The 56,027-nt window shown below is 70.8% G+C and carries 51 protein-coding genes and 3 tRNA genes (1 of these 54 running past the window's edge); 22 read left to right on the top strand and 32 right to left on the bottom strand.

Annotated features, from left to right (window positions below):
- The 7 genes in view from B4E97_RS01255 to B4E97_RS01225 are tightly spaced (at most 9 nt apart) and all read right to left on the bottom strand, a layout consistent with a single transcriptional unit that may run on beyond the window.
- On the bottom strand, window positions 1-1,111 hold the 5' portion of the coding sequence (locus B4E97_RS01255) for a phosphotransferase family protein (RefSeq protein WP_286958370.1). Its footprint begins 14 nt before the window's first position; only the first 1,111 of its 1,125 coding nucleotides appear in the window; the start codon lies at window positions 1,109-1,111; its stop codon lies off the left edge, out of view.
- On the bottom strand, window positions 1,108-2,187 hold the full coding sequence (locus B4E97_RS01250; protein WP_286958369.1) for a TIGR03857 family LLM class F420-dependent oxidoreductase: 1,080 nt from the start codon (window positions 2,185-2,187) through the stop codon (window positions 1,108-1,110). Before B4E97_RS01250 ends, B4E97_RS01255 begins: the two co-directional genes overlap by 4 nt.
- Window positions 2,184-2,609 (bottom strand): MaoC/PaaZ C-terminal domain-containing protein, encoded by a 426-nt coding sequence (locus B4E97_RS01245; RefSeq protein WP_286958367.1) that lies wholly within the window; start codon window positions 2,607-2,609, stop codon window positions 2,184-2,186. The genes B4E97_RS01250 and B4E97_RS01245 overlap by 4 nt, the downstream gene beginning before the upstream one ends.
- Complete coding sequence (locus B4E97_RS01240) at window positions 2,606-3,034, bottom strand: FAS1-like dehydratase domain-containing protein (protein ID WP_286958366.1); 429 nt, start codon at window positions 3,032-3,034, stop codon at window positions 2,606-2,608. Before B4E97_RS01240 ends, B4E97_RS01245 begins: the two co-directional genes overlap by 4 nt.
- Complete coding sequence (locus tag B4E97_RS01235; RefSeq protein WP_286958365.1) at window positions 3,031-4,620, bottom strand: class I adenylate-forming enzyme family protein; 1,590 nt, start codon at window positions 4,618-4,620, stop codon at window positions 3,031-3,033. The genes B4E97_RS01240 and B4E97_RS01235 overlap by 4 nt, the downstream gene beginning before the upstream one ends.
- 9 nt (window positions 4,621-4,629) lie before the next feature.
- Window positions 4,630-5,775: an acetyl-CoA acetyltransferase gene (locus B4E97_RS01230; RefSeq protein ID WP_286958364.1), complete on the bottom strand. Its 1,146-nt coding sequence runs from the start codon at window positions 5,773-5,775 to the stop codon at window positions 4,630-4,632.
- Window positions 5,772-7,394 carry an AMP-binding protein gene (locus B4E97_RS01225; protein WP_286958363.1) on the bottom strand — a complete coding sequence of 541 codons (1,623 nt, stop codon included), beginning with the start codon at window positions 7,392-7,394 and terminating at the stop codon, window positions 5,772-5,774. The genes B4E97_RS01230 and B4E97_RS01225 overlap by 4 nt, the downstream gene beginning before the upstream one ends.
- A gap of 181 nt (window positions 7,395-7,575) precedes the next feature.
- On the opposite strand from B4E97_RS01225, the gene B4E97_RS01220 reads away from it, so the two are divergent.
- From B4E97_RS01220 to B4E97_RS01210, 3 genes are read left to right on the top strand one after another with little or no spacing between them, the layout of a single operon-like run.
- Entirely contained in the window at window positions 7,576-9,156 is a 1,581-nt protein-coding gene (locus B4E97_RS01220) for a class I adenylate-forming enzyme family protein (RefSeq protein ID WP_286958362.1), read from the top strand.
- Window positions 9,153-10,322 carry an acyl-CoA dehydrogenase family protein gene (locus tag B4E97_RS01215; RefSeq protein WP_286958361.1) on the top strand — a complete coding sequence of 390 codons (1,170 nt, stop codon included), beginning with the start codon at window positions 9,153-9,155 and terminating at the stop codon, window positions 10,320-10,322. Before B4E97_RS01220 ends, B4E97_RS01215 begins: the two co-directional genes overlap by 4 nt.
- A 10-nt stretch (window positions 10,323-10,332) precedes the next feature.
- Window positions 10,333-11,364: an acyl-CoA dehydrogenase family protein gene (locus B4E97_RS01210; RefSeq protein ID WP_286958360.1), complete on the top strand. Its 1,032-nt coding sequence runs from the start codon at window positions 10,333-10,335 to the stop codon at window positions 11,362-11,364.
- 1 nt (window position 11,365) lies between these two features.
- On the opposite strand, the gene B4E97_RS01205 is transcribed toward B4E97_RS01210, so the two are convergent.
- A complete protein-coding gene (locus B4E97_RS01205) occupies window positions 11,366-12,043 on the bottom strand; it encodes a GntR family transcriptional regulator (RefSeq protein WP_286958359.1) in 678 nt (225 codons plus the stop codon).
- A 224-nt stretch (window positions 12,044-12,267) separates the two neighbouring features.
- Here B4E97_RS01205 and B4E97_RS01200 point away from each other — a divergent pair, with 224 nt between their 5' ends.
- The 3 genes from B4E97_RS01200 to B4E97_RS01190 are packed head-to-tail and all read left to right on the top strand — an operon-like array spanning window position 12,268 to window position 14,389.
- The gene (locus tag B4E97_RS01200) at window positions 12,268-13,038 is read left to right on the top strand and encodes an enoyl-CoA hydratase/isomerase family protein (RefSeq protein ID WP_286958358.1); all 771 of its coding nucleotides are present in this window, start codon (window positions 12,268-12,270) and stop codon (window positions 13,036-13,038) included.
- Window positions 13,038-13,469: a Zn-ribbon domain-containing OB-fold protein gene (locus B4E97_RS01195; RefSeq protein ID WP_286958357.1), complete on the top strand. Its 432-nt coding sequence runs from the start codon at window positions 13,038-13,040 to the stop codon at window positions 13,467-13,469. The genes B4E97_RS01200 and B4E97_RS01195 overlap by 1 nt, the downstream gene beginning before the upstream one ends.
- Entirely contained in the window at window positions 13,466-14,389 is a 924-nt protein-coding gene (locus B4E97_RS01190; protein ID WP_286958356.1) for an SDR family NAD(P)-dependent oxidoreductase, read from the top strand. The genes B4E97_RS01195 and B4E97_RS01190 overlap by 4 nt, the downstream gene beginning before the upstream one ends.
- Window positions 14,390-14,524: 135 nt before the next feature.
- Here the strand turns inward: B4E97_RS01190 and B4E97_RS01185 are convergent, their stop codons facing one another.
- From B4E97_RS01185 to B4E97_RS01170, 4 genes are read right to left on the bottom strand one after another with little or no spacing between them, the layout of a single operon-like run.
- Window positions 14,525-15,142 carry an isochorismatase family protein gene (locus tag B4E97_RS01185; protein WP_286958355.1) on the bottom strand — a complete coding sequence of 206 codons (618 nt, stop codon included), beginning with the start codon at window positions 15,140-15,142 and terminating at the stop codon, window positions 14,525-14,527.
- A complete protein-coding gene (locus B4E97_RS01180; RefSeq protein WP_286958354.1) occupies window positions 15,139-16,710 on the bottom strand; it encodes an AMP-binding protein in 1,572 nt (523 codons plus the stop codon). Before B4E97_RS01180 ends, B4E97_RS01185 begins: the two co-directional genes overlap by 4 nt.
- Before the next feature lie 28 nt (window positions 16,711-16,738).
- On the bottom strand, window positions 16,739-17,509 hold the full coding sequence (locus B4E97_RS01175; RefSeq protein WP_286958353.1) for an enoyl-CoA hydratase-related protein: 771 nt from the start codon (window positions 17,507-17,509) through the stop codon (window positions 16,739-16,741).
- Window positions 17,506-18,414 carry a TIGR03619 family F420-dependent LLM class oxidoreductase gene (locus B4E97_RS01170; RefSeq protein ID WP_286958351.1) on the bottom strand — a complete coding sequence of 303 codons (909 nt, stop codon included), beginning with the start codon at window positions 18,412-18,414 and terminating at the stop codon, window positions 17,506-17,508. The genes B4E97_RS01175 and B4E97_RS01170 overlap by 4 nt, the downstream gene beginning before the upstream one ends.
- Before the next feature lie 78 nt (window positions 18,415-18,492).
- Here B4E97_RS01170 and B4E97_RS01165 point away from each other — a divergent pair, with 78 nt between their 5' ends.
- Window positions 18,493-19,356 (top strand): alpha/beta fold hydrolase, encoded by an 864-nt coding sequence (locus B4E97_RS01165; RefSeq protein WP_286958349.1) that lies wholly within the window; start codon window positions 18,493-18,495, stop codon window positions 19,354-19,356.
- Window positions 19,357-19,485: 129 nt separating this feature from the next.
- Here the strand turns inward: B4E97_RS01165 and B4E97_RS01160 are convergent.
- The 4 genes from B4E97_RS01160 to B4E97_RS01145 form a co-directional block, all read right to left on the bottom strand.
- Window positions 19,486-19,560: transfer RNA gene (locus tag B4E97_RS01160), tRNA-Val, on the bottom strand.
- A 1-nt stretch (window position 19,561) separates the two neighbouring features.
- A tRNA-Cys gene (locus B4E97_RS01155) sits at window positions 19,562-19,632 on the bottom strand.
- A gap of 58 nt (window positions 19,633-19,690) precedes the next feature.
- Window positions 19,691-19,763, bottom strand: a tRNA-Gly gene (locus tag B4E97_RS01150).
- 48 nt (window positions 19,764-19,811) lie between these two features.
- Window positions 19,812-20,876, bottom strand: a complete 1,065-nt coding sequence (locus B4E97_RS01145) for a YihY/virulence factor BrkB family protein (protein WP_286958348.1) — start codon at window positions 20,874-20,876, stop codon at window positions 19,812-19,814.
- A 181-nt stretch (window positions 20,877-21,057) separates the two neighbouring features.
- Between B4E97_RS01145 and glgX the strand changes: the two genes are divergently transcribed.
- Entirely contained in the window at window positions 21,058-23,403 is a 2,346-nt protein-coding gene (gene glgX / locus B4E97_RS01140; protein WP_286958347.1) for a glycogen debranching protein GlgX, read from the top strand.
- A gap of 100 nt (window positions 23,404-23,503) precedes the next feature.
- On the opposite strand, the gene B4E97_RS01135 is transcribed toward glgX, so the two are convergent.
- Window positions 23,504-24,763, bottom strand: coding sequence for a PPK2 family polyphosphate kinase (locus tag B4E97_RS01135; protein ID WP_313534548.1), 1,260 nt, complete (start codon window positions 24,761-24,763; stop codon window positions 23,504-23,506).
- Between the two features lie 5 nt (window positions 24,764-24,768).
- Window positions 24,769-26,004: an alpha/beta hydrolase family protein gene (locus B4E97_RS01130; RefSeq protein WP_286958345.1), complete on the bottom strand. Its 1,236-nt coding sequence runs from the start codon at window positions 26,002-26,004 to the stop codon at window positions 24,769-24,771.
- Between the two features lie 94 nt (window positions 26,005-26,098).
- Between B4E97_RS01130 and B4E97_RS01125 the strand changes: the two genes are divergently transcribed.
- Together B4E97_RS01125 and B4E97_RS01120 are read left to right on the top strand one after the other, a co-directional pair.
- Window positions 26,099-27,160: an ATP-dependent DNA ligase gene (locus B4E97_RS01125; RefSeq protein ID WP_286958344.1), complete on the top strand. Its 1,062-nt coding sequence runs from the start codon at window positions 26,099-26,101 to the stop codon at window positions 27,158-27,160.
- Window positions 27,161-27,284: 124 nt separating this feature from the next.
- Complete coding sequence (locus B4E97_RS01120; RefSeq protein ID WP_286958343.1) at window positions 27,285-27,563, top strand: hypothetical protein; 279 nt, start codon at window positions 27,285-27,287, stop codon at window positions 27,561-27,563.
- Window positions 27,564-27,576: 13 nt separating this feature from the next.
- Here B4E97_RS01120 and ligD read toward each other — a convergent pair whose 3' ends face one another.
- Window positions 27,577-28,611: a non-homologous end-joining DNA ligase gene (gene ligD, locus B4E97_RS01115; RefSeq protein ID WP_286958342.1), complete on the bottom strand. Its 1,035-nt coding sequence runs from the start codon at window positions 28,609-28,611 to the stop codon at window positions 27,577-27,579.
- A gap of 62 nt (window positions 28,612-28,673) precedes the next feature.
- Here ligD and msrB point away from each other — a divergent pair, with 62 nt between their 5' ends.
- Window positions 28,674-29,084 carry a peptide-methionine (R)-S-oxide reductase MsrB gene (gene msrB, locus B4E97_RS01110; protein ID WP_286958341.1) on the top strand — a complete coding sequence of 137 codons (411 nt, stop codon included), beginning with the start codon at window positions 28,674-28,676 and terminating at the stop codon, window positions 29,082-29,084.
- Between the two features lie 131 nt (window positions 29,085-29,215).
- Here the strand turns inward: msrB and B4E97_RS01105 are convergent, their stop codons facing one another.
- The 3 genes from B4E97_RS01105 to hemQ all read right to left on the bottom strand — a co-directional run bounded on the left by B4E97_RS01105 (window position 29,216) and on the right by hemQ (window position 31,199).
- Window positions 29,216-29,587 (bottom strand): VOC family protein, encoded by a 372-nt coding sequence (locus B4E97_RS01105; RefSeq protein ID WP_286958340.1) that lies wholly within the window; start codon window positions 29,585-29,587, stop codon window positions 29,216-29,218.
- A gap of 46 nt (window positions 29,588-29,633) precedes the next feature.
- Window positions 29,634-30,317 carry a GOLPH3/VPS74 family protein gene (locus tag B4E97_RS01100; RefSeq protein ID WP_286958339.1) on the bottom strand — a complete coding sequence of 228 codons (684 nt, stop codon included), beginning with the start codon at window positions 30,315-30,317 and terminating at the stop codon, window positions 29,634-29,636.
- A 153-nt stretch (window positions 30,318-30,470) separates the two neighbouring features.
- Window positions 30,471-31,199, bottom strand: coding sequence for a hydrogen peroxide-dependent heme synthase (gene hemQ / locus B4E97_RS01095; protein WP_029210517.1), 729 nt, complete (start codon window positions 31,197-31,199; stop codon window positions 30,471-30,473).
- A gap of 106 nt (window positions 31,200-31,305) precedes the next feature.
- On the opposite strand from hemQ, the gene B4E97_RS01090 reads away from it, so the two are divergent.
- Window positions 31,306-32,217: a DUF4349 domain-containing protein gene (locus B4E97_RS01090; RefSeq protein ID WP_286958338.1), complete on the top strand. Its 912-nt coding sequence runs from the start codon at window positions 31,306-31,308 to the stop codon at window positions 32,215-32,217.
- Between the two features lie 74 nt (window positions 32,218-32,291).
- Here the strand turns inward: B4E97_RS01090 and tpiA are convergent, their stop codons facing one another.
- From tpiA to uvrC, 7 genes are all read right to left on the bottom strand, one after another.
- The gene (gene tpiA, locus B4E97_RS01085; RefSeq protein WP_286958337.1) at window positions 32,292-33,080 is read right to left on the bottom strand and encodes a triose-phosphate isomerase; all 789 of its coding nucleotides are present in this window, start codon (window positions 33,078-33,080) and stop codon (window positions 32,292-32,294) included.
- Between the two features lie 102 nt (window positions 33,081-33,182).
- Window positions 33,183-34,379, bottom strand: coding sequence for a phosphoglycerate kinase (locus B4E97_RS01080; RefSeq protein ID WP_286958335.1), 1,197 nt, complete (start codon window positions 34,377-34,379; stop codon window positions 33,183-33,185).
- A 13-nt stretch (window positions 34,380-34,392) separates the two neighbouring features.
- Window positions 34,393-35,394, bottom strand: a complete 1,002-nt coding sequence (gene gap, locus B4E97_RS01075) for a type I glyceraldehyde-3-phosphate dehydrogenase (protein WP_286958334.1) — start codon at window positions 35,392-35,394, stop codon at window positions 34,393-34,395.
- Window positions 35,395-35,503: 109 nt separating this feature from the next.
- The gene (gene whiA, locus B4E97_RS01070) at window positions 35,504-36,484 is read right to left on the bottom strand and encodes a DNA-binding protein WhiA (RefSeq protein WP_286958333.1); all 981 of its coding nucleotides are present in this window, start codon (window positions 36,482-36,484) and stop codon (window positions 35,504-35,506) included.
- A gap of 79 nt (window positions 36,485-36,563) precedes the next feature.
- Window positions 36,564-37,502 carry a gluconeogenesis factor YvcK family protein gene (locus tag B4E97_RS01065; RefSeq protein WP_029210504.1) on the bottom strand — a complete coding sequence of 313 codons (939 nt, stop codon included), beginning with the start codon at window positions 37,500-37,502 and terminating at the stop codon, window positions 36,564-36,566.
- Window positions 37,499-38,374, bottom strand: a complete 876-nt coding sequence (gene rapZ / locus B4E97_RS01060; protein ID WP_034251598.1) for an RNase adapter RapZ — start codon at window positions 38,372-38,374, stop codon at window positions 37,499-37,501. Before rapZ ends, B4E97_RS01065 begins: the two co-directional genes overlap by 4 nt.
- A 418-nt stretch (window positions 38,375-38,792) precedes the next feature.
- Window positions 38,793-40,865: an excinuclease ABC subunit UvrC gene (uvrC, locus tag B4E97_RS01055; RefSeq protein ID WP_286958332.1), complete on the bottom strand. Its 2,073-nt coding sequence runs from the start codon at window positions 40,863-40,865 to the stop codon at window positions 38,793-38,795.
- Between the two features lie 410 nt (window positions 40,866-41,275).
- Between uvrC and B4E97_RS01050 the strand changes: the two genes are divergently transcribed.
- The 5 genes from B4E97_RS01050 to B4E97_RS01030 all read left to right on the top strand — a co-directional run bounded on the left by B4E97_RS01050 (window position 41,276) and on the right by B4E97_RS01030 (window position 46,880).
- A complete protein-coding gene (locus B4E97_RS01050) occupies window positions 41,276-42,505 on the top strand; it encodes a branched-chain amino acid ABC transporter substrate-binding protein (protein ID WP_037214377.1) in 1,230 nt (409 codons plus the stop codon).
- Between the two features lie 91 nt (window positions 42,506-42,596).
- Window positions 42,597-43,544, top strand: coding sequence for a branched-chain amino acid ABC transporter permease (locus B4E97_RS01045; RefSeq protein ID WP_029210501.1), 948 nt, complete (start codon window positions 42,597-42,599; stop codon window positions 43,542-43,544).
- A complete protein-coding gene (locus B4E97_RS01040; protein ID WP_286958331.1) occupies window positions 43,541-45,277 on the top strand; it encodes a branched-chain amino acid ABC transporter permease in 1,737 nt (578 codons plus the stop codon). Before B4E97_RS01045 ends, B4E97_RS01040 begins: the two co-directional genes overlap by 4 nt.
- A complete protein-coding gene (locus B4E97_RS01035; RefSeq protein ID WP_019286040.1) occupies window positions 45,274-46,167 on the top strand; it encodes an ABC transporter ATP-binding protein in 894 nt (297 codons plus the stop codon). Before B4E97_RS01040 ends, B4E97_RS01035 begins: the two co-directional genes overlap by 4 nt.
- Before the next feature lie 2 nt (window positions 46,168-46,169).
- Window positions 46,170-46,880, top strand: a complete 711-nt coding sequence (locus tag B4E97_RS01030; protein WP_275442271.1) for an ABC transporter ATP-binding protein — start codon at window positions 46,170-46,172, stop codon at window positions 46,878-46,880.
- Between the two features lie 95 nt (window positions 46,881-46,975).
- On the opposite strand, the gene B4E97_RS01025 is transcribed toward B4E97_RS01030, so the two are convergent.
- Window positions 46,976-47,449 carry a VOC family protein gene (locus tag B4E97_RS01025; RefSeq protein ID WP_239263563.1) on the bottom strand — a complete coding sequence of 158 codons (474 nt, stop codon included), beginning with the start codon at window positions 47,447-47,449 and terminating at the stop codon, window positions 46,976-46,978.
- A 156-nt stretch (window positions 47,450-47,605) separates the two neighbouring features.
- Here B4E97_RS01025 and B4E97_RS01020 point away from each other — a divergent pair, with 156 nt between their 5' ends.
- Genes B4E97_RS01020 through B4E97_RS01010 form a run of 3 tightly spaced genes read left to right on the top strand, consistent with a single transcriptional unit; the run spans window position 47,606 to window position 49,053 of the window.
- Window positions 47,606-48,172 carry a dihydrofolate reductase family protein gene (locus B4E97_RS01020; protein WP_239263561.1) on the top strand — a complete coding sequence of 189 codons (567 nt, stop codon included), beginning with the start codon at window positions 47,606-47,608 and terminating at the stop codon, window positions 48,170-48,172.
- A 3-nt stretch (window positions 48,173-48,175) separates the two neighbouring features.
- Window positions 48,176-48,571, top strand: a complete 396-nt coding sequence (locus tag B4E97_RS01015) for an ArsR/SmtB family transcription factor (protein ID WP_376783670.1) — start codon at window positions 48,176-48,178, stop codon at window positions 48,569-48,571.
- Complete coding sequence (locus B4E97_RS01010; protein ID WP_019286046.1) at window positions 48,568-49,053, top strand: SRPBCC family protein; 486 nt, start codon at window positions 48,568-48,570, stop codon at window positions 49,051-49,053. Before B4E97_RS01015 ends, B4E97_RS01010 begins: the two co-directional genes overlap by 4 nt.
- 6 nt (window positions 49,054-49,059) lie before the next feature.
- Here the strand turns inward: B4E97_RS01010 and B4E97_RS01005 are convergent, their stop codons facing one another.
- Window positions 49,060-51,381: an SCO7613 C-terminal domain-containing membrane protein gene (locus B4E97_RS01005; protein ID WP_286958330.1), complete on the bottom strand. Its 2,322-nt coding sequence runs from the start codon at window positions 51,379-51,381 to the stop codon at window positions 49,060-49,062.
- 87 nt (window positions 51,382-51,468) lie between these two features.
- Entirely contained in the window at window positions 51,469-54,621 is a 3,153-nt protein-coding gene (gene uvrA / locus B4E97_RS01000) for an excinuclease ABC subunit UvrA (RefSeq protein WP_286958329.1), read from the bottom strand.
- Between the two features lie 86 nt (window positions 54,622-54,707).
- On the opposite strand from uvrA, the gene B4E97_RS00995 reads away from it, so the two are divergent.
- Entirely contained in the window at window positions 54,708-55,445 is a 738-nt protein-coding gene (locus tag B4E97_RS00995; RefSeq protein WP_286958328.1) for a maleylpyruvate isomerase family mycothiol-dependent enzyme, read from the top strand.
- A partial coding sequence (locus B4E97_RS00990; RefSeq protein ID WP_286958327.1) for an MBL fold metallo-hydrolase occupies window positions 55,442-56,027 on the top strand: 586 nt, incomplete at its 3' end. The genes B4E97_RS00995 and B4E97_RS00990, both read left to right, overlap by 4 nt.

The raw sequence follows: 56,027 nt of genomic DNA, 5'->3' as shown, positions 1-56,027 counted from the left end.
GGTGGCGCTGGTAGTCCGCGGACAGCTCGGGGACCTCGAGGCCGAGACGCCGCGCGAGGAGGATGGTCGCGGCGTTCTCGTGCGCCATACGGGTGCCGGGTTCCAGCTCGCCCTTGGCGACGCGCCGGTCCGCCTGCCTGATCAGGGTCGTCGCCAGGAAGAAGGCTTGCTGAACCTCGAAGAAGTCGAGACTCGCCAGGGCGTGACCGCTGCGCTCCTCGTAGGTGTCGATGGATTCGTCCCGGCCTGGGAGACCCTCGAGCCGCGTGACGCCGATGGCGTCGGTCGCGAGCTCGTCGAAGACGAGCCAGTGGGCCACGTCGATCTCACGTGGTCCGATGCTGGCGACCTCCCAGTCCAGGACCGCCTCGACGGTGCCGTCCGGTCCGAAGATCATGTTGCCCACGCGCGCGTCGCCCCACACCAAGGCGTCCGGGCCGCCACCGGCGCGCGAGACATTGTCCTGCAGCCACCGCAGCGCGACGTCGGGTATCGCAAAGCTCCGCTCTCGGGCGGCCCAGCGGTACCACGCGGTGAGCCGACGCAGGTGAGCGCCAGCACCTGTCGCGTCCCCGGCTGGGGCGAGGAACCCCAGGTCGTCCTCCCATCGCACCTGGTGGACGCCCACCAGCGCGTCCATGGCGTTGTCCCACAAGGTCCGGCGCTCCGTCGGCGACAGGCCGGTCAGCCAGCCGGTGGAGTGGATGGACGGTTTGGCGCCGGGCACTCGACCCGGCACCAGGTCCATGACGAAGAAGGGCCGGTCGAGCACGCGACCCGACTGCTCCGTCCACCGCACGCTCGGGACCGGGACGCTCGACCCGGCCAGGCCTCGCAGGATCGCCGCCTCTCGGAGGACGTCCGGCCGCAGGAAGATTCCGTCGGGAGCCGGCTCACGCCGGACCACCTGGCGAGCTTCGTGCTGCCGGCCGCGCAGCTGCCAGGTCAGCCGGTAGGTCCACAAGTCGGACGACTGTCCCACGACCGGCCGCGCGACGTCGTGCAGGGAGACCTCGTCGACACCGTGACCGTGGTCCTCGACGAGTCGGTCCAGCAACCAGGGGGTGAGTCGCGCGACGAGCGTGTCGTGCCCCGGTCGATCAGGCGTCATGACGGTCGCGCCGGGATCGCCCCGACCAGCGCATCCAGCTCGGTGACCCGGGCGCCGTGCAGGATGATCTCGTCCGCCCCCGCCAGCAGGTAGTCGCCGATCCGCGCCACGCAGGCGTCCGCAGAGCCGACGGCGGTCGCATCGGGCAGCCAGTGGTGCGGGAGCGCCTCGGCCAGCTCCGCGAGCTGGTCCCGAGAGAGGTTCTTGTCGGCCGGCAGCCCGGCGAGATCTCTCAGCGCCGGCTGGTCGCGAAAGGCAGCGAGGGCGTCCCGCGCCCATCCGTTGGCACCAACGATGGCGTCCCCCAGACCCGCCACCGAGAGGTAACCCGCCGCACGGGCGTCCACCGCCGCCCTGGCCGCCTCCGGGGCCAGGTCTGGCGCGACGACGAGCGTTGCCGCGCACCGGATCGCGTCCGGGTCCCGACCTGCCGCGGCCGCGGCGTCGCGCACCCGCAGGATCGACCGCCGCACGCCCTCCGGCGTGAGCAGCGGGTGCAGGATCACGCCGTCGTAGGCCCGCCCGGCGAGGTCGAGGGTCTTGGGCCCGATGGCCGCGAGGAGGAGCGGTGGCGGCGGCAGCTCGAGATGCTGGGCCAGGCGCAACCGGGGGAAGCTGCCCAGCGGACCCTCGTGGCTGACCGTGTCACCAGCCCACAGGCGACGAAGGATCGAGGCGATGTCCTCCAGAGCCCGCAGGGTCGGAGCCTGGGCCCCGTACGCGGCCCACCGCCAGGCGGCCGACCGGCCGAACCCCATGACGAAGCGGCCGCCCGTCAACGCCTGGAGGGTCTGTCCCATCGAGGCGAGCACCATCGGGTGACGCAGCACCGGGTGGGTCACGGCCGCGCCGATCCGGATCCGGTCGGTGACCTGGCCGATGGCTCCGGCCAAGGACGGGAGGTCCTTGGTGTCGTAGCGTTCGCCGAGCCAGGCCGTCCCCAGGCCCAGCCGCTCGGCGGCGCGAGCCTCGTCGAGGCCGCGCCGAGGATCGGTAGCAGCACCGGGCAGGACGTAGCAGCCCACCCGCTCGCGGGTGACCCCCTGCCTGCTGGACGCCGAGGACGAGTCGCTCACGGCGCTCCGTCCGTCGTCTCCGGCACGATGCAGCGCACCGTGCCGGACAGCGCCGTCGCGCCGGTCTGACGCGTGCAGGTCACCTCGACGGTCGCCAGCGGACCCTCGTCGCTCTCGCTCATGGCGACGACCCGTCCGGCGAAGGTGAGGACGTCGTCCGGCCAGACCTGTTCCTTGAAGCGAACCTTGAGGCCACGGATGTTGTGCGGACCCAGCCACTCGCTGGCGAAGGTCCCGAGCAGACCGGCCGTCAGCATCCCCTGGGCGAACACCGAGGGAAACCCGGCTCCGCGCGCGAAGCCGTCGTCGTAGTGCATCGGATTGAAGTCACCTGAGGCCCCGGAGTAGCGGACCAGCATCTGGCGCGTGATGGGTCCGAAGGCTCGTTCGGCCCCCGATCCCATCGTGATCGGTCCGGTCATGGCTGGTCCTCCCCGATCGGCTCCGTCTCCACCAAGGTCATCCGCTGCTCGGCCACCAGCCTCCCGCTGTCGTCCACGAACTCCGTCACCACGACCGCGAATCGCATGGTGCCGCCTCGTCTGCCCGGGCGCTCGTAGGTCTTGTCGAGGCGGTGCCGGCCGGTGAGTCGCTGACCTGCTCCTGGTGGCGGCCCGTGGAAGAGGTACTCCTGCTCACCGTGGAGGAGTCGCCTGCGGTCGAACCCCGCGAGGGCCACGGGCGAGACTCCGCTCCAGAACACCGAGGACACCAGGAAGGTCGGTGGCGACACCGCGCCCGAGAGCAGCTCTGGGTCGGTGGCCAGGGTCGCGGTGGCGAACTCGCGCACCTTGCCCTTCTCGACGAGCATGTCGAATGGCGCGTCGGTCGGTGCGGTAGTTGTCATGAGTCTCCTCGTGGGGGTGCTGGCGCAGGGGGTGTGGAACCTGGCGCGGTGGGGGCGCCCCCGACGCGCACGTCGACCGACCCGGGGTCGCCGAGCCGCTGGAGCGCCGTCTTGTCGACCTTGAGCATGGCGGTGACCGGAAGCTCCGGAACGAGGCGCAGATCGTCTGGGGACTTGTAGTCCGCGAGCCGGGCACCGACGTGCTCCCTCAGCTCGCGGAGGGTCGGCGGGTCATCCGGATCAGTGGGGACGACCCAGGCCATGCCCCGCTCGCCGAGCACCGGCGTCTCCACGCCGATGACCGCCACCCTCGCCACCTTGGGATGGTCGGCCAGCTCGTGCTCGACCTCGAGCGGGTAGACGTTGTAGCCGCCACGGATGTACATCTCCTTGCTGCGGCCGACGAGGACCAGGTTGCCACCGTGGCCGATCCAGCCGAGGTCGCCCGTTCGGAGCCAGTCGCCGCAGAAGGCGGCCTCCGTCAAGGCGGGAGCCTGCCAGTACCCGCGCATCACACAGGCACCCCGGACCTGGACGTGACCCGTCTCGCCACCACCCACCTCGACGTCGTCCGCGTCGACGATCCGCACCGCCATGCCCGCCTGGGGGCGCCCCACGGTCCGGCTCTGCACCGCCGGCGGGTCGGCCGGATCGGTACCGGTGATGCTGGGCGCCTCGGTCATCGCGTAGCGGACCACGAGCGAGCACCCCAGCCGCTCACGAACCGCCTCGACGAGCTCGGGCGAGGCCGGAGCCGTGGCGGCGACACCGACACGCAGGTGCGGGAGGACCGCCCGGTCCAGGCCGGGCACCGTCAGCAGCTTGGCCCACTGGGTCGGCACCCCGCCCGCGAGGTCGATGCGCTCGTCGACCAGGAGCCGTGCCATGTCCTGCACGCTCCACGGTTGGGGACTGACGACCAGGGTCGAGCCGCTGACGAGCTGTTCGACCACCTTGGCGAGGTATCCAGCGTGCGCGAAGGGGGTGCTGAACAGTCGGCGCTCACGCCGACCCCCGATGGCGCCTGCCGAGGCCACCGCCGCGGCCAGGCCACGGTGGTCGTACCACGCCCCCTTGGGGACCCCCGTCGTCCCGCTCGTCCAGATGATGACGGCCGCGTCGTCCGGTCGCGATGTCGACGCCGGCCCCGGCTCGCACGTCGGGGCTGCCGCCCAGTCGATGTCGTCGTGGCCAATCACCCTCGTGCCCGGGTCGATCGCCGGCCAGGGCACGGTGTCGTCGCGCACGACGAGCGCCGGCGAGCTTGCGCGCAGGATCGCGCCGACCTCGTGCGCGCCCAGCCGGGTGTTGACGGCGGTGACCACCGCGCCGAGCCTGAGCACTGCGGCATACGCGATCGCGAAGTCGATCCCTGAAGGCAGGAGAAGGGCGACGACCTCGCCGGGCCGGACGCCCCGCCCGGCGAGCCGCTCGGCCACCCCGGCGGCCGCTCGGTCCCACTCCGCGAAGGTCAGGGTGCGCGCACCCTCGACGTAGGCCTGCTGATCACCGTGCTCCCTCACGGCAGCCCGCATGGCCTCGCCGAACGTGAGCGGAGGGCCTGGTGTCGGGGTGGGGATGCACACGACGATCGCCTACTCGGTACCCAGGATCATGGTCCCGTTCGTGCAGAACCAGCCGCCGGTACCGCTGACGCAGGCCAGACGCGCGTCGTTCACCTGGCGCGGCCCGGCCTGACCACGAAGCTGCCGAACCGCCTCGACGATGAGGAAGAGCCCGCGCTGGCCGGGGTGGCAGGCCGACAGCCCGCCACCATCGGTGTTGGTGGGGAGACTCCCGCCCAGACGCAGCGCGCCCGACTCGACGAATGCTCCTCCTCCACCACGCTCGCAGAACCCCAGGTCCTCGAGAGTCAGCAGAAGCATGTAGGTGAAGGCGTCATACAGCTGCGCCACGTCGATGTCCTGAGGGGTGACGCCCGCGCGCTCGAAGGCGCGCTTGCCGGCGATGGTCGCCGGACCCACGGTGAAGTCGTCCCACTGCGACATCGACACGTGGCTCGTCGCCTCACCTGACCCAAGGATCCAGACCGGCTCGTGCTTGAGGTCTGGGACCCGATCCTCCGCGACGAGGACGACGGCGGCGCCACCGTCCGAGCGGATGCAGCACTGGAGCTTGGTGAAGGGGTCCGCGATCATCGGACCGGCGAGGACATCCTCCACCGTGATCGGGTCCCGGAACATGGCCTCCGGGTTGTCGGCCGCGTTGAAGCGTGCAGACACCGCGACGTCTGCGAGCTGCTCGATGGTCGTGCCGTACTCGTGCATGTGGCGGCGGGCGGCCATGGCGTACTTGGAGATGATCGTGTGACCGTACGGCGCCTCCCACTGGACCGGCCCGCGGGTTCCCCAGGCCAGGCTGGCCGTGCGCAGCCGCTTGCGGATGTCCGCCCGGGCCGTGGAGCCGTAGGTGAGCAGGACGACGTCAGCGTGCCCGGCCGAGATCGCGTCGGCGGCATGGGCAGCCATGACCTCCCACGAGGCACCCCCGACGGCGGTGGAGTCCAACCAGCGGGGCCGCAGGCCGAGGTACTCGGCCACGTCGGCCGGGGGGAGCATGCCGAGAGAGGTCGACGCTACGCCGTCGATGTCTGCGGGCTGCAGCCCTGCGTCGGCCAGTGCTCGCTGGCTGCTCTGGGCGACGAGCGCCCAAGGAGACAGGTCGTCGACCCTGCCGACGTCGGAGAGGGCCACACCGGCCACGGCGACTCTGCGGTTCACGATTCCTCCGGGGAGTGGACATCGATCGGACGATCAGCGGTCAGCCGCTCCCGGAGGTCCCGCTTGAGGACCTTGCCGTAGCCGCTTCGGGGAAGGCTGTCGACGCTGACGTAGTCCTTCGGCCGCTTGTAGGACGCCAGACGGGACCGGACATGCTCCTGGAGCGCGCCGACGCTCACGGTGGATCCGCCCACGGGCACGACGACCGCCACCACGCGTTCGCCCCAGTCCCGGTCGGGGATGCCGACGACGGCGACCTCGTGGACGACCGGGTGCTCGAGCAGGACCTCTTCGACCTCCCGGGCGTACACGTTGGAGCCGCCGCTGATGATCAGATCCTTCAAGCGATCGAGGACGTACAGGTAGCCGCGCTGGAAGGTGCCGACGTCACCGGTGTGCAGCCAGCCGCCTCGCAGGGTGTCAGCGGTCTCCTCGGGCCGGCCCCAATAGCCCTTCATCACGGCTGGGCCACGCACGACGATCTCACCTCTGGCGCCGTCGGGCACCTGCCGGCCGGCGGCGTCGACGACCCGCACCTGCATGCCGGTCCGAGCGTGGCCCGCCGACCCGAGGCGGGACGACTCCGGCCCGGTGAGTCGGTGCTCTGCATGGGACAGGAACGTGGCGGTCATCGGAGTCTCTCCCTGTCCGTACAGCTGGACGAGGACGGGCCCGAGCGAGCTGATCGCCGCTCTGAGGTCCTCGACGTGGAAGGGCGCGCCGCCATACACGATCGACCGCAGGCAGCTCAGGTCCGGCGGCTGGCCGCTCACCCGGCGCGCATCGATCTCTGCGACCATCCGAGTGATCTGGGTCGGCACCATCCAGGTGTCCGTCACGCGATGCTCGACGAGGAGTTCCAGTGTCTCGGCCGCGGTCACGGTCTCGGGTGCCGGGATGACCTGGGTGGCGGCCTTGGCGACGGCCACCAGGGCGTGGAACCCGGCGCCGTGGCTCAGCGGCGCCACGTGCAGCACCACGCTGTCCGGCGTCAGGGGGGTGAGGTCCGCCACCCAGCCCACGACGGCGAAGAGCAGGTTGCCGTGCGTCAGCATCGCGCCCTTGGGCCGACCGGTGGTGCCCGAGGTGTAGAAGAGCCAGCAGCAGTCGTCGTCGGCGACGTCCGCCGCCTCCTGGACCGCCCCTGCGTGGCGAGCGATCTCGCGCTCGTAGTCCAGCATGCGGCCAGGGTCGGCCGGGTCGCCGGCGGAAGGGTCGGCCGTCTCGCCGCCCACCGCGAGGACGTGCCGCACGCTTGTCGACTGGCGCACCGCCTCGATGACCACCGTCGCAAAACCCGGACCGTGCACGAGGACCGCAGCCCGCGAGTCCTGGAGGTGATAGGCCACCTCCCCCGCCGTGTAACGGGGGTTGAGGGGCACCAGGACCAAGCCGAGCTTGAACACGGCGAACATCGTCTCGATGACCTCGGGCCGGTTCCACGACAGGCAGGCGACCCGGTCGCCCGGCTGGACGCCGAGCTCCCGCAGCCCCGCGGCGAGTGCATCCACCCGGGCGTCCAGCTCGGCGAAGGACCAGCGCTGCGAGCCGAACCGCAGCGCCACGTGCTCGCCATGGTGAACCGCCGCCGTGGTGAGGAGAGACCCCACGTTGGTCATGTCCTGCCCCTCTCCCTGTGGACCAGCTCCTGCTTGGTCGTCCTGATCGGAGCGGGTCGTCGGCGACTCTAGCAGAGTTTGTCGACTGTTGACAGATGACGGCCGCCGGGGCAGCATGCGTGGTGGATGGCTTTCGCAGACGCAAGCTTGATCCCTCGTGACCGACGCCCCGGAGGCTGACATGGCAGACGCTGACATCACGCTCTCAGCCCTGGGGACGTCGACCGAGCCTCGGCTCGGGATCCAGGCGAACAGTCTCTGGGACCTCGCGGTCCAGCGGGCTCGGGCCACCCCCGAGGACGTCTTCGCCGTCGACGAGCACGACCGACGGTTGACCTTCGAGGAGCTGCTCCTCAAGGCGGAGCGCGCGGCGGCAGGCCTGCACGAGCTGGGCATCTCTCGGGGGTCCATCGTCTCCTGGCAGCTCCCCACCTGGCTGGAGACGGCCGTCCTCACCCTGGCCCTCAGCCGGATCGGCGCGGTGCAGAATCCGCTCATCATGATGCTGCGCGACAAAGAGGTCCGCTTCATCTGCGGACAGCTGCGGTCCCAGGTGATCATCGTGCCCGTGGAGTACCGGGGGTTCGGCCACCTGGACATGGCACGCAGCCTGGCGACGGATCACGGCTCCGTCGCGGTGCTCGTGGTGGATCGGGACCTCCCGGACGGCGACCCGGCCACCCTTCCTCCTCCCGCGCCCGAGCCGGAGATCCGCTGGGCGTTCTACACGTCGGGCACCACCTCGGACCCCAAGGGTGCCCAGCACACCGACCAGGGGCTCCTGACGGCCTCGGACGCCTACTGCAACGCGATCCGCCCCGTGCCGACCGACCGGCTGGCCGCCTTGGCGCCCATCGCCCACATCGGTGGGATCGTCCACCTCCTGCAAGCCCTCCAGGTTGGCTGCAGCCTCATCTTCGCCGACATCTTCGATCCACAGACGACGACTCGAGCACTGACCTCGGCGGGAGTGACCCACGGCGGAACGGGAGCGCCCTTTGCCCGGATGCTCATCGCGCAGCAGAAGGCCGACCCGAACCGCCGCCTCTTCCCCGAGATGAAGGCCTTCATGATGGGGGGCGCGCCCCGCGTCGCGAGCCTGCACCGAGAGGTCAAGGAGGGGCTCGGCGGGGTGGGAACGGTCTCCGGCTACGGCCTGACCGAATGCCCGTACATCTCCTGGGCAAGCCCAACGGACGACGACGACCACCTTGCCCTGAGCGACGGGCGCGCCAGCCCCGGCGTGCAGATCCGCATCGTCGGGGCTGACGGTCGGCTGGCATCCGTCGGCGAACCGGGCGAGCTGCGCGTGCGCGCACCACAGCTGATGAGGGGATACGTCGACCCCGCCCTGGACGCCGCGGCCTTCGACGAGCTGGGGTTCTTCTGCTCTGGTGATGTCGCCACCATCGACGTCGATGGGTACGTCACCATCACCGGGCGGCTGAAGGACGTCATCATCCGCAACATGGAGAACATCTCGGCCCGCGAGGTGGAGGAGCACCTCGTTCGCTGCGAGGGGGTGGCCGAGGCAGCCGTCGTCGGCCGCGCGGACCCCATCACCGGCGAGCGAGTCGTGGCTGTGGTCGTGCCGGCCGACCCGGCAAACCCTCCGTCGCTCGAGTCGCTGACGCCGCAGCTGCTGGCGCAGGGCCTCAACAAGCGCAAGCTTCCCGAGACGGTCGAGCTCATCAACGCTCTCCCCCGCAACGCCATGGGAAAGATCCTCAAACGCAACCTTCGACCTGGAGCGAGCTCATGAACCTCGACTTCACCCCCGACCAGGACGCCTTCCGCGAGGAGGTTCGTACGTGGCTCGAGGAGCACAAACCCCGGGACACCCGTCCAGAGGACGAAGATGCACGGGAGTACGACCTCGGTTGGCAGCGCACCCTGCACGAGGCAGGGTGGGCGGGCATCGACTGGCCGGTCGAGTATGGCGGTCGGGGGCTGTCCCTGCTGGAGCAGCTCATCTGGCACGAGGAGTACGGCCGCGCAGACCTGCCGGCGATGGACACGCGGTTCGTGGGGCTGAACCACGCCGGCCCCACTCTCATCGCCCGGGCCACCGACGAGCAGAAGTCTCAGCACCTTCCGCCGATCCTGCGGGGGGACGTCCTGTGGTGCCAGGGCTTCTCCGAACCTGGGAGCGGATCTGACCTGGCCTCGCTGCGGACTCGGGCCGTGGTCGACGGCGACGACCTGGTCGTCACTGGTCAGAAGGTATGGACCAGCTACGCTCACGTCGCCGACTGGCAGGAGCTCCTCGTCCGGACCGACGACTCGGGCTCCAAGCACCAGGGCATCACCTGGGTGATCTGCGACATGCACTCTCCCGGGGTGGAGGTGCGGCCCATCGAGACCATCGACGGCGCGCATCACTTCTGCGAGGTCTTCTACGACGAGGTGCGCATCCCGCTGACCAATGTCGTGGGAGGCCTCGGCAACGGCTGGAGCGTGGCCATGTCCACGCTGGCGTTCGAGCGCGGCACCGCATTCACCGCCGGCCAGGTGCGCCTCGCGACGACGGTCGAGCAGCTCATCGAGCTGGCTCGTGAGCTCCCGTCCTCGCTCGGTCGAGGCAGTGCGTTGGCCGACGACGAGATGGCGCGTCGACTGGCGACCGCCCGGGCGGAGGTGGCGGCCCTCCAGGCCATGACCTATGTCGGGGTCTCGCGCACCGACGCGACGGGGGTCCCGGGTCCGGAGGGATCGATCGTCAAGCTCTACTTCAGCGAGCTGCAGAAGTCGGTGGCCCGCCTGGCCATGGACCTCGTCGGATCACGGGGCCTCGAGCTCGTCCCCCTGTCGGCCCCCGACGGCTGGTCCGGACGGTTCCTGGAGTCCTTCTCCTACACCATCGGCGGCGGCACCTCGGAGGTGCAACGCAACATCATCGGAGACCGCGTACTCGGTCTCCCACGCTGAGAGGACGCTCGTGCGACTCATTCCTACCGATGACCAGGACCAGCTGGTCAGAGCAGCAGCCGAGTTCTTGGGCGAGCAGCTGGGCACGGAGCTGGTCCACCGACGGAACGACGCGCAGGTCGTGTCTGCCGAGCTCTGGCGCCGGACCGCTGATCTCGGGCTGCTCGGAGCCGGGCTGCCCGAGCCGGCCGGAGGCCTTGGGCTGGGGCTCGTCGAGGAGTACCTCGTCCTGCGCGAGGTGGGACGCATTCCCTCCCCCGGCCCATTCGTCTCCACGATCCTTGCCGCCCACGTGGCGGCGGCGTCGGGGGACATGTCACTCGCCCAGTCCCTGGTGACTGGCGAGACCCGGGCCGGCCTGGTCCTGCCCGGGCCGGCGCGGAGGGGAGACATGGTCACCGCTGCGAGCGGCGACTCGGCCTACGCCCTCGACGCCCGGCCCGAGGGTCTCGTCATCATGCTCGCCCGGGAGCGCGCCGCGTTGTACGACACCCAGGGTCTGGCCGCGCTCGACCCTGCGCCGAGCCTCGACCCCGCCAGCACCCTGGCCAGGGTCTCCATGTTCGGCGCCGAGCCGCTCACGGAGGTCACGTCGGGAGCCTCCGACATCTTCGCCCGTGCGATGGTCCTCACGGCCGCCGTGCTCACGGGCGTGGCGGAAGGCGCCCTTGCCGCATCGACCCAGCACGCGAAGGTGCGGGAGCAGTTCGGCCGCCCCATCGGGGTCAACCAGGCCGTCAAGCATCGCTGCGCCGACATGGCACTGCGAGCCGAGGCCGCAGCCGGCCAGACCGCGTTCGCGGCAGCAGCCTTCGAAGGGGGCCGCCCCGATGCCGAGCTCCACGCGGTCTCGGCTCTCCTGATGGCCCAGACGGCGGCTCGCGAGAACGCCGCGGCCAACGTGCAGCTGCACGGGGGCATGGGGTTCACGGCCGAGGCCGACGCACATCTCTATGTGAAGCGCGCCGAGGTCCTGACCCATCTGCTCGGGCCGCGAGCGGGGCTCCTAGGACGCCTGATCGAGCTGCCGAGCCCGCGCTGACTCAGTCGTGAGGGGCGAGGAGGGCGACTGCCTCGTCGCGCGACGAGGTCAGGTGCTCGGCGAGCGCGGCAGCGGCGGCATCGCCGTCCCCTGCGGCCAAGGGCACGAGCACGCGCACATGCTGCTCGAGCGCGTGCCTCACGACGAGCTGCTCACCCGATGCGCGCGAGCGCGCCAGGGCGATCTGCTGCAGGACATCGTCATGGACGCGGGTGATGGCGGCGTTGCCGGCGAGCCGGACGAGCGCGTGGTGGAAGTCGAGCTGGTAGGCGTCGCCGGACACCTGTGCGGCCGCCAGCAACGTCTCCGTCTCCGTCAACAGATCGGCGACCGCTCCTGCGACCTGCGCGGATCCGGCGTGACCGATGGTGCGGACCGCATGCGTCTCCAACGCCGTGCGGAGGTCGTACAGATCGGCGAGCTCGGGGGCGCTGATCGAGGCGACGTACGAGCCATGGTGACTTCGCGTCGTCAGAAGGCCCTGGGTCGCGAGCCGTTGGATCGCCTCGCGCAAGGGCCCACGGCTGATCCGGAGGGACTCGGCAAGCTCGACCTCGTTGACCCGTGTCCCGGGCGCAAGGCGACCGTCCGTGATCATGGCTCGGATCGCGCCCTCGGCCAAGGAGCTGTAGGTGTTGCGTGCCCCTCCGATCGGGGTGACGCCGGGGGTGTTCAGCATGAGGCCCTCTCGCCCGGCCCGACCGTTCGGGCCATCCACGTCAGCATATCGTCAACTGTTGACGACGGGAACTGTCAACAGATGACAGCACGCCCTGTCAGGCGTACCCTGATCTCATCCTCCTCCTCGGGGGACAGGACATCCCACCCATCCGTGAGGTCCACATGAGCCCAGTGCCCGACGCCGCGCGACCTGTCGCCGACGAAACACCCGTCCTATGGTCCGTGGAAGGCGGGATCGGTCGCATCACGCTCAACCGCCCCGACGCTGCCAACGCGATCGCGCCGGAGCAACGCAAGCACCTCATCTCGCTGCTCGAGGAGGCCGGCGACAGGGCCGACGTGCGCGTCGTCGTGATCGCCAGCACCGGTCGTCACTTCTGCTCTGGGGCAGATGTGGAGCGGATCGGTGGCATGAAGGCCGGGCCACGACTGACGGGTGCAGGAGCGCGGCTCATCATGCAGGGAGCGCAACGGCTGGTCGCGGCGATCCTCGACTGCGACAAGCCGATCCTCACCGTGGTCCAGGGAACGGCGGCGGGTCTGGGCGCTCATATCGCCTACGCCAGCGATCTGGTGGTCGCGTCGGAGGATGCGACCTTCATCGAGTCGTTCGCGCTCCGGGGTATGGTCGTGGACGCCGGGGGCGCCTATCTGCTGCCACGGCTCATCGGCATGCAGCGCGCCAAGGAGCTCGCCCTGCTCGGCAGCAAGCTGTCCGCCGCGGATGCGGCAGCCCTCGGACTGGTCAACAGGGTGGTGCCTGCAGCCGACCTCGCAGCGACGGCCCAGGCGCTAGCGACGCAGCTGGCCGCGGCCCCGACCACGGCCCTCGCGTTCACCAAGCGGCTCTTCAACCGATCCCTGGACGGCGACCGGTCTGCTTCCTTCGCCCTGGAAGCGATGGCTCAGGAGCTGCAGTCCGGGGCCCGGGACTCCACCGAGGGCGTGACCGCGTTCATGGAGCGACGCACACCCACGTTCGAGGGACGATGATGACGAGCAGGAGCGACCTACCCACCATCGAGGGTGAGAACACCGCAGCCTGGGCCGCGGCGAAGCAGCACCGACTGGTCATTGCGCGCTGCCGCACGTGCGGCGTGGCGCACCACTACCCCCGGCCCATGTGCGTCGTGTGCTGGAGCACCGACGTCGTGCTGGAGGATGCCAGCGGCCGCGGGACCCTCTACACCCATTCGACGGTCCACCTCAACGACCTGCCCCCCTTCGACGAGCAGGTCCCCTACGTCGCTGCGGTCGTCGATCTCGACGAAGGGCCGCGAGTGGTCACCCGCATCGTCGGCTGCGCCCCCGCCGACCTCCGGATCGGCATGAGCGTCGAGGCCGTCTTCGCGGACCTCGACGAGGACACGACCATCGTGCAGTTCCAGCCCACCACATCGCGCACCCTCAAGGAGACCTCATGACCAGACTGCTCGACGGCAAGGTGGCCGTCGTCACGGGCGCGGGGCACGGCATCGGTCGTGGCCACGCCCTGGAGCTGGCCAAGCATGGCGCCACCGTCATCGTCAACGACCTGGGCTCCAGCGCATCGGGAGACGGAGCGGGGCGCGATGCCGAGGTCGTCGTCGACATCATCCGATCGCGGGGTGGCCGAGCCAGCGCCAACTTCGCCGACGTGGGGGACGAGGAGGCTGCGCGGGCACTGGTCGGCCAGGCGTACGAGGAGTACGGGCAGCTCGACATTCTCGTCAACAACGCTGGCATCGTGCGCGACAAGGCCATCTGGAACATGTCGACCCTTGACTTCGACCTGGTCATGAGAGTGCACGCCCGTGGCACCTGGCTGCTCAGTCAGGAGGCCTCCGCGCGCTGGCGCGCCGCGGCCAAGGCCGGCGACGGCAGGACCTACGGACGCATCATCAACACCACCTCGGGCGCCGGGCTCTCCGGAAACTTCGGGCAGACCAACTACGCGGCGGCCAAGGCGGCCATCGTTGGGATGACCCTCAGCATGAGTCTCGAGCTCGCCGGCATCGGCGTCACCGCGAACTGCATCGGCCCCGGCGGCATCACCCGCATCTCTGCGACCTCGATGGCGGAGGCGGAGGTCGTGGAGCCCGACGAGCGCGGAGAGGACGACTTCGATCCTTTCGACCCGTCACTCGCCTCACCGGTGGTCGCGTGGCTGGCCAGCCCGGAAGCCGGCCACGTGAGCGGACAGGTCATCAAGGCCATCGGAGAGAACATCCAGCTCATGAGCGGATGGGCACCGGTGCGGACCGCGAGCAACGGCGAGAAGCGTTGGGACGCGACAAAGCTCGGCAGCGTCTTCGCCGTGGACGTCTTCGGCACTCGGGCTCCCGGACTGCGCATGGGCGGCTGACTCCACCCGCCCGGCGAGGCCATGTCGCCGGGCGGTGGATCCCGCCTGGGTCCACGTACCCCTCGATCGGGCCGTGATCCCCACCCACGCTCCCGGGGGGGGTGTCCGTGGACGCGCAGGGGTCGGGCTCGTCGGTCAGGCTCCGTGCCAGTGGTCAGCCAGATCGCTGACCGTCGTCAACGTCGCCAGCATCCCGAGGGTGTTGGGCAGGACCTGCCGAGCATAGTCCGCGGGAGTGCCCGCAACCGCGTCCCGGGGAACGACGACGTAGAAGCCCTCCTCGGTCGCCTCCCCCGCGATCAGCGGAAGCGCGAGGTTCACCGAGACGCCGGTCAGGATGATCGTGTCCACTCCCTTGCCTCGCAGCACGGGCAGAAGCTCGGTTCCCTTGGCCGGGTTGAGCCCATGGTGCCGAGGCAGCACCAGATCCCCTTCACCGAGGAGCGCAGGCAGGACCTGGGTCCCGCGGTGATCGTCGGTCCACCCGTCGGTCGCCGGCGCGAGCGCCTTCCAGAGCGGTGCGGTGCCCCTGGCCGAGCCACCGAGCGGACCCGCGTAGGTCGCGTGGACCACAGGGACACCCGCGCGCCGGGCCTCCTCGAGCAGGGCGGTCAACGGGCCGATCATGTCCCCAGCCGGGCCGCTGAGCGCCGGGAGCATGGAGCTCTCCCCGAGCACTCCCTCCTGGCACTCGACGACCACGACGGCGGCCTTGTCGCGCGCACCGAGGCGATGACGGGCTGGCTGGTTCATGACTGCTCCTTCTTGGGGGGGTGGGGGACGCGGTGAGCGTTCTCGGGTGAGTACGTGTCGACGAGCCGGCGGCGCAGCACCTTGCCGCTCGGGAGACGCGGAAAGTCCTCGACGAACTCCACGCTCCGGGGCAGCTTGAATCCCGCGATCGTCCTCGCAGCCGCACCCACGAGCTCGGCTGCCAGCTCCGTCCCGGTCGCCACTCCCTGGACGGCGTGCACGACGGCGTGCACACGCTGGCCCATCTCGTCGTCCGGCACGCCGATGACCGCGATGTCCTGCACGCAAGGGTGCATGGCCAGCGCTTCCTCGACCTCGCGGGGATAGATGTTGACCCCACCGCTGATGATCAGGTCGGTCCGCCGATCGGCGAGATAGAGGTAGCCCTCCCCATCGACCCAGCCGAGGTCGCCCATGGTGCTCCACCCCCGCGCGTCGTGCGCAGCGGCAGTCTGGTCCGGGTCGCGGTGGTACTCGAAGCCAGGCCCGTCGAACCAGAGCTGGCCGACCTCCCCGGCCGGGAGCTCGTCGCCCCCAGCGTCGAGGACGTGGGCCGCGCCGATGACGGCTCTGCCGACGGAACCCTTGTGGGACAACCACTCCGGCGCCGAGATGGCGAAGAAGCAGTTGGCCTCGCTGCCCGCGTAGTACTCCAGGACCTTCGGCCCCAGCCACTCGATCATCGCTTCCTTGACCGGCACGGGGCAGGGGGCCGCAGCATGGATGGCGAGCACCAGCGACGAGAGGTCGTAGCGGCTGCGCACCTCCGCAGGAAGCTTGAGCATGCGGACGAACATGGTGGGCACGAACTGCGCGTGAGTGACCTGGTGGTCCTCGATCGCCGCGAGGGTCAGCTCCGCGTCGAACCTCGTCATGACGACCGCGGTGGCTCCGTGGCGGACCGCGGCCATGGACCAGCCCACGGGGGCCGCGTGATACAGCGGGCCGGTACTCAGGTAGGTGGCATCGTGCGAGAACCCAAATTGCGAGAGCTGGTGATCCAGCGTCAGACCTGTCCCGAACGGAACGTCGGGCATGGCCGGGAGGATCCCCTTGGGTCGCCCCGTGGTACCGGAGCTGTAGAACATGTAGTAACCCTCGGACTGGTCGTGGACCGGGGTGGTGGGGAGGTCCGCCGTCCTGTCCGCGAGCGAGTCCACACCGTCGACGTCGCCGCCTACGACGAGCCGGTGTCGCAGCGCGGACGCCCGACTCGCCGCATGCGCGGCCAGCTCCTCCCGGTCTGCCGAGGACACGAGCACCGTGGCCCCGCAGTTGTCCACGATGTATGCCGCCTCGTCGGCCGTCAGGTGCCAGTTGACCGGGGTGTAGTAGAGCCCGCTGCGCTGCGCGGCCCAGTAGATCGGGAAGAGATCGAGGCGGTTCTCCATGAGGACGGCCACGTGGTCTCCGCGACCGAGTCCGAGAGACCGGAACAGGTGCGCCACCTGGTTGGAGCGGTCCTCGAGGTCGCGATAGCTGAGGGTCTCTCCGGTCTCGGCGAGCAGGTAGGCGGGCTTGTCGGCGAGCTCGCTCGCCAGCGATGTCAGGTCCATGGGCGCGCCCATGCGATCTCCTCGGGTCGGTGCGTCCGGCTCAGGTCGTGTGGAAACGCGGCGATCGCTTCTCGCGGAAGGCTGCCACTCCTTCGGCGAACTCCGGGGCGTCGAGCAGCTCGGCCTGGCCCGCCTCCTCGCGGGCGAGGGTCCGCTCGAGGTCGAGGGTCGCCCCGTTGATGGCCTCCTTGGTCAGCGCGGTCGCCCGCGCCCCCAGCGAGACCAGCACGGCGACCAGCTCGGTCGTGCGTTCCTCCAGCCTGGCGTCCTCCACTGCCTCGCTGATCAGGCCGATCCCCTCGGCCTCCCGTGCGGTCAACCGCTCACCCAGCAGGGCCAGGCGAACGGCACGGGCCCGGCCGATGGAGGCCGCCACGAGCTCGGTCGCACCGCCGTCAGGAAGCAGAGCGATGTTGCTGAAGGCGAGCGTCAGGGTGGCCGACTCGGCGGCCAGCACGATGTCGCCCGCCAGCGCGATCGGCAGTCCGACCCCTGCGGCCACGCCGTTGACCCGGGACAAGACTACTTGCGGAGCCGTCGTGAGGGCACGCACGACGCGACCGGCGGCCTGCAACGTGGCCAGGTCGACAGGGACCGACGGGTCGAGCAGGTTCGCCCCCGAGCAGAAACCCCGGCCCGCACCGGTCACGACGATGACTCTGACCCCGTCCTCGGCCGACGCTTCTTCAACGGCGTCCGCGAGGGACCCGAGCATCGGTGCGTCGACGGCATTCAGGCTCCTCGGCGAGTTCAACGTGATGCGCGCGACCGGGCCATCACGCTCGATCAGGACGCGCGCGTCGACGGTCATGAGATTCCCATCAGGTCGGCGTACCCGCGGAGGGAGTCGACGGCAGCCGCAGCGCCCGCGTGGCTGGGGCGGACCAGGAACTGATCCACCCCCGCCTCTTCCAGCTGGCCGACGTGGTCGCGGTGCTCCTCGATGGATCCTCCGCTGGTGGGAAACTCCAGGTGCGGAGTGGCCGCGTTGAACGTCAACGGGCCGGGATTGCCGAGATCTGCCGCACGCTGCTTGACCTCAGCGATCCCCCTGGCCAGCTCGGCGATGGACGTGAGCGGCCGGGTCCTGGTGGAGGTCGCCACCTCCTCCGACAGCAGCATCGGTGACCAGCCGTTCAGCCGAGCCGCCCGTCGCCTGCTGAGGCCACTGTTCCCACCCACGAGGATGGGTGGGCCACCGGGCGTGATGGGTCCGGGCACCGCAGCCACACCTTTGGCCGTCACGTGCTCGCCCACATGGTCGTACGGCACCGTGGTCCACACTCCCCGCATGACCTCGATCCCCTCGTCGAAAAGTGCGTTGCGCTGCTCGAAGTCCACGCCCAGTGCAAGGAACTCCGAGCTCAGGTACCCGCTCCCGACGCCGACGACGAGGCGTCCGCCGGAGAGTCGGTCGAGCGTCGCCAGGCCCTTGGCTGCGAGAAAGGGACTGCGATAGGGCACGACCAGCAGATGGGTCATGATCTGGATGCGTCGGGTGATGCCGGCGACGAAACCGAGAGCCGCGGTCGGGTCGAACGTCTCGTGGCCACCGTGGGTCAACCACTTCAACGACGGGGCCGGATGCTCCGGCAGCGCCAGCCCGGAGTACCCCAGCTCGTCGGCGGCCCGGGCGACGGCGGCGAGCCCGTCAGCCGACGCCAGGGAGCCGCCGTCGGCTGTGCCATCCACCACATACTCGAAGGCGAACCTCACGAAGGCCTCCTGCTTGCCACTCGGGCCTACAATGGCCGAATTAGTTGGACAATTGCACTCTATACCGTGGGAGGACCCATGCAACCCCGCAGGAGCTCGGAGCTCACCGCCCGCACCCGACAGCTCGATGGCGTGGGCGGTGTCCGGATCGCCGTCGACGAGTGGGGCAGCCCTGACGACCCGCTCGTCCTGTTCCTGCACGGTGGGGGTCAGACGCGGCACTCGTGGAAGAGCGCGGGCGCCGACCTGGCCGCGGCCGGGCTGCACACGGTCTCAGCAGACCTCCGTGGTCACGGCGACTCTGACTGGGCCCCGGACGCGGACTACGGCCTCGAAGCGATACGCGACGACGTCATCTGTGTGCTCGACCAGATAGGCGGCCCCGCCGCCCTGGTCGGAGCCAGCATGGGTGGGCTCACCTCGCTCCTCGTGGCCCACGAGCGACCGGAGCTCGTCTCACGCCTGGTGCTGGTCGACGTGGTCCCACGCATCGAACGAGCTGGGGCCGTCCGGATCACCGGGTTCATGCGCAGTGCTCCCCATGGGTTCGCCGATCTTGACGAGGCCGCCGACGCCATCGCCGCCTACCTACCCCATCGCACCAGGCCCCGATCGACCGACGGGTTGCGCAAGAACCTCCGTCAGGGGGAGGACGGCCGCTGGTACTGGCACTGGGACCCGGCGATGTTCACCACCGACTCGCACCCCGACCCCGAGCGGATCCAGGAGCAGCTGGAGACGGCCGCCCGCGAGCTGACGATGCCCACGCTGCTTCTCCAGGGCGCCTTGAGCGACGTGGTCAGCGACGACGGGGTCGAGCACTTCCGGGGTCTGGCTCCTAGTGCGCAGGTCGTCCGGCTGCAGGACGCCGCGCACACCGCGGCCGCTGACGACAACGACGCCTTCACCCGCGCCGTCAGGGACTTCCTGCTCCCCGGCTGATCGCCGAGGGGCGCGAGGCTGCCTCCGCCTGCGTGGCAGGCGGAGGCAGTGCGCGGACGCGCAGGCGATGCGTACCCGGCCTCCACAGCAGCAGGCCCCGGACCGCGTGGTCCGGGGCCTGCTGGGAGGTGGTGGGCGATACTGGGTTTGAACCAGTGACCTCTTCCGTGTCAAGGAAGCGCGCTACCGCTGCGCCAATCGCCCGAGGTGGAGACGGGATTTGAACCCGTGTACACGGCTTTGCAGGCCGTTGCCTCGCCTCTCGGCCACTCCACCGTGCCGATGCATCCGTCATGCTAACAAACGCATCGCCGGAAGGTCCGAGGACCCCCAGAGCGGACAACCGGGCTCGAACCGGCGACCTCAACCTTGGCAAGGTTGCGCTCTACCAACTGAGCTATGTCCGCGTGCTGCCGTGCGGTCGCTGGATCTTGGTGAATCCGAAGCGTGTAACTTCACCCGCCGTGCGTGCTGACCGACACTAACCGATGCCGGCGCGGGACGTCCAATTCCTGAGCACCTCGCGCGTCGGCCACGAGACCGGCGATCACGGGCCCGAACGGCGAGGTCCCTGGGCGTGGCTCGCGGCGCACCTCGAGCTCGGTCCGCACCGCCTCGACCACCCGCGCGCGGGCGCTGGGACGGTCGGGGACGGGCCACAGGTGGCGGACGGCGGCGTTCATGGCGGCTCCGATCAGGACGGCGATGGCGAGGAAGTAGAGCCAGACGAGCAGGACGATGGGTGCGGACAAGGGGCCGTAGACGGACGTCCCACCGATGGACGCGCCCAGCCAGGTCCGCACGACATAGGACACGACCACCCAGAGCACCACCGTGAGGGCGGCCCCCGGCAGGTCGCGGCGCCAGGGCGAGCGCCGTGGCGTGGCGACGTGGTAGAGCGAGGTCACCGCCCCCATGACGGCACCGGTCACGAGCGTCCAGTAGACGAGGCCGTCGAACGGCCCGGGCAGGACGCGCGACAGGACCAGGGGCCCCAGGAGGACCAGCGGCAGCACGACGGCACCGACGAGGACGGCGATCGAGTACATCGTGAAGGACAGGGTGCGGGTGCGGACGATGCCGCGAACCCCGCTCTGGCCGTACATGATCGAGATCGTGTCGATGAAGACGTTGAGCGCCCGAGACCCGGACCACAGGGACAGGACGAAGCCCAGCGACACCAGGTCGATACGGCCACCTCGCAGCACCTCGTCGATCGTGGGGACGATGACGGCTCCCACGCTCTCGTCGGTCAGGAACCGCTGCGCGTAGGACGCGAGGCCGGCCACCACCTGGTCGACCGTGCCCTGCCCGGCCCATGCTCCGACATACCCCAGTCCCCCGATGAGGCCGAGGACCAGAGGCGGCAGGGAGAGGAGGGCGAAGAAGCCCGCCTCGGAGGCGAGCCCGGTCACGCGGTAGCGCAGGCAGACCCGGACGGTCTCGCGCACGAGACGCGCGACCGACAGGCCACCGGGCACCTGCTGGAGCAGGTGCCGCAGGGCGGTCCGAGTGGTCATGGGCACGACGCTAGGGCCCGCCCGGGGCTGGGACGGGTGGGACACGAGGGGCGGGTGGGGCCTGTTGTCGAGACGTGATGTCGTCTCGCCGCAAGGCTCAATCCCCCGGGGGGTCTCTCGGACCGCGTAAAGTGGCGGGTTGATCGATCTCCATCCCCACTCCCACGAGGACGACCCCTTCATGGAAATCTGGCCCGGCAAGCCGTATCCCCTCGGCGCCACGTTCGACGGCAGCGGCGTGAACTTCGCTGTCTTCTCGGAGGTCGCCGAGCACGTCGAGCTCTGCCTCATCGACGACGAGGGCGCCGAGCAGCGCGTCTCGCTCACCGAGGTCGATGGCTACGTCTGGCACTGCTACATCCCGCAGATGCAGCCCGGGCAGCGCTACGGCTACCGCGTGCACGGCCCGTTCGACCCCGCCAAGGGCAACCGGTCCAACCCGGCCAAGCTGCTGCTCGACCCCTACGCCAAGGCGATCGACGGCCAGATCAGCAACGACGAGGCGCTGTTCTCCTACAAGTTCGACGACCCGTCGGCGTTCAACGACACCGACTCGCTCGGGCACACCATGCTGTCCGTCGTCATCAACCCCTACTTCGACTGGGGCCACGACCGTCCCCCGCGCCGGGAGTACCACGACACGATCATCTACGAGGCCCACGTCAAGGGCCTGACGATGACCCACCCGGAGGTGCCCGAGGACATCCGCGGGACGTATGCCGCGATCGCGCACCCCGCCGTCATCGCGCACCTCAAGCAGCTGGGCATCACCGCGATCGAGCTGCTCCCGGTGCACCAGTTCGTCCAGGACACCTCGCTGCAGGAGAAGGGGCTGCGCAACTACTGGGGCTACAACACCATCGGCTTCCTGGCCCCGCACAACGACTACTCCGCGTCGGGCACCCGCGGCCAGCAGGTCACGGAGTTCAAGTCAATGGTCAAGGCGCTGCACGAGGCCGACATCGAGGTCATCCTCGACGTGGTCTACAACCACACCGCCGAGGGCAACCACATGGGCCCCACGCTCGCCTTCCGCGGTCTGGACAACAACGCCTACTACCGCCTGGTCGGCGACGACCTCGCGAGCTACTACGACACGACCGGCACCGGCAACTCGCTGCTGATGCGCAACCCGCACGTGCTGCAGCTCATCATGGACTCGCTGCGCTACTGGGTCACCGAGATGCACGTCGACGGCTTCCGGTTCGACCTGGCGGCGACCCTGGCCCGCCAGTTCCACGAGGTCGACAAGCTGTCCGCGTTCTTCGACCTGATCCAGCAGGACCCGGTGGTGAGCCAGGTCAAGCTGATCGCCGAGCCGTGGGACGTGGGGGACGGCGGCTACCACGTCGGCAACTTCCCTCCCCTGTGGACCGAGTGGAACGGCAAGTACCGCGACACCGTCCGCGACTTCTGGCGCGGCGAGCCGGCCACGATCGGCGAGTTCGCCTCGCGCATCACGGGATCCAGCGACCTCTACGCCCACTCCGCGCGCAAGCCGATCGCGTCGATCAACTTCGTCATCGCCCACGACGGCTTCACGCTGCGCGACCTCGTGTCCTACAACGAGAAGCACAACGACGCCAACGGCGAGGGCAACAACGACGGCGAGAGCCACAACCGCTCCTGGAACTGCGGTGTCGAGGGTCCGACCGACGACCCCGAGGTCAACGCCCTGCGCGCCCAGCAGCAGCGCAACTTCCTCACCACCCTGCTCGTCAGCCAGGGTGTGCCGATGCTCGCGCACGGCGACGAGCTCGGTCGCAGCCAGGGCGGCAACAACAACGGCTACTGCCAGGACAACGAGATCTCCTGGATCGACTGGGACCTCGACGCGGACGACCTGGCGCTGCAGCAGTTCACGGCCCGGCTGACCGCCCTGCGCTCGTCCCACCCCGTGTTCCGCCGCCGCCGGTTCTTCGCCGGCGACGCCGCCCACGGCGGCATGTCCGACCTGGGTGACATCGCCTGGTTCACGGCCCACGGCACCCAGATGTCCGACCAGGACTGGGAGTCGGGCTACGCCAAGACGCTGAGCGTGTTCCTCAACGGCCACGCCATCTCGGCCCCGGACCAGCGTGGCCGGATGGTCGTCGACGACGACTTCCTGCTGCTGTTCAACGCCCACCACGACGGCATCGACTTCACGATGCCGCCCGAGGACTACGGCACCGAGTGGACCGTCGTGCTGGACACCGCCGACCCGGAGCTGACCGAGCCCCGCGTCTGGGCGGCCCGCAGCGTCAACCGCGTCCCGGCCCGCTCGGTCGTGGTCCTGCGCTCGGACCAGCCGGCTGAGCAGGCCTCCCCCGGCCTGGCCTCGCCGCTCACGGCAAAGACCGGCGTCGGCATCGTCGGCCAGGTCGCGACCGATCCTGCCGCCCGCCCGGCTCCGACCGAGCCCGCCACCTCGAAGGCGGAGCCGCAGGCGCAGGAGCAGGCGGACGGCGCCACGGGTGACGACACGGACGGCTCGGGGGCCGACTCGTCCACGGGCACCAAGAAGGCCGGCAAGAAGAAGGCCTGACGCAGCTCGCACGAGAGAGCCCGCCTCGTCCTGGACGAGGCGGGCTCCTTCGTATGCCGAAGCGCCCGGCACCTGGCGTGGGCGCCGGGCGCGGCGCGCATCAGGTCTGGGCGAGGCGCTCCTGCTCGGTCGCGACGTCGAAGGTCGCCGCCGGCCACTCGAGGTCGAGACCCCGCAGGTGCTCGAGCAGGATCTGCTGGACCGCGAGGCGGGCGTACCACTTGCGGTCCGCCGGCACCACGTGCCAGGGAGCGCCCTTGGTGCTCGTCTTGGCCAGCACCGCCTGGTAGGCCTCCATGTAGTCGTCCCAGCGCGCGCGCTCGGCGATGTCGCCGGGGTTGTACTTGTAGTACTTGTCCGGCCGGTCGAGCCGCTCCCCCAGCCGCGCCTTCTGCTCGTCGGAGGAGATGTGCAGCATCACCTTGACGACGGTGATGCCGCGCGCCAGGGCGGCCCGCTCGAACGCGTTGATCTGGGCATAGCGCCGCATCCACTCCGAGCGCGGAATGAGCTCGTTGACCCGCACGACCAGCACGTCCTCGTACTGCGAGCGGTCGAACACCCCGAGCTGACCCGGGTCGGGCAGGGCCCGGTCGATGCGCCACAGGAAGTCGTGGGCGCGCTCCTCGGGCGTGGGCGCCTTGAACGCGGTGTACTTGACGCCGCCTGGGTCGGTGGCGCCCACCACGTGGCGCATGATGCCGCCCTTGCCGGAGGTGTCCATGCCCTGCACGAGCAGCAGGACCGACGGCCCGTCGCCGTCCTTGCCGTTGGCCCAGAGGCGCTCCTGCAGGTCGGACAGCTCGGTCTGACCCTCGACGAGGTCCATCGCAGCCGACTTCTTGTCGCCCTCGTAGCCCGGGGTCGCCCGGGTGTCGACGTCGGCCAGCACGAGTCCCCGCTCGGCGCGCAGGGTCTCGCTGAAGGTGAAGTCAGGGTCACCGAAGGCGAGCGACCCGGTGGTCGCCGCCGAGGAGGCACCGTCCAGCGCGGCGTCGCGCTTCGCGCCCTTGTCCTTCTTGTCCCTCGTACCCTTGGCCTTCTTGCCCTTGTCGTCGTCCTTGGACTTCTTCGACGCCTTGTCGTCCTTGGCCTTGTCGTCCTTGGCCTTGCCGTCCTTGGCCTTCTTGCCCTTGTCGTTCTTGGACTTCTTCGCCGTGTCCCTGGCGATCTCCTGCTCGGCCGTGCCCTGGTCCTTGTCCTTGCCCGTGCCCTTGGACGCCGTGCCGGGCTTGGCGTCGTCCGACGCTGCGTCCCCCGCGTCCGAGGTGGCGGCGGCGGTGCCGGCGCCCCGGACGAGGGTCTCGACGGCCTCGTCGGCCCGATCGGCGGCCTTCTTGCTCTTGGAGGTCTTTGCCATGCGGCCTATGGTTGCACCCTTTGCGCAGGTGGGGCGGCATCCTGGGCCACGAAGGCCTCGACGAGTCGCTCCCACCGCTGCTGGTCCACGTTCCACTCCTTGCAGTGCCGGGCGACCTGCCAGGTCTCGAGCTGGACGAGGTCGGGCCGCGCCGCCGCGAGGTCGATCGAGCGCTGGGCGGGCACGAACTCGTCGTCGAGCGAGTGGATGAGCAGGATCGGGTGCCGCAGCTCGTCGGCCCGCCGCACGAAGTCGGTCGCCGCCAGGTCGATCACCGACTCGATCCCCACGAGATGGCGGCCGGGCGGCACGCCGAGCAGCCGCATGCTGAGCGTGGTGAGCTGGCCGGGGACCCGCATCGCGCGCGCGTGGTGGTGCAGGACGTCCGGCCAGTCGACCACGGGCCCGTCCAGGACGACCTGCGAGATGCGGTCCCCGTGGGTGGAGTTGATGAGGGTCTGCAGCACGATCGCCCCGCCCATCGACCACCCCACGAGCACGACGTCGCGGGCGCCGTGCTCCAGGGCGTAGGCGACGGCGGCGTCCACGTCGCGCCACTCGGACAGCCCGAGGCCGTAGAGCCCGTCGTTACTCGCGGGCGCCACCTGGTCGTTGCGGTAGGACGGGGTCAGGCAGGTCAGACCGGCGCGGTGCAGCGCGGCGACCCCGCGCACGGTCTCCTCGCGTCCCGCGCCACGGCCGTGCACCAGGACGGCCCACCGGGTGCCGTCGACGGGGCCGTCGGGCGGGGGCACCAACCAGGACGGCAGCGGACCGATCTCGCTGGGGACGTCCACGTCGAGGGTCGGCAGACCGAGCGCCTGCTCCGGCCCGAGCGCGTAGTAGTAGGAGTGGAACCGGGCCGGTCCGGTGCGCAGGCGCCCGAGGTCGACGCCGTGCAGCCGCCGGGTGATCGTGCCCTGCCCGGGGTGGTCGGCGAGGATCCGGCCGAACCTCACGTGCGACTGCCCGCCGTCGAGGAACAGGCCGTACTTGCCGGGCATCACCGTCTCGGCCGTGCGGCTCAGCGTGACGCTGCGGTCGTCGAAGGCCACCACCTCGGTGTCGTCGGGCCGTCGGCGCTCCGGCGTCACGACCTTCTTGGCGAGGTAGACCGCGGCGCTCAGCCACCCCGTCGCGGCTCCGGCCGCCACGACGCCGCCCGCCACGGCTGCCGCGACCGCCCGAGGGTGCGCGCGCAGCACCCCGGCGGGCCCCCCGGCCCTGTCGCGCGTGCTCACCCGTCCATCGTGACATCCGCGGGCGTGCGGGTGGGGCAGGTGGCGCGAGCGTGGCGCGGCATACGGCCCTCGGGCGAGGGACACAATGGGCCGTATGACGCTGCCGATCGCCACCCCGGTCTCCCCCATGCTGGCCAAGGCCGTCCCCACGGTCCCGGCTGCGGACTCCGTCCCGGGCGGGCTGTCCTACGAGCCCAAGTGGGACGGCTTCCGCTGCATCGTGATCCGCGACGGCGACGAGATCGAGCTGGCGAGCCGGGGGTCCAAGCCGCTGACGCGGTACTTCCCCGAGGTCGTCGAGCGCGTGCGCGAGCACCTGCCGGCGCGCTGCGTGGTCGACGCCGAGATCGTGGTGCGCGCGGGCGAGGCCGGCGCCGAGCACCTCGACTGGGACCTGCTCTCGCAGCGGATCCACCCGGCCGTCTCCCGCGTCACCAAGCTGTCGCAGGAGACGCCCGCCGAGCTGATCTGCTTCGACCTGCTGGCCGCCGACGACGAGGACCTCATGGGGCGGCCCTTCCGCGAGCGCCGCGCGGCCCTGGAGTCGCTGCTGGAGGACGTCTCACCCGCGTCCGGCATCCACCTGACCCGGGTCACGGACGACCCCGAGCTGGCGCGGACGTGGTTCGAGGACTTCGAGGGGGCGGGGCTGGACGGGGTGGTCGCCAAGCCGCTGGAGGGGACCTACGAGCAGGGGAAGCGCACCATGCTCAAGATCAAGCACAAGCGGACGGCCGAGGCGGTCGTCGTGGGCTACCGGGTGCACAAGAGCGGTCAGGGCGTCGGGTCCCTGCTGCTCGGGCTCGTGGACGAGGGCGGCCGCATCGTCAACGTCGGTGGCATCGCGGCGTTCACGGCCGCGCGGCGCCTCGAGCTGGTCGACGAGCTCGAGCCGTACGTCCTGCGCGAGGAGGACGGCTCCGTGGTCGCCGCCGAGACGGACCGGTCGCGGTTCAGCTCGTCCAAGGACGTGTCCTACGTTCCGCTGCGACCGGAGCGCGTCGTGGAGGTGGCCTTCGACCAGCTCGAGAAGTCGCGCTTCCGGCACGCCGTGACCTTCCTGCGCTGGCGCCCCGACCGCGAGCCGATGTCGTGCACGTTGGCGCAGGTCAGCCGGGCGCCGAGCTATGACCTGGGGCGCGTCCTGGTCGAGTGACGCACGACAGCCAGTCAAGTTCTCGCGACCGAACGTCACCGGGTCACTCTGCATCTAGGTGAACCCCGTCCGCGTTCCCCGATAGTGGCCCCGACCTGCGGATATGCCGTGTGACAGTGAAGTCATGACCTCGCCTGCCGCCACCTGGGACAGCCGTGACCTCCCGGTGCTCCGCGCCGTGGAGCAGCTGGACCTGCTCGGCGGCCCCACCCACGAGATCTCCGCGGTCGTGGCTCGCACGGGTCTGCGTGGCGACGAGGTGCTCGCCGCGCTCGAGGCGCTCCAGAGCCTGCGGGCCGTCCGGGTGGAGGTCCTCGACGGTCAGCGGACCCGCATCGGCCACGTCACCGCCATCGGCGCCGCGATGCTCGCGATGCAGGCCGACAACGACCTCGCCTGCTGACCCCAGCCGCTGCTCAGGCGTCGTCGACCTTGCGGGCCCGCGACGGCTGCACGCGGGGTGGCTCGCCCGGCATCTTGGGGTAGTCGGGCGGGAAGTTGAGCTCCCCCAGCCCGTGCTCCTCGACGTCGCGCTGCCACCACTGCAGGGCGGTGTCCACGCGTGCCCGGGCGTCGTCGAAGCCCGCCCAGGCGTCATCCTCGGAGGCCACGATCTCGGGCGTCGTCCGCACGGTGTAGTCGCCGGGGGCGATCTCGCCGAGGATGTCCCAGGCGATCGGCATACTGACGGGCGCACCCGCCAGGGGGCGCGGGCTGTAGGCGCCGGCCAGGGTGCGGTCGCGACAGGCCTGGTTGAAGTCGGCGAAGATCCGCTCGCCCCGCAGCTCCTTCCACCAGGCCGTGGTGACCAGGTCGGGGACCCGCCGCTCGAGCTCGCGGGCGATCGCGATGACCGCGTGCCGCACCTCGAGGAACTCGTGCGTCGGCTCGATCGGTGCGAACACGTGCAGCCCGCGGTTGCCGCTCGTCTTGACGAAGGGAGTGAGGCCCGCCTCGACCATCACCTCGCGGAGCACGGTCGCCGCCTCCACGGCCTGCGCGAAGCCGGTGCCGGGCTGCGGGTCGAGGTCGATGCGCAGCTCGTCCGGGTCGTCGGTGTCCGCCGTGGTCACGGGCCAGGGGTGGAAGGTCACGGTGTTCATCTGCACGGCCCACACGGCGGTCGCGACCTCGTCGACGACGAGCTGCGGGTGCTGGCGGCCGGAGGGATAGGTGCACACGACGGTGCGGGCGAAGTCGGGGACGCCGCGGGGAGGGTTCTTGGAGTAGAACTCCTCGCCGGTGACGCCCTCGGGGAAGCGCTGCAGCGTCACCGGACGGTCCGCCAGCCTGGCCACCAGCCGGTCCCCCACGGCCACGACGTAGCGGGCCAGGTCCTCCTTGGTGATGCCGTCGTCCGGCCACATCACCCGGTCCGGGCTCGAGACCCGCACCTGCCGCGTCTCGCCGTCCGGCCCCGGGACCTCGATCGAGATGGCCTTGCTCGCCACGACGTGCTCCTGTCGGCCCGGTTGAGCGGAATCTGCGGCGACCCCGCGCGGTTGGACCCAGTATGACCCAGCGCGAGTACCCCGTGACCAAGTCCGACGAGCAGTGGCGGGCCGAGCTGAGCCCGAGCGAGTACGCCGTCCTGCGCCAGGCCGGCACCGAGCGGCCCTTCGTCGGCGAGTACACCGACACGACCACCGAGGGCGTCTACAGCTGTCGCGCGTGCGGCGCCGAGCTGTTCACCCACACCGAGAAGTTCCCCTCGCACTGCGGGTGGCCGTCGTTCTACGCCCCCTCCGACGCGGACAACGTCGAGCTGCACGAGGACCGCTCGCTCGGGATGACCCGCACCGAGGTGCTGTGCGCGCAGTGCGGCTCGCACCTGGGCCACGTCTTCGAGGGCGAGGGCTACCCCACCCCGACGGACCAGCGCTACTGCATCAACTCCGTCTCGATGCGCCTCGCCCCCCGCTGACCTACCTCAGGTAGTCACATCGACCTGGGTTCGCACGTCAGGTCGATGTGTCGAACCCAGGCGGATCTCGTGGTCATGCCCGTATGCCGTCCCGCGCCAGCTCCCCGACACGGACAGGGGCGTCGGCTCCGTCAGGAGTGGGCGATCTCGTGGCGCGGTTGGTAGATCAGGATCCCGTCCGCGCCGGGGACCTCGACCGTGGCGCCGATCCCCCACCCCATGTCCTGGGTGTCGCCCGTGAACGTCGCTCCGCGCCCCTCGAGCTCGGCGCGCGTGGCGGCGACGTCGTCGCACATCAGCGCGATCTCGTGGTGGGGGCCTGACGTCCAGGCCTGACCGCCCTGCTCCGACATCGTGGGGTGCACGCCGAGCTCGGATGGACCGGTGCGATAGATCGGCCACTCCTCGCTGCCGACGCTGGGCAGCTGCAGCACGTCGCGCAGGAACGCCCGGGTCGCGTCGGGGTCGTCGGAGTAGATCAGGGTGTGCACGGCGGTGATCATGCGGCGAGCCTAGCGATCTCTCGCCGGGCCGGTCGCGCCTCCGAGCTCAGCTGGAGCCGCTCGTGGAGGAGACGGTCGCCACCGTGATCGCCGTGATCATCGCGGTGTTGGCGGACTGCACCGCACGGGCGACGCCGTCGGCGCCGGGACCCGCGGACTCCGCGACGGCCTTGATCCGTCGCTTGAGGTCGCCCTTGTCCAGGCCGACCTCGTCAGGGTCGAAGACCTTGGTGGCCAGCTCCAGGCCGTGGACCAGCCCGATCAGCGCGTGCTGCTCGACCGTCGGCGAGGCTCCGCGCAGCACCTCGACCAGCCCGCGGCGCAGCTCGGCCTCGCGGCTCGTGTCGACGATCGGGTAGCGCTGCGGCTTGAGGCCCAGCATCCCGCCCTCCTCGACGCGCACCACCCCGCGCCGCGCGAGGTAGTCGCCGACCACGTGCTCGAGCTTGCGGGCGGCGCCGGGGATCACCGAGGAGAGACGCTTGCCGTCCTTGTCACCGAACCTGCGCAGACCCTCGTCGAGCAGGTCGTCCCCGGTCGGTCCGGCGTCGAGGACCCGCAGCTTCTTGCCGTCGTCGCTCACGCCGAGCCGTCCGGCCGCGACGAGGTCGGAGAGCAGCGCCCCGGCGAGGCCGTAGCCCGTCTGCTGCCCCATCGACTCGGGCCTGCCGTCGTCCTTGAGGACCAGCAGGAACAGTGAGGTCGTCGTGGTGGGCTGGTTCGTCGTCATGCCCACGACGCTAGGCGGACCGGCGGCGTGGGTCATCCCCCGTGAGGATGGTTCGCCCCGCCATACCTCCTCCTGCGGTATGACGAGATCGACCCGCCTTCGACACATCCACCTGGGGTGCCAACCCAGGCGGACGTGACGACCTGAGGTAGGTCAGGGCAGGTCGGCGACGAGCTGCTCGAGCTCCACGCGCGGGCCGGTGAAGAACGGCACCTCCTCGCGCGTGTGCCGACGGGCGGCAGCGCCGCGCAGGTGACGCATGAGGTCCACGATCCGGTGCAGGTCGTCGGCCTCGAAGGCCAGCAGCCACTCGTAGTCGCCGAGGGCGAAGCTGGCGACGGTGTTGGCGCGCACGTCCGGGTAGTCGCGGGCCATCTTGCCGTGCTCGACGAGCAGGTCGCGACGCTCCTCGTCGGCCAGGAGGTACCACTCGTAGGACCGCACGAAGGGGTAGACGCAGACGTAGGCGCGCGGGGTCTCGTCGGCCATGAACGCCGGGATGTGGCTCTTGTTGAACTCGGCCGGGCGGTGGATCGCGACGTTGGACCAGACCGGGTCGCACGCGCGGCCCAGCCCGGTCCGGCGGAACGCGTGGTAGGCGCGCTGCACGGCCTCGACCGACTCGCCGTGCCACCAGACCATGAAGTCGGCGTCCGCCCGCAGCCCCGCCACGTCGTAGATCCCGCGCACCGTCACCTGACCGGCCTCGGCCAGCCCGGCGAAGAACTGCTGCGCCTCGGCCAGCAGCGCCTCGCGCTCCGCCTCGTCACCCACGGAGTCGGTGACCTGGAAGACGGACCACATGGTGTAGCGGATCGAGTCGTTGATCGCGCGGACCTCGGCGGGGGACGGACGGCGGTGCTGCTGGGGCTTCAGACTCATGCCCGCATCATCCCATCCGGGACTGACAGCCCGGCACCGGGATCGTCACCCGACCGTGACCGCGCAGGTCGGAACGCTCTCGCCCGGCCGTCCGGTCTCACCTGGCATGAGGCGCAACGCAGCTCCCAGGCCGTATGCCGCACCCCTCGCTCTCGGGGTCGCCGCACTGATCGCGATGACCGCCTGCACCAGCGGGTCCGGGTCGTCCACCTCCGGAGCCGCACCGGGCGACCCCGGCCGGGAACAGCTCGCCTCCTCGGCGGCCACGCCCGGGGCCACCCCCACCGGCTCCGTCGCGGCCACGGCACCCGGGGCGTCGTCCGGAGCGCGGGCCGTCCAGAAGCGCGACGTCGTCCGCACCGGCACCCTTGAGGCCACCGTCACCGATCTCGGCGCGGCCGCTGCGCGGGTGCGGACGCTGGTGGCGTCCTACGACGGGGTCGTCGCCAACGAGGAGCTACGCCGCTCCACCGGACCCGGCTCTTCGGCCACCGACACGTTCACCCTGAGGGTGCCCGAGGCCAGGTTCGACGCGGCGGTCGAGGACCTCGCCACGGTCGGCACCGTCACGGCGCGGACCGTCCGGGCCGAGGACGTCACGGGCCAGGTCGCCGACACGGCCGGGCGCGTCAAGACGATGCAGGCGAGCCTCGAGCGCACCCGGGCCCTGATGGCCCGCGCGGCGTCGATCGAGGACATCACCCGGCTCGAGTCGGAGCTCACCCGTCGCGAGGCAGACCTGGAGGGGCTGCAGGCGCAGCTCGTGACGCTGCGGTCGCAGGCGGCCATGTCGACGATCACCCTGTCGCTGACCCAGCCCGCTGCCGAGGCCCGCGCCGCCGAGGACCGGTCCGGGTTCCAGGCCGGCTGGCACGTGGGGTGGCGCGCCGTCCTCGGCCTGCTCACCGCCCTCGCAGCGCTGCTGGGCTTCAGCCTCCCGCTGGTCCTGCCGCTCGCCGTGGTGGTCGTGCCCCTGGTCCTGTGGTGGCACCGGCGCAGGGCCCGCCGACGCGGCTGAGCGCCCCCAGCACGACGAGCCCCGGGGCCGGTCACCGTCAGGCGACCGGTCCCGGGGCCTCGGCATACGTCGGGTCAGGCGTTGTGGGCCTGGTAGCGAGCGATCTTGGCGAACTCCTCGGGGTCGAGGGACGCGCCGCCGACGAGGGCGCCGTCGACGTCCTCCTTGGCCATGATCTGCACGACGTTGCCGGACTTGACCGAGCCGCCGTAGAGGATGCGGACGCCGTCCGCGAGCTCGGCGGAGTAGAGCTCGGCGAGCTTGCCGCGGATCGCGCCGCAGACCTCCTGCGCGTCCTCGGGGGTCGCGACCTCGCCCGTGCCGATGGCCCAGATGGGCTCGTAGGCGATGACGATGCTCTTGGCCTGCTCCTCGGGCAGACCCGCGAGGTCGGCCTCGATCTGGGCGAGCACGTGCTCGACCTGACGGCCCTCCTTGCGGACGTCGAGGGCCTCGCCGCAGCACAGGATCGGGGTCAGGCCGTGCTTGTAGGCCGCCTTGACCTTGGCGTTGAGCAGCTCGTCGGTCTCGCCGTGCCCCTCGCGGCGCTCGCTGTGACCCACCGCGACATAGGTGCAGCCGAGCTTCGCCAGGAATGCGCCGGAGATGTCGCCGGTGTAGGCGCCGGAGTCGTGCTGCGACAGGTCCTGGGCGCCGTAGCGCAGGTCCAGCTTGTCGCCCTCGACCAGGGTCTGCACCGAGCGCAGGTCGGTGAACGGCGCGAGCACCGCGACCTCGACGGCGGCGTAGTCGTGCTTGGCGTCGCGCAGGGTCCAGTCGAGCTTCTGCACGAGGTGGGTGGCCTGCAGGTGGTCCTGGTTCATCTTCCAGTTGCCGGCCATGAGCGGCGTGCGGGATGCCATGTGGGTCTCCTTGGGAGTCAAAAGTGTTGGGTCGTATGACGAGAAGGCGGCCCCGCCACCCGGGTCGGGGTCACGGGGCCGCCTCGTGTCGTGCAGCCGGCGTCAGCCGAGGATGGAGATGCCCGGGAGGTCCTTGCCCTCGAGGTACTCCAGGCTCGCGCCGCCACCGGTGGAGATGTGGCCGAACTGGTCGTCGGAGAAGCCCAGCTGGCGCACGGCGGCAGCGGAGTCGCCACCGCCGACGACGGTCAGCGCGCCCTTGGCGGTCGCGTCGACCAGGGCCTGGCCCACCGCCTTGGTGCCGTCCGCGAACGGCGCCATCTCGAACGCGCCCATCGGGCCGTTCCAGAAGACCGTCTTCGCGTCCGCGACCTTGGAGGCGTAGAGCTCCGCGGACCTCGGACCGATGTCCAGGCCCATCTGGTCGGCCGGGATCTTGTCGGCGTCGACAGTCGTGACGTCACCCTCGGCGCTGAACTCGGCGTTGCAGACGACGTCGACCGGCAGGACGATCTCGACGCCGGACGCCTTGGCCCGCTCCAGGTAGCCCTTGCAGGTCTCGACGTTGTCCTCGTCGAGCAGGCTCTTGCCCACCTCGTGGCCCTGGGCCTTGAGGAAGGTGAAGGCCATGCCGCCACCGATGAGGAGGCGGTCGGCCTTGCCGAGGAGGTTGTCGATGACCGCGAGCTTGTCGGCGACCTTGGCCCCGCCGAGGACCACGGCATACGGCCGCTCGGGGTCCTCGGTCAGGCGCTCGAGGACGTCGACCTCCGTCTTGACCAAGCCGCCCATGGCCGCCGGCAGGATCTGCGCGACGTCGTAGACGGAGGCCTGCTTGCGGTGCACGACGCCGAAGCCGTCGGACACGTAGGCGTCCGCGAGCGACGCGAGCTCCTTGGCGAAGGCCTGGCGCTCGGACTCGTCCTTGCTGGTCTCGCCCGGGTTGAACCGGAGGTTCTCCAGGAGGGCCACCTGGCCGTCCTGCAGCCCCTCGACCGTGGCCTTGGCCGACTCCCCCACCGTGTCGGTGGCGAAGGCGACGTCCTGGCCGAGCAGCTCACCCAGGCGGGCGACGACGGGCTTGAGCGAGTACTTGTCCTCCGGGGCACCCTTGGGGCGACCGAGGTGGGCGACCACGACGACGCGGGCACCCTGGTCGGTCAGCTCCGTGATGGTGGGCACGGAGGCCCGGACCCGGCCGTCGTCGGTGATGCGGTCACCGTCGAGCGGCACGTTGAGGTCCGAGCGGACGAGGACTCGCTTGCCGCGCAGGTCACCCAGGTCGGCAATGGTCTTCATCTCGGGACTCCGATCAGAGCTTGGAGCCGACGAGGGCGGTCAGGTCGACGAGGCGGTTGGAGTAGCCCCACTCGTTGTCGTACCAGCCGACGACCTTGACCTGGTTGCCGATGACCTTGGTCAGGCCCGCGTCGAAGACGCAGGAGGCCGGGTCGGTCTCGATGTCCTTGGAGACGATCGGGTCCTCGGTGTAGACGAGCTTGCCCTTCATGGCACCCTCGGCGGCCTTCTTGATGATCTCGTTGACCTCCTCGACCGTGGTCTCGCGCGAGGCCTCGAAGGTGAGGTCGGTGGCGGAACCGGTCGGGGTCGGCACGCGCATGGCGTAGCCGTCCAGCTTGCCCTTGAGCTCGGGGAGCACGAGGGCGACGGCCTTGGCGGCACCCGTGGTGGTCGGGACCATGTTGAGGGCGGCGGCGCGGCTGCGGCGCAGATCCTTGTGCGGGCCGTCCTGGAGGTTCTGGTCCTGGGTGTAGGCGTGGATGGTGGTCATCAGACCCTTGACGATGCCCAGGCCGTCGTTGAGCGCCTTGGCCATGGGGGCCAGGCAGTTCGTGGTGCACGAGGCGTTGGAGATGATCGTCTGGGAGCCGTCGTACTTGTCGTCGTTGACGCCCATGACGATGGTGATGTCCTCGTTCTTCGCCGGGGCGGAGATGATGACCTTCTTGGCGCCGGCGTCGATGTGCGCCTTGGCCTTGGTGGCGTCGGTGAAGAAGCCGGTGGACTCCACGACCACGTCGACCTCGTTGGCCTTCCACGGCAGGGCGGACGGGTCCTTCTCGGCGAAGGCCAGGATCTTCTTGCCGTCCACCGTGATCGACTCGTCGTCGTAGGTGACCTCGCCGGGGAAGCGGCCGAGGATCGAGTCGTACTTGAGCAGGTGGGCCAGCGTCTTGTTGTCGGTGAGGTCGTTGACGGCGACCACCTCGATGTCGGCACCGGAAGCCACCACGGCGCGGAAGAAGTTGCGGCCGATGCGGCCGAAGCCATTGATCCCAACGCGAACAGTCACGTCTTGAGCCTTCCTAGAGGGTCTTCAACTTGGCGCTGTCCACCCTAGTCGGAAGTGCTGCCGGACGCGTGGTCGGGCCGTGACCGGTCCGAGATGTGGGCCGACCGGCTCACAGGTCGAGCATGTCCGGGGTCAGGTTGGCCTCGGTGCCCGGTATGCCGAGATCCTGGGCCCGCTTGTCCGCCATCGCCAGCAGGCGCCGGATCCGGCCCGCGACGGCGTCCTTGGTCATCGGCGGCTGCGCGAGCTGCCCGAGCTCCTCGAGGCTGGCCTGCTTGTGCTCGAGGCGCAGCGTCCCCGCCTGGCGCAGGTGGTCGGGCACCTCCTCGCCGAGGATCTCCAGGGCTCGCTCGACCCGCGAGCCGGCAGCGACGGCGGCGCGCGCCGAGCGACGCAGGTTGGCGTCGTCGAAGTTGGCCAGGCGGTTGGCGGTGGCGCGCACCTCGCGCCGCATCCGCCGCTCCTCCCACGCCATCACCGCGTCGTGCGCGCCCATGCGCGTGAGGATCTGGCTGATCGCGTCGCCGTCGCGGATGACCACGCGGTCGATGCCGCGCACCTCGCGCGCCTTGGCCGCGATGGAGAACCGCCGGGCCGCTCCCACGAGGGCGAGCGCGGCCTCGGGGCCCGGGCACGTGACCTCGAGCGCCGAGGACCGGCCGGGCTCGGTCAGCGAGCCGTGGGCGAGGAAGGCGCCGCGCCAGGCGGCGACCGCGTCGTCGGTGGCGCCCGAGACGACCTTGGGCGGCAGGCCGCGGACGGGACGGCCGCGGGGGTCGATCAGGCCGGTCTGCCGAGCGAGCGCCTCGCCGTCCTGGGCGACACGCACGAGGTAGCGGCTGCCCTTGCGCAGCCCGCCGGCGGACAGCACCCCGATCTCGCTGGTGTAGCCGTAGACGTCGGCGATGTCCTTGACCAGGCGCCGCGCGACGGAGCCGGTGTCGAGCTCGGCCTCCACGACGATGCGTCCACCGACGATGTGCAGACCACCGCTGAACCGGAGGATGGCGGAGACCTCCGCCTTGCGGCACGAGGGCTTGGTGATTTGGAGCCGACTGAGCTCGTCCTTGACCATGGCCGTCATCGACATGAGTTCCATCCTGACAGTAGGCCGCACGTTGAGTGGGCGAATTCGGCACGTTTCGTACAAAGGTGACAGCGCAGTGTAGTCAGCTCATGATGTCACGGTAGGCGGCGGCGAGCCGGAGCGAGTCGTGCTGGCCGGGGTTGCCCGCCGTCGCCACCTTGGCCACGACCAGTTCCGCGCCGAGCGTCGCGGCCGCGCGCCGCAGCGCCGGCTCGTCGACGACGACCGAGGGGTCGGCCAGCACGACGTCCAGCCGCATCCCCGGGGCGTGCGCCGCGAGGACCTCGAGGTGCCGCTCGGCGGTGAAGCCGGACGTCTCCGAGGTGTCCAGCTCGAGGTTGAGGTTAAGCAGCCGTCGCGCCCGGGTGCGGACCAGGGCCTCGCGCAGCTCCGGCACGAGCAGGTGCGGGATGACCGAGGTGAACCACGACCCGGGCCCCAGCACCACCCACTCCGCGTCGTCGATGGCCTGCACCGCCTCCGGACTGGCGGGAGGGTCCTGCGGGACCACCGCGATCGACGCGACCTGGCCCGGGGTCTTGGCGACCGAGGCCTGACCCCGCACCGTGCTGAGCGCATCGGGCTCCGCCGGGTCCAGCCCCCGGACGACCGCCTCGATGGTGAGTGGCACGGCGGCCATCGGCAGCACCCGTCCGCGGGCGCTGAGCAGCCGGCCGACCATGTCCAGACCACGCACGGTGTCGCCGTAGTGCTCCCACAGCGACAGGATCAGCAGGTTGCCGAGGCTGTGACCGCCGAGGGGCCCCTCCCCCGCGAACCGGTGCTGCAGCACCGCCGCCCACGTGGTGCCCCACTCGTCATCGTTGCAGAGCGCCGCCAGCGCCATACGGAGGTCACCGGGGGGAAGGACGTCGAACTCCTCGCGCAACCGGCCCGAGGAACCGCCGTCGTCGGCGACCGTCACGACCGCGGTGATCTGGTCGCTGACCAGGCGCAGGGCAGACAGGGTCGCCGCCAGGCCGTGGCCTCCCCCCAGCGCCACGACCCGGGGGCGACTCACTCGCGCCCCAGGTCTCGGTGGACGGTGATGGTGCCCACCTCGGGGCCGGACAGCTCGCGCGACAACCGCTCGGCGACCGCCACCGAACGGTGCTTGCCGCCCGTGCAGCCCACCGCCAGCGTGACATAACGGCGTCCCTCGCGGACGTAGCCGCTGATCATCGCGTCCATCATCGCCACGGCCCGCTCCACGAACTCGTCGGCGCCCAGCTGGTCGAAGACGAAGCCGGCCACCTCGGGGTCACGGCCGGTCTTGCTGCGCAGCTCGGGCACCCAGAAGGGGTTGGGCAGGAAGCGCATGTCGAGGACGATGTCGGCGTCCAGGGGTATGCCGTACTTGAACCCGAAGGACATGACCGCCACCCGCAGGCGCGGCCCTCGCTCGGAGTCGAAGATCTGGGCCATCTTGGCCGAGAACTGGTGGACGTTGAAGCCGCTCGTGTCGACGATCGTGTCGGACACCGAACGGATGTCGCCCAGCCGGCGCCGCTCCTCCTGGATCGCCTCCAGCAGTCCCCCGTCACCCTGCAGCGGGTGCGGACGGCGCACGCTCTCGAAGCGGCGCACGAGCGTCTCGTCGGTCGCGTCCAGGAAGACGACCCGCGGCTGCCAGCCCAGGTCGCGCAGCTCCTGCAGCGCCTCCGACAGCGACTCGAACATGTCCCTCGACCGGACGTCGACGACGGCCGCGACCCGCAGCACCTCCGGCTGCTTGTCCCGCAGCAAGGTCGCCATCGGCGCCAGCATCTGCGGCGGCAGGTTGTCCGTGACGTACCACCCCGTGTCCTGCAGCACGTTGGAGGCCGTCGACCGTCCAGCGCCGGACAGACCCGTCACCACGACGAACTCGTGGCGCCGCGACACGAGCGGCATGTCCGCGGTGTCAGGATCGCCGGACCGCCGGGAGGGTTCGCCCGGGCGGGCGTCGGACTCGCGCTGCTCGGTCGGCTCGACCACAGGTGGGCTCCTTGTCGGGTGGGCGGGTCGGCGTCAGTCTAGCCAGCGGAGACGCCGCGGCGACGCAGCGCGAGGGGCCTCGCTCGTCCCTCGCTCGTCCCTCGCTCGTGTCCTCACGCTCTCGTCGCCACTCCGGGCCTCGCTCGTCCCTCGCTCGTGTCCTCACGCTCTCGTCGTCACTCCATTCCCTTCGGAGCGACTCCTCGGCGCTCCGGGCCTCGCTCGTCCCTCGCTCGGGTCCTCACGCCGTCGTCGTCACTCCATTCCCTTCGGAGCGACTCCTCGGCGCTCCGGGCCTCGCTCGTCCCTCGCTCGGGTCCTCACGCCGTCGTCGTCACTCCAGCACCTCACCGGTCGTGAGGTTCACCGCCGGCTCCGCCTGCTCCCCCGCCAGCCGGGCGTGCACCACCTGCGCCAGCGCCGGGCCGATGCCCTGCACCTCCTGCAGCTCCTCGGCGGTGGCACCGCGCAGCCGCTTGACGGAGCCGAAGCTCCGCAGCAGGGCCTTCTTGCGGGCCTCGCCGAGCCCCGGTATGCCGTCCAGCGCGCTCGTCGTCATTGCCTTGGACCGCCGCTGCCGGTGGAAGGTGATCGCGAAGCGGTGGGCCTCGTCGCGCAGCCGCTGCAGGAGGTAGAGCCCCTCGCTCGACCGCGGCAGGATCACGGGGAAGTCCTGGTGCGGGACCCACACCTCCTCGAGCCGCTTGGCCAGCCCCACGAGGGCCACGTCGTCGATGCCGAGCTCGTCGAGGACCCGCTGCGCCGCGTTGACCTGAGGCAGGCCACCGTCGACCACGACGAGCTGCGGGGCGTAGGCGAAGCGGCGGGGCTTGCCCGTCTCGGGGTCGATCCCCGCGGGCGTGTCGGGGAGCCCGGCTCCTGGGTCCCCGGCCGACCCCGCGGCGGTGCCACCTGCGGCGACCTCCCCGGCGACCTCCCCCTCACCCTCTGCGGTGGTGCTCCCCTCGGTGAGCGTCTCGCCCTGCGCCTCCGCCTGCGCCAGGTGTCGGCGGAAGCGGCGCATGAGGACCTCGCGCATGGCGGCCGTGTCGTCGACGGTGGCGCCCGACGTCTCGTCCCCCCGCACGATGAACCGGCGGTACTCCCCCTTGCGCGGGAGCCCGTCCTCGAACACGACCATCGACGCCACGACGTTGGTGCCCTGCACGTGCGAGACGTCGTAGCACTCGATCCGCAGGGGGGCCTCGTCGAGCTCGAGGGCGTCCTGCAGCTCCTGCAGGGCCTGGCTGCGGGCCGTGAGGTCACCGGCGCGCGTGACCTTGTGGCGGGCGAGCGCCTGGTCGGCGTTGCGCCGCACCGTCTCCATGAGCTGACGCTTGTCGCCCCGCTGCGGCACGCGGACCTCGACCCGGGCCTGCCGCAGCTCGGTCAGCCACTGCTCGACGGCCTCGGCGTCCTCGGGCAGCACGGGGACGAGTACCTCGCGCGGGACGCCCTCGCTGCTCTCCCCGCCGTAGACCTGCTGCAGCAGCCGCTCCATGAGCAGCGGCAGGGACGCGACGTCCTCGGACTCGCGCTCCACCACCCAGCCGCGCTGGCCGCGGATGCGCCCTCCGCGGACGTGAAAGACCTGGACGGCGGCCTCGAGCTCGTCGTCGGACACCGCGAAGACGTCGGCGTCGGTCGCGTCGCCCAGCACCACCGCTGACTTCTCGAGGGCCTTGGTCATCGCCCCGAGGTTGTCGCGCAGCACGGCGGCGCGCTCGAACTCCAGGGCGGACGACGCGGCCTGCATCTCCCGCTCTACGCGGCGCACGAACCTGGTCGTGCTGCCGGCCATGAACTCGCAGAACTCGTCGGCGATCTCGCGGTGCTCCTGCGGGCTGACCCGGCCGACGCACGGCGCCGAGCACTTGTCGATGTAGCCGAGCAGGCAGGGTCGTCCGACCTGCGCGGCCCGCTTGAAGACCCCCGAGCTGCACGTCCGCACCGGGAACACCTTGAGGAGCAGGTCGAGGGTTTCGCGGATCGCCCAGGCGTGGCCGTAGGGCCCGAAGTAGCGCGTGCCCTTGCGCTTGGCGCCGCGCATGACCTGGGCCCGCGGGAACTCCTCGCCCATGGTGACCGCGAGGTAGGGATAGGACTTGTCGTCGCGGTACTTGACGTTGAACCGAGGGTCGAACTCCTTGATCCAGGAGTACTCCAGCTGCAGCGCCTCGACCTCGGTCTTGACGACGGTCCACTCGACCGAGGCCCCGGTCGTCACCATGCGTCGGGTCCGCGGGTGCAACGCACCGATGTCCTGGAAGTACGAGCTCAGCCGCGACCGCAGCGACTTCGCCTTGCCGACATAGATGACCCGCCCCTCCTTGTCACGGAAGCGGTAGACGCCCGGGTCCACCGGGATCTCCCCCGGGCGGGGTCGGTAGGAGGAAGGATCAGCCACCCGACAACCCTATGTCGCAGCACCGACAGGCCCTCCACGACGACCTCCACCACGACCTCCACGACGACCTGCACGACACTGCCGGCGACGACGGCCGCCCGCGCCCGTCATTCGTTCGGCCCAAACGACCCGAGTGGCCTGCGGCGGCGTCCGGGTTTGCCGCAAGCGGTCGCTCTGCGGCGACGAACGGTCACCCGGGACCATGACCCGGCGCCAGCCGGGCGGCATACGGAGGCAAACACAGCCAAAAGCACGGGGTGACGCGCCAAGTCACTGGTCACGGGGAGGTCACAGTCACGCTGCGGCTTCGACCGGACCCTGGTAGGACCTGCCCAGCCGCCCTATTGTCAGCCGCACTTGAAGCGGTCGTCGACGATGACGGCGGCTCCCCACACCCTCTGGGAGGAAACGTGCAGCAGCGATCCTGGATGACCCTCGGTGCCACAGCACTGGCGGCGTCCCTCGCACTGTCGGCCTGCGGCTCGCGCGAGGCATCCACGACCAACACCGGCTCCGCGGGCTCCGGCTCGGGCGCCACCAAGACCGCCAAGATCGGCGTCATCGCCCCCGTCTCGGGCGACCTGTCCGCGCTGGGCCTCGGCATCCAGCACTCGGTCGAGCTCGCGGCCAAGAAGGCCAACGACAGCAACGCCGTCCCCGGCTGGAAGTTCGAGGTCGTGACCAAGGACGACGAGGCCAAGCCCGACGTCGCCAAGAACGCCGCGACCGCGATCGCCGCCGACAAGGACGTCCTGGGGGTCGTGGGGACGCTCAACTCCTCGACCTCGCAGTCCGTCCAGCCGGTGCTCTCGACGGCCAAGATCGTCCAGATCTCGCCCGCCAACACCAACCCCTCGCTGACCCGCGGAGCCAAGTTCGCCGACTCCCCGCAGCGGATGTACCCCTCGTACTTCCGCACCTGCACCACCGACTCGGTCCAGGGCCCGTTCGCGGCCAAGTACCTCCTCGACCAGGGCATCAAGCAGGTCGCGACGATCCACGACAAGAAGACCTACGGCCAGGGCCTGGTCGAGGCCTTCACCGCGGAGTTCAAGAAGGGCGGCGGCACCGTGGTGGCCGCCGAGACGATCAACCCGGACGACTCCAACTACGGCCCGGTCATCTCCAAGATCAAGCCGTCGGCCCCCAAGGCCATCTACTACGGCGGTGAGTACCCGCAGGCCGGCCCGCTGTCGCAGCAGGCCAAGTCGGCCGGTCTCGCGGTCCCGGTGATGGGTGGCGACGGCATCTTCGCCGCCGACTTCATCAAGCTGGCCGGCGCCTCGGCCACGGGTGACCTCGCCACCTCGGTCGGCGCCCCGACCGACACCCTCGAGAAGGGCAAGACCTTCCTCGCGGACTACAAGACCGCCGGCTACAAGGAGCCCTCCGAGGCCTACGGCGCGTACTCCTACGACGCGGCGAACGCCATCATCGAGGGCGCCAAGACGGCCCTCAAGGACGCCAAGTCGGTCGAGGACGCCCGCGCCAAGATGGCCGACGCGGTCGGCAAGGTCGCGATCGACGGCGTGACCGGCAAGGTCGAGTTCGACGAGTACGGCGACACCAAGACGCGCACCCTGACGGCGTACAAGGTCGAGGCCGGCAAGTGGGTCGCCGCCAAGACCGGCACCGCCTGATCGGGAGATCGCCTGACGAGCTCCATCGGAGGCGGGGAGGCCAACCCTCCCCGCCTCCAACCCCTGTCATCACTCGATCGAAGGTGCCCGCATGCATTTCCTGCAGTACCTGGTGGACGGAGTGACCCTCGGTTCCCTCTACGCCCTGATCGCCGTCGGCTACACCGTCGTCTACGGCATCGTCCAGCTCATCAACTTCGCGCACGGCGAGGTCTTCATGATCGGCGCGTTCGGCGCCATGTCGACCTACCTGCTGCTGTTCAAGGGCCAGACCTCGATCTGGATCCTGCCCGTCCTGATCATCGGCGCCATCCTCGCCTCGGTCCTGACGGCCGTCCTGATGGAGCGCGTGGCCTACCGGCCGCTGCGCAACGCACCCCGGCTCGCCCCGCTCATCACCGCCATCGGCATCTCGGTCCTCCTCCAGGAGGCCGTCCGCCTCTTCTACGACCGGCCCGGGCTCTTCGTCGACTGGAACCCGCTCGAGTTCCCCAGCGCCAAGTCCAAGATCTCGTTCCCGCAGATCGAGGGCGTGACCGGCGCGGCCTGGAGCCTCGGCGGCGTCAGCCTCGCGCGTCCTGCGCTGTTCACGATCGCGTCCCTGCTGGTCTCGGCCGCCTTCCTGTGGTGGTTCGTCAACCGCACCCGCACCGGTCGCGGCATGCAGGCCGTCTCCCAGGACCCTGACACCGCCCGCCTCATGGGCGTCGACGTCGACCGCATCATCGTCGTGTCCTTCGCGCTCGGCGCGGCGCTGGCGGCCATCGCCGGCGTCGCCCAGGGGCTGCAGGACGGCACCATCGGCTTCCGCATGGGCTTCCTCTACGGCCTCAAGGCGTTCACCGCCGCCGTGCTCGGAGGCATCGGCAACATCCAGGGCGCCGTCGTCGGTGGGATCGCCCTCGGCATCGTCGAGGCCTTCGCCACCAACCTGTTCCCCTCCGACTGGAAGGACGTGTGGGCCTTCGGGCTCCTCATCGTGTTCCTCGTCTTCCGCCCCCAGGGCATCATGGGCGCTCGGGTGGTGGACCGGGCATGAGCACCGTCACCTCTCCCTCGGGCGACCCCCGTATGTCGCGACGCGGGGCCGCCGCCACTCCTGCGGACCTCGAGCCCCGACTGACCCGTGCGTGGATCGTCGGCATCGTCGGATCCGTGCTGCTGATCGCCAGCGCCTTCCTGCCCTGGACCTACGACCCGTCCCTGCTGGGCAACGTGACCATCGCGGGCTACCCCGCGCCGGTGCAGCTGATGGCAATCGCCCTCGGCCTGCTCGCGCTGTTCATGACCCTGGTCCGCAAGGGGCCCCTAGCACGCCTGGGCCGGCGCCTCGGCTCGCCGTCGGGGCTGAAGCGCCTCGGCGCCGGCGCCCTGGTGTTCATGCTGCTGGTGCTCGCCGGGGTCGCCACCTCCGACCCGGCCCTGATCGCCGCCGCCGACCCCGGCCTGTGGATCGGCGTGGTGGGCGCCGCCCTGATCGCCGCCGCCGGCTTCCTGCTGCCGGTGCACAAGGCTCGGGCCGAGCCGCACCAGCGCTTCGCCGGCTGGGTCGAGATCCTCATCATCGTGGCGCTCGTCGCGCTGGTGCTCTTCGGCGCCGCCTACGGCCTCGGCATCGAGGACGCCTGGGTGTTCGTGCTGTTCCTGACCTTCGTCTTCGCGGCCGGAGCCGGCCTGTCCGGCGGCGGGTTCTTCGACTGGCTCTCGGTCGTCGCGGCGCACCACAGCCGGGTCCTGCTCCTGGCGACCTTCATGGCGGCGTTCGCCTTCCCGTTCACGCAGGGTGGGTCCAACGCCAACATGTCCATCGCGACCCAGGTCATCATCTTCGCCGCCACCGCGATCGGCCTGAACATCGTGGTGGGTCTGGCCGGCCTGCTCGACCTGGGCTACATCGCCTTCCTCGGCGCCGGTGCCTACGTCGCGGCGATGCTCTCGGAGTCCACCTTCGCGACGATCGGGTGGCACCCGCCGTTCCTGGTCGTCGTCCTGATCGGCGCCTGCTTCTCGGCCGTCATGGGCCTGATCATCGGCGCCCCCACCCTCCGGGTGTCGGGCGACTACCTGGCGATCGTCACGCTGGCGTTCGGCGAGATCTTCCGCCTGGCGATGAACAACCTCGACGGCACCCACGGGCCCAACCTCACGCGCGGGCCCAACGGCATCCCCGCCATCCCCGACCTGGAGTTCTTCGGCTTCAACTTCGGCACCACGCACAACATCTTCGGCGTGGACATCCCCCGGTTCGCCAACTACTACTTCCTGCTGCTGCTGCTGATCGGCCTGATCACCCTGGTGTTCAGCCGCCTCAACGACAGCCGCATCGGACGTGGGTGGATCGCGATCCGCGAGGACGAGAAGGCCGCCGAGGCCATGGGCGTCAACGTGTTCGGGCTCAAGCTGCTGGCCTTCGCCGGCGGCGCGTTCCTGGCCGGCCTCGCCGGCACGGTCAAGGCCCACCACGACCAGTCCGTCACCCCGGACCAGTACCAGTTCCTCGAGTCCGCCTTCCTGCTCGCCGCCGTCGTCCTCGGCGGCATGGGGACCATCGGCGGCGTCCTGCTCGGTGCCGTGGTGCTCAAGCTGCTGCCCGAGAAGCTCCGGTTCTTCAGCGAGTACCGCCTCCTGATGTTCGGGCTCCTGCTCGTGCTGATGATGCGCTTCCGGCCCGAGGGCCTGGTCGCCAACAAGCGTCGGCAGCTGGAGTTCCACGAGGAGGACGAAGAGCTGGCCGACGAGGTCCAGCACGTTCACGTGGAGAAGGTGTCATGAGCACGCGAGTCGACGAGCGCCCGGGCGACCAGCCCTCGGGCGCGCCCACCCCCGGCGGAGCCGTCCTGCTGGAGGCCCGCGGCGTCACCATGCGCTTCGGTGGCCTCACGGCCGTCAACCAGGTCGACATGGTCGTCCGCGAGGGCGAGATCATGGGTCTCATCGGCCCCAACGGCGCCGGCAAGACGACCTTCTTCAACTGCCTGACCGGGCTCTACAAGCCCACCGAGGGCCGGGTCGCGCTGTCGGGCAAGGAGATTCCGCCGAAGCCCGGCCTGGTCGTCAAGGAGGGGATGGCCCGCACCTTCCAGAACATCCGCCTCTTCGGCAACATGACCGCCCTCGAGAACGTCATGGTAGGTCGGTTCTGCCGCACCTCGGCGGGCCCGTTCACCTCCATCGTGCGCGGCCCGAAGTACCGCCGCGAGGAGCGCGAGACCCGCGAGCGGGCCCAGGAGCTGCTGGAGTTCGTGGGACTGGGCGGCTCGGCCGAGCTGCTGGCCCGCAACCTGCCGTATGGCGACCAGCGCCGCCTCGAGATCGCCCGGGCCCTGGCCACGGACCCCAAGGTGGTGCTGCTCGACGAGCCGACGGCCGGCATGAACCCGCGCGAGACCGAGCAGGCGCAGCAGCTCATCTTCCGGATCCGCGACAACGGGATGGCGGTCGTGGTCATCGAGCACGACATGCGCTTCATCTTCACCCTCTGCGACCGGGTGCTCTGCCTGGTCCGCGGCGAGGCGCTGGTCGAGGGCGCGCCCTCGGTCGTCCAGTCCGACCCGCGGGTCATCGAGGCCTACATCGGGAGCCCGGACACGGACGAGTCGGACGCCGAGCTCGACGCCGAGATCGGCAACGAGCTCCACGCCGACAAGGAGGAGGGCCGATGAGCATGCTCGAGGTCAAGGACCTGCGGGTCGCCTACGGCAAGATCGAGGCCGTCAAGGGCATCTCGTTCGACGTCGAGGAGGGTCAGGTCGTGTCGCTGATCGGCACCAACGGCGCCGGCAAGACGACCACGCTGCGGACCATCTCCGGGCTGCTGCGACCCGCCCGCGGCTCGATCTCCTTCGAGGGCAAGCGGATCGACGACGTCCCGGCGCACAAGATCGTCACGCTGGGCCTGGCCCAGTCGCCGGAGGGTCGCCGCATCTTCCCCCGCATGACGGTCGAGGAGAACCTCATGCTGGGCGCCTTCGCCCGCAGAGACGGCTCCCCCGCGGTCAAGCAGGACCTGGAGGCGGCCTTCGAGCTGTTCCCGATCCTGCGGGAGCGCCGCGCCCAGCCGGCCGGGACCTTCTCCGGCGGCGAGCAGCAGATGCTGGCGATGGGACGCGCGATGATGTCCCGCCCCCGCCTGATGCTGCTCGACGAGCCGTCGATGGGGCTGTCGCCGCTCATGATGAAGAAGATCATGTCGACGGTGCAGACCCTCAAGGCCCAAGGCACGACCATCCTGCTGGTCGAGCAGAACGCCAATGCGGCGCTCAAGATCTCCGACGTCGGCTACGTCCTCGAGGTCGGCAAGATCGTCCTGCGCGGCACCGGCACAGAGCTCCTGTCCTCGGACGAGGTGCGCAAGGCCTACCTCGGGGAGGAGTGACCGCACCGTTGCGGTGACCGTGGCCGCTGACGGCGTCTGCTGACGGTGGGCTCCGACCCCGCACGACCCGGGGGTCGGGGCCCACCGCCGTGCTGTCACCCCGCAGCCGCCGCCTCGAGCGCGGCGACGTCGAGGCGCACCATGGTCATCATGGCGGCGTTGACCCGCGACACCACCTGCGGGTCGGGCGAGGAGAACAGCTCGAAGAGCCGGCGCGGCACGACCTGCCAGCTGAACCCGAACCGGTCCTTCAGCCAGCCGCACTGCGACTCCTGCCCGCCCACGAGCAGCGCCTCCCAGACGCGATCGACCTCGGCCTGGTCATCGCAGACGACCTGGAGGGAGACGCACTCGCTGAAGGGGAACTGAGGTCCGCCGTTGAGCCCGGCATACGGCCTGCCGTCGAGCTCGAACTCCACCACCATGACCGACCCCGGCTCCCCCTTGCCGCCGTCCTGGGGATAGGGGATGTCGGTGAGGATGCGTGAGTTGGGGATGACGGACGTCCACAGCCGGGCGGCGTCCACCGCGTCGCCGTCGAACCAGAAGACCGGGGTGACTCCTTGCATGGTGGTGCCCCTCTCGTCGGGTGCCCAGCCGTATGCCGGTGCGCCCTCCCCCAGTCTGGACCCGGGCCATCGCGCGCGGAACCCGCTCGACCCTTGCGGTACCGGTCCGGCCGGGCGTAACGTACAACCATTCTGTTGTATATCTGAGGAGAAGCCGTGCGCCCCATCATCGTCACCGCGTTCATGTCCCTCGACGGTGTCATGGAGGCCCCGGGTGGCGAGCCCGGTCACCGCAGCAGCGGCTGGACCTTCAAGGACATCGAGCTCGACCCCGCCGCCTACGAGCTCAAGGGGCGCGAGCAGGAGGAGGCCGGCGCCCTGCTCGTCGGTCGCACGAGCTACGAGGCGTTCGCCCCGGTGTGGCCGTCCATGACCGAGGAGTTCCCCGGCTACAACGCGATGCCGCGCTACGTCGTGTCCACGACGCTAGAGCAGGAGGACCCCCGCTGGCCCGCCACGATCCTGCGCTCGCTCGACGAGGTGGCCGCCCTCAAGGAGTCCGACGGCGGCCCGATCATCGTCCACGGCAGCGCGACCCTCGGGCACGGCCTCGCCGACGCCGGCCTGGTCGACCGCTACCACCTGCTGGTGTTCCCGGTCCTCCTCGGTGCGGGCAAGCGACTGTTCAGCGACACCGACAAGGACAAGCAGCCCCTCGAGGTCGTGGAGTCCCAGACCTATCGGAACGGGATCACCAAGATCGTCGCCGACGTCCGGCGCTGACCCGTGGGCCCCCTGACGCAGGCACCTGCGGGCGCGGCCTCCGCCGACGCAGCCACGGACCGCGTCCTGCGCGCGCTGGCCGACAGCACCCGCCGCGACATCGTGAGCCGCACCCTCGCCGCTCCCTGCTCGGTCTCGGAGCTGGCCCGCGACTACCCCATGAGCTTCGCCGCCGTCCAGAAGCACGTGGCGGCGCTGCAGTCAGCCGGCCTGGTCACCAAGACCCGGCGAGGGCGGGAGCAGCTCGTCAGCGCCGACGTGCAGACGCTCAGGACCGCCAGGGCGGCGCTGGAGGCGCTCGAGGAGACCTGGCGCGGCAGGATCGACCGGATGGGCGAGATCCTCGCCCAGGACGCACACGCTCAGCACGCCCCTCACGACAGCAAGGAGTCGTCATGACCGTCACCGACATCACCAAGGACCTGCAGGCGCGCACCATCACGGTGACCGCGTCCTTCGACGCGCCCGTCGACGCCGTGTGGGAGCTGTATGCCGACCCCCGCAAGCTGGAGCGCTGGTGGGGGCCGCCAAGCCACCCCACGACCGTCACGGAGCACTCGCTCGTCCCGGGAGGTGCCGTGCGCTACGTCATGACCGGGCCGGAGGGCGAGAAGTACCACGGCTACTGGTCGGTGCGGGAGGTGCAGCAGCCGCAGCTCCTCGTCGTCGAGGACGGCTTCGCCGACGCCGAGGGCAACCCGTCCACCTCTCTGCCGAGCTCGTTGATGCGCATCTCGCTCGCGGAGGAGGCGGGGCGCACGACGCTGACCGCCGTGACGACCTTCGCCAGCCAGGAGGGCCTGCAGCAGGTCCTCGACATGGGGGTCGAGGACGGCACCCGCCAGGCCATGGACCAGATGGACGACGTGCTCATCGGGTGACGGCGCTCACCGCAGCGCAGCGGCATAGGACCTCACCCTCCGCAGCTCGGCGAGACGGGCCTCCCAGGTCACGCCGAGCGCGACGAGGACGGCGCCACCGACGGCCAGGGGCAGCCACGGCGGCAGCAGGCTGACGACCGGTGCGCACAGGGCCAGGGCGAGCGCCCCCGCGGCCAGGGCACCGACGTAGAGGTGGGCCGCCCTCCGGCGAGCAGCGCCGAGGGCGGTCAGGGCGACGGCGGCGACGATGCCGACCAGCGCCCGCACCGAGGTCGTGTCGACGACGCCCATCATCGTCGTGGGCGCGAGGGCCATCACCAGGGCCGGGAAGGCCGGCATCGACGGGGTGCGGAGCGTGAGCGTCTCCGGCAGCGCCCAGGCGCCGAGGCAGCACGCGGCCACCAGCGTGTAGGCCTCCGGCGTGGTGACGTCGGCCCGCGCCAGCAGCAGCCAGCAGGCCACGAGCAGCTGACCGGTCGCCACCATGCCCAGGGCTCGCCGCCGCCGCATGGCGGACCAGGCGGCGCAGCCTGCCGCGCCGACCAGCAGCACCGCCACCAGCTGCTCGGTGTCACCTCGGGTCAGGGCCAGCGCTGCTCCCCACCAGACGATGGCGGAGGGATCGGGGGCGGAGCGTCGGGCGTGGAGCGCGCCACCCGCCACGACGACCGCCGCCACGACAGCGGCGCCGACGGACGGGATCCATCCGGCGGCCCACCCTGCGTCCCACCCGGTGGCCCAGCCCCCGCTCGAGGCGGCACTGTGGGCGCACCAGGGCACGACGAGCGCCGCGAGGACCGGGGTCGCCGGGCTGAGCCCGACGAGGCGCGGCAGATCGACGCGCCCGCCACGGAACGCGCCAGAGACGACGACGATCGCGGTCAGCGCCAGTGCCGACGCGGGCCAGGTCCAGACCAGCGAGCCCGGCTCGGGGACGGGACGCGCGGCCCGCCAGAGCCCGACCGCGAGACCGGGCGCGACGGCGCTCGCGGCGACGGCCAACCCCGGCGCCATCGCGAGCAGGATGCGTCCGTCACCCGTCAACCGCCTCACGGCCGCCCCGGTCAGACCGACCGCCGCGACCACGACCAGCGACGTCCAGGCACTCCCCGCGAGCGAGAGATGCCGTGCGGCCGACAACCACCACCCGGCGAGGACGATGCCGGCCGCCACGTCGAGAGCCAGACCGGCCCTGGCCCAGCCGGGCACCGTGGACCAACCGGGCACCACGGACCGGCCGGGCCCCGTGGACCGGCCGACCGGCGTGGTTCGGCCGGCCGCGGTGCGCGCACCCACCAGCAGCACGAGCGCCAGCCAGGGCAGCGCCCATCCGACCAGCAGGGCGGCGCCGGTGACGCGCTCGGCCCGCATCGCATCGACGGCCTCCCCCATCGTGCCGAACGAGACCAGGACGAGGACGAGGCACGCGGCCCCGACGGTGGCCGGTGACCGTCGCAGGAGGGCGGGACGGCGCACCAGCGCGGCCACCACCACGGGGATGCCGGCGACCGCCAGGGCTCCGAGCCACGGCGCGTGCCCGTGCACCTGCTCCGACAGCAGCAGCCCCAGGCCACCCAGCCCGAGCGCGCCGGCCGCGTCCGCGCTGCGCCACTGGACCCCGTGCGTCAGGCCCCGGCGCAGGACCCTCCAGCCCACCAGGCACAGGGCGGCGAACCCGACGGCCAGGACGATCCGTGGCTCCGACGCGCGGGGCGCGGCGACGGCCACACCGATGAGGTGGAAGCCGATGGCCAGGGCACCGGCCGTCTCGGCCGACCCGGGCAGGTCGCGGCGACGCAGGACCGCCGCGGCCCCGACGGCACCCACCGCGAGCCCCAGCATGACCACCAGGCGGGCCTGCCACGGCAGGAGCATCCACGTGACCAGGGCGAAGACGCTGCCCGCACCCAGCAGGCACAGCGCCCCCACCAGGAGGAGGGTGCTGCGCACGGTGGTGTGACCGACGGGCTCCGAGCCTGGAGCGAGGTCGCCCTGCCTGGCTGGAGCTGCCTTGGCCAGGCCGGCATGAGCCACGTGTCCCGAAGCAGCCGCCGGACCCGAAGCAGCCGCCGGACCCGAGGCGGCCACCTGACCCGACGTGGCCGCCTGGGCGGCGGGCGCCGTTGGCACGACGTGCTCGTCCGCGCAGAAGGCGGTCGGGTCGGCGATGAGGGCGCCTCTGGTGCGGTCCGCCTCCGTGAGGAGCCACGCGAGCCGGCCCACCGTCGGGTGGGTCAGCCGCAGGCGGCACCCGGGACACCGGGTGACGGAGGTGGGGAGGTCGGCGCTGCAGACGGGGCAGGACTGGGGGTCGAAGAACCTGGCCATGAAGCACATGCTGACCAGGACGCGACGCCCCGCCCAGAGTATGCCTACCCAGGTGACCCCCAGCCTCGTCCCGAAGCGGCGCGAGGGTCAGGCGGAGCGCGGGGCTGCGGCCTTGCGCGGTGCTGACGTCGTGGCGGCGGCCTTCTTGGCGGTTGCCTTGCCCTTGGTCGTGGACGCCGCCTTGCCGGAGGTCGTCGCCGCGGCCTTCTTGGCGGCGGCCTGGGCGGCCTTGGCTGCCTTCTTGGCCGCACCCTTGACCGGCCGCTCCACCGGCGCCGCCATGGAGACGTCGGACCGCTCGGTGGTCTTGGCCAGCACCGGCCCGAGGAAGCGACCGGTGTAGGAGCCCGGCACCTCGGCGACCTGCTCGGGCGTGCCGGTCGCGACGACCGTGCCACCACGGTTGCCGCCCTCGGGCCCCATGTCGACGATCCAGTCGGCGTTCTTGATGACGTCGAGGTTGTGCTCGATCACCAGGACCGTGTTGCCCTTGTCGACCAGCCCCTGCAGCACCAGCAGGAGCTTGCGGATGTCCTCGAAGTGCAGACCCGTGGTCGGCTCGTCGAGGACGTAAATGGTGCGGCCCGAGGAGCGCTTCTGCAGCTCCGCGGCCAGCTTGACGCGCTGCGCCTCGCCGCCCGACAGCGTGGTGGCCGGCTGCCCGAGGCGGACATAGCCGAGGCCCACCTCGACCAGGGTCTTGAGGTGGCGGGAGATCGCCGGCACGGCCTCGAAGAAGGTGGACGCCTCCTCGATGGGCATGTCCAGCACGTCGGCGATCGTCTTGCCCTTGTAGTGCACCTCGAGCGTCTCGCGGTTGTAGCGGGCGCCGTGGCACACCTCGCAGGGGACGTAGACGTCCGGGAGGAAGTTCATCTCGATCTTGATGGTGCCGTCGCCGTTGCAGTTGTCGCAGCGACCGCCCTTGACGTTGAACGAGAACCGTCCCGGCTGGTAGCCGCGGATCTTGGCCTCGGTGGTCTGCGCGAAGAGCTTGCGCATGTGGTCGAACACCCCGGTGTAGGTCGCCGGGTTGGAGCGCGGCGTGCGGCCGATCGGCGACTGGTCCACGTGGACGACCTTGTCGAGGTGCTCCAGACCCGTCACCGTGCGGTGCCGCCCGGGCACCTGACGGGCACCGTTGAGCTTGTTGGCGAGCACGGTGTAGAGGATGTCGTTGACCAGGGTCGACTTGCCCGAGCCGGACACGCCGGTCACCGCGACGAGGTTGCCCAGCGGGAAGGACACGTCCACGCCGTGCAGGTTGTGCTCCTTGGCGCCGACGACGGACACCTCGCGTCCCGGCTCCTGCGGGCGGCGGACGGCCGGCATGGGGATCTCGCGACGGCCCGACAGGTAGCGCCCGGTGAGGGACTCGTCGTTGGTGAGCAGGTCGGCCACCGACCCGCTGTGGACGACGTGCCCGCCGTGCTCGCCGGCGCCCGGGCCGATGTCGACGACCCAGTCCGCGGTGGCGATGGTGTCCTCGTCGTGCTCGACGACGATCAGCGTGTTGCCGAGGTCCCGCAACCGGGTCAGCGTCTCGATCAGCCGGTGGTTGTCCCGCTGGTGCAGGCCGATGGAGGGCTCGTCGAGGACGTAGAGCACACCCACCAGCCCGGACCCGATCTGCGTCGCGAGGCGGATCCGCTGCGCCTCGCCGCCGGACAGCGTGCCGGCCGGACGGTCCAGCGAGAGGTAGTCGAGGCCGACGTCGAGCAGGAAGCCGAGCCGCGCGTGGATCTCCTTGATCACCCGCTCGGCGATCTGCTGCTCGCGGGCCGTGAGCTCCACGTCGCGCAGGAAGGCCGCGCACTCGTCGATGGACAGGGCGCACACCTCGGCGATCGACCGGCCGCCGAGGAGGATCGACAGGATCTCCGGCTTGAGGCGCGCTCCGTTGCAGGCCGGGCACGGGATCTCGCGCATGTAGCCCTCGTAGCGCTCGCGCGACCACTCGGACTCCGTCTCGGCGTGCCGCCGCCGCACGAACGGCACTACGCCCTCGAAGCCGGTGGTGTAGGACCGGTCCCGGCCGTAGCGGTTGCGGTACTTGACGTGGACCTTGTAGTCCTGCCCGTGCAGCAGCGCCTCCTTGGCGCGCTCGGGCAGGGATCGCCAGGGCGCGTCCAGGCTGAACGACAGGTCCTTGGCCAGCGCGTCGATGACGCGCAGGAAGTAGTCCTGGGCGCCGGAGCCCTGGGCCCACGGGGCGATGGCGCCGTCGCGGATGCTCAGCTCGTCGTCGGGGATCAGCAGGTCCGGGTCCACCTCGAGCTCGGTGCCCAGGCCGGTGCACTTGGGGCAGGCGCCGAACGGGGAGTTGAACGAGAAGGACCGGGGCTCCACCTCGTCGATGGACAGGGGGTGGTTGTTGGGGCAGGCCATCTTCTCGGAGAACCGCCGCTGCTGCGGGAGGGCCTGGCCGTCGTCGTCGACGTCGCCGCCGTTGACGTCGACGAAGTCCACGATCAGGATGCCGCCCGTCAGTCGCAGGGCCGTCTCGACGGAGTCGGTGAGCCGCCGCTTGCTGGTGCTGTCGTCACCCTTGGCGACCAGGCGGTCGACCACCACCTCGATGGTGTGCTTGCGCTGCTTCTCCAGCGTCGGCGGCTCGGTCAGCGACACGGTCTCGCCGTCCACCCGCGCGCGGGAGAAGCCCTTGGTCTGCAGCTCGGCGAACAGGTCCACGAACTCGCCCTTGCGGCCCTGGACCACGGGAGCCAGCACCTGGAAGCGCGTGCGCTCGGGCAGGGCGAGCAGCTGGTCGACGATCTGCTGCGGGCTCTGGCGGCCGACGGGCTCGCCGCACACGGGGCAGTGGGGGTGCCCGGCACGGGCGAACAGCAGCCGGAGGTAGTCGTAGACCTCGGTGATGGTCCCCACCGTCGAGCGCGGGTTGCGGTTGGTCGACTTCTGGTCGATCGAGACCGCCGGGGACAGTCCCTCGATGAAGTCGACGTCGGGCTTGTCCATCTGGCCGAGGAACTGACGGGCGTAGGCGGACAGGCTCTCGACGTAGCGACGCTGGCCCTCGGCGAAGATCGTGTCGAACGCCAGCGACGACTTGCCCGAGCCCGACAGCCCGGTGAAGACCACCAGGGAGTCGCGCGGCAGGTCGACCGAGACGTTGCGGAGGTTGTGCTCGCGCGCTCCACGGACGATCAGGCGGTCGTGGGCGCGGCGAGGGGCGACAGAAGCATCAGGCACGTCCGCAATGCTAGGGGCCACCACCGACATACCCCCTCCCTGACACCGCGGCACCTCGCCCCGGGCGCCCGCGCGCTGCCAGGCACCTCTCCCCCGGCTCGTCTAGTCTTGTCCGTATGACGGACGCCCCGGCCCAGCAGCACGCCGCCGACCTCGCGCTGCTGCGGGTGGAGTCGGCGCGCCTCGTCGCCACCGTCGAGGCGCTGGGCGCGGACGGCATACGGCACCCGTCTCTGTGCGAGGGCTGGAGCCGGGCCCACGTGATCAGCCACGTCAGCCGCAACGCGCGGGCGATGCTCAACCTCGTGGCGACCGTCGAGGGCGACCCGACGCCGATGTACCCCTCGCGCGAGGAGCGGGACGCCGACATCGAGCGCGGCGCGGCATCGTCGTACGACGACCTGCTCACCGAGCTGCGCGACACCTGCCAGCAGATCGTCGACGCCCTCGCGGCCATGCCCAAGGCCGCGCTGACCCAGACCGCCCAGGCCGGCAACGACCCTGCGGCCATGACCAGGCTGGCGGGCGCCGACCTCCCCGGCCACCGGCTCCGCGAGGTCGTGTGGCACCACGTCGACCTCGACGCGGGCCACACCTTCGCCGACGCCCCGCCCCAGGCCGTGCGGCGCTGGTTCGACGAGGCCGTCGCGGACCTGCGGACCGACGCCCGGTGCCCGTCGATGACCCTGCGCACCGACGAGCGCGACGTCGTCGCCGTCGGCGACGGCCGCCCCACCGTCAGCGGGCCTCGGGCGGGCCTGCTCCTGTGGCTCGTCCGTGGACGACCCGACCAGATCGTTGCTCCCTCCCCCGACCTGCTCCCCGATCTCACACCCATGGAGGACCTTCCGTGACCTACACCGGCGACGTCGCCCCCGGCGGCCCCAGCGACGTGCGCGAGCTGCCGCACCTGACCATCCGCAAGGCCGCGGTGTCGTCCATGCACAACAACGTCTACCTGCTCACCGACCGTGCGACCGGCCGGCAGCTGCTGGTCGACGCCGCCGACGACGCCGGCCGGATCACCGCCCTGGTGGCCGAGGGCACGGGCCGGCTGGACCTGCTCGTCACGACGCACCAGCACTGGGACCACACGCGGGCGCTCAAGGACGTCGTGGAGGACACCGGCGTCGAGACCGCCGCCTCCGCGGCGGACGGCGCGGCGCTGCCGGTCCGTCCTGACCGCGAGCTCGCGCACGGCGACACGATCACCCTGGGCGAGAGCACCCTCACGGTCATCGAGCTGCGCGGTCACACCCCCGGCGGGATCGCCCTCGCCTACGACGACCCCGAGGGCGACTCGCACCTGTTCACCGGCGACAGCCTGTTCCCCGGTGGCGTCGGCAACACCAAGAACCCCGGCCAGTCCTTCGACCAGCTGATCGACGACGTCGAGACCCGCATCTTCGGGGAGTACGACGACGCGGACTGGGTCT

It is taken from the genome of Arsenicicoccus sp. UBA7492 (assembly GCF_002479615.1).
GTDB lineage: Bacteria > Actinomycetota > Actinomycetes > Actinomycetales > Dermatophilaceae > Arsenicicoccus > Arsenicicoccus bolidensis.
The sequence above is the reverse complement of the archived record's forward strand: the minus strand, read 5'-3'. Positions and strand labels throughout refer to the sequence as shown.

What these genes read in the sequence shown, in the direction of transcription:
- B4E97_RS01245 (WP_286958367.1), bottom strand. Translation starts at nt 2,609, where the DNA reads ATGACCGGACCGATCACGATGGGATCGGGGGCCGAACGAGCCTTCGGA.
- B4E97_RS01240 (WP_286958366.1), bottom strand. Translation starts at nt 3,034, where the DNA reads ATGACAACTACCGCACCGACCGACGCGCCATTCGACATGCTCGTCGAG.
- B4E97_RS01225 (WP_286958363.1), bottom strand. Translation starts at nt 7,394, where the DNA reads ATGACCAACGTGGGGTCTCTCCTCACCACGGCGGCGGTTCACCATGGC.
- B4E97_RS01220 (WP_286958362.1), top strand. Translation starts at nt 7,576, where the DNA reads ATGGCAGACGCTGACATCACGCTCTCAGCCCTGGGGACGTCGACCGAG.
- B4E97_RS01215 (WP_286958361.1), top strand. Translation starts at nt 9,153, where the DNA reads ATGAACCTCGACTTCACCCCCGACCAGGACGCCTTCCGCGAGGAGGTT.
- B4E97_RS01205 (WP_286958359.1), bottom strand. Translation starts at nt 12,043, where the DNA reads ATGCTGAACACCCCCGGCGTCACCCCGATCGGAGGGGCACGCAACACC.
- B4E97_RS01195 (WP_286958357.1), top strand. Translation starts at nt 13,038, where the DNA reads ATGACGAGCAGGAGCGACCTACCCACCATCGAGGGTGAGAACACCGCA.
- B4E97_RS01190 (WP_286958356.1), top strand. Translation starts at nt 13,466, where the DNA reads ATGACCAGACTGCTCGACGGCAAGGTGGCCGTCGTCACGGGCGCGGGG.
- B4E97_RS01185 (WP_286958355.1), bottom strand. Translation starts at nt 15,142, where the DNA reads ATGAACCAGCCAGCCCGTCATCGCCTCGGTGCGCGCGACAAGGCCGCC.
- B4E97_RS01180 (WP_286958354.1), bottom strand. Translation starts at nt 16,710, where the DNA reads ATGGGCGCGCCCATGGACCTGACATCGCTGGCGAGCGAGCTCGCCGAC.
- B4E97_RS01175 (WP_286958353.1), bottom strand. Translation starts at nt 17,509, where the DNA reads ATGACCGTCGACGCGCGCGTCCTGATCGAGCGTGATGGCCCGGTCGCG.
- B4E97_RS01165 (WP_286958349.1), top strand. Translation starts at nt 18,493, where the DNA reads ATGCAACCCCGCAGGAGCTCGGAGCTCACCGCCCGCACCCGACAGCTC.
- B4E97_RS01145 (WP_286958348.1), bottom strand. Translation starts at nt 20,876, where the DNA reads ATGACCACTCGGACCGCCCTGCGGCACCTGCTCCAGCAGGTGCCCGGT.
- glgX (WP_286958347.1), top strand. Translation starts at nt 21,058, where the DNA reads ATGGAAATCTGGCCCGGCAAGCCGTATCCCCTCGGCGCCACGTTCGAC.
- B4E97_RS01135 (WP_313534548.1), bottom strand. Translation starts at nt 24,763, where the DNA reads ATGGCAAAGACCTCCAAGAGCAAGAAGGCCGCCGATCGGGCCGACGAG.
- B4E97_RS01125 (WP_286958344.1), top strand. Translation starts at nt 26,099, where the DNA reads ATGACGCTGCCGATCGCCACCCCGGTCTCCCCCATGCTGGCCAAGGCC.
- B4E97_RS01120 (WP_286958343.1), top strand. Translation starts at nt 27,285, where the DNA reads ATGACCTCGCCTGCCGCCACCTGGGACAGCCGTGACCTCCCGGTGCTC.
- msrB (WP_286958341.1), top strand. Translation starts at nt 28,674, where the DNA reads ATGACCCAGCGCGAGTACCCCGTGACCAAGTCCGACGAGCAGTGGCGG.
- B4E97_RS01105 (WP_286958340.1), bottom strand. Translation starts at nt 29,587, where the DNA reads ATGATCACCGCCGTGCACACCCTGATCTACTCCGACGACCCCGACGCG.
- B4E97_RS01100 (WP_286958339.1), bottom strand. Translation starts at nt 30,317, where the DNA reads ATGACGACGAACCAGCCCACCACGACGACCTCACTGTTCCTGCTGGTC.
- hemQ (WP_029210517.1), bottom strand. Translation starts at nt 31,199, where the DNA reads ATGAGTCTGAAGCCCCAGCAGCACCGCCGTCCGTCCCCCGCCGAGGTC.
- B4E97_RS01090 (WP_286958338.1), top strand. Translation starts at nt 31,306, where the DNA reads ATGAGGCGCAACGCAGCTCCCAGGCCGTATGCCGCACCCCTCGCTCTC.
- tpiA (WP_286958337.1), bottom strand. Translation starts at nt 33,080, where the DNA reads ATGGCATCCCGCACGCCGCTCATGGCCGGCAACTGGAAGATGAACCAG.
- B4E97_RS01080 (WP_286958335.1), bottom strand. Translation starts at nt 34,379, where the DNA reads ATGAAGACCATTGCCGACCTGGGTGACCTGCGCGGCAAGCGAGTCCTC.
- whiA (WP_286958333.1), bottom strand. Translation starts at nt 36,484, where the DNA reads ATGTCGATGACGGCCATGGTCAAGGACGAGCTCAGTCGGCTCCAAATC.
- rapZ (WP_034251598.1), bottom strand. Translation starts at nt 38,374, where the DNA reads ATGCCGCTCGTGTCGCGGCGCCACGAGTTCGTCGTGGTGACGGGTCTG.
- B4E97_RS01045 (WP_029210501.1), top strand. Translation starts at nt 42,597, where the DNA reads ATGCATTTCCTGCAGTACCTGGTGGACGGAGTGACCCTCGGTTCCCTC.
- B4E97_RS01040 (WP_286958331.1), top strand. Translation starts at nt 43,541, where the DNA reads ATGAGCACCGTCACCTCTCCCTCGGGCGACCCCCGTATGTCGCGACGC.
- B4E97_RS01035 (WP_019286040.1), top strand. Translation starts at nt 45,274, where the DNA reads ATGAGCACGCGAGTCGACGAGCGCCCGGGCGACCAGCCCTCGGGCGCG.
- B4E97_RS01030 (WP_275442271.1), top strand. Translation starts at nt 46,170, where the DNA reads ATGCTCGAGGTCAAGGACCTGCGGGTCGCCTACGGCAAGATCGAGGCC.
- B4E97_RS01025 (WP_239263563.1), bottom strand. Translation starts at nt 47,449, where the DNA reads ATGCAAGGAGTCACCCCGGTCTTCTGGTTCGACGGCGACGCGGTGGAC.
- B4E97_RS01010 (WP_019286046.1), top strand. Translation starts at nt 48,568, where the DNA reads ATGACCGTCACCGACATCACCAAGGACCTGCAGGCGCGCACCATCACG.
- B4E97_RS01005 (WP_286958330.1), bottom strand. Translation starts at nt 51,381, where the DNA reads ATGGCCAGGTTCTTCGACCCCCAGTCCTGCCCCGTCTGCAGCGCCGAC.
- uvrA (WP_286958329.1), bottom strand. Translation starts at nt 54,621, where the DNA reads ATGTCGGTGGTGGCCCCTAGCATTGCGGACGTGCCTGATGCTTCTGTC.
- B4E97_RS00995 (WP_286958328.1), top strand. Translation starts at nt 54,708, where the DNA reads ATGACGGACGCCCCGGCCCAGCAGCACGCCGCCGACCTCGCGCTGCTG.